Origin of the sequence: Methylobacterium sp. ARG-1 (genome assembly GCF_001262595.1) — a bacterium.
In the GTDB taxonomy this organism is placed as follows: Bacteria; Pseudomonadota; Alphaproteobacteria; order Rhizobiales; family Beijerinckiaceae; genus Methylobacterium; species Methylobacterium brachiatum.
Genome location: NZ_LHCD01000017.1, coordinates 1 through 55,607, shown reverse-complemented (window position 1 = coordinate 55,607; position 55,607 = coordinate 1). Strand labels below are relative to the sequence as shown.

The following is a 55,607-nucleotide window of genomic DNA, read 5'->3' as shown; positions in this document are numbered from 1 at the left end:
CGGCGACGTTCTGGAAGGCGGTGATCACCGTCGCCTTGTACTGCGCCTGCGCCTGGGTCAGCGTCTCCTCGGCCGCCCGCTGGCGCCGGAACAGAGTGCCGGCGTCGAAGATCGGCGCCGTCGCCTGGCCGATGATCGTGAAGAACGCCGCGCCGGGATTGGTCACCTGCGCGAGCCGCACGGCGCTGGAGCCGCCGGTGGCGGTCAGGCTGAATTGCGGCAGGCGGTTGGCCACGGCGACGCCGACGCTGGCGCTCGCCTGCTGCACCAAAGCCTCCGCGGCCTTCACATCGGGGCGCTGCTGCACGAGGCGCGAGGGCAGGCTCACCGGGAGCTTGGTCGGCAGGCGCAGAGCCGAGAGCTGGAAGGTCTCCGCGATCTCGTCGGAGGGGAGCCGCCCGGCCAGCGCGGTGAGGAGGTTGCGCTGCTGCGCCAGCTGCTTCTCCAGCGGCGGCAGCAATTGCTGCGACAGGGCCAAGGCCGCCTGCTGCTGGACCACATCGGCCCCGGCGATCTGGCCGAGCGAGAGCTGCTTGTTGAACAGCTGCAGCACCTCCGTCTGCGCCTGGATCACCTTGCGGGTGGCGTCGATCTGCGCCCGCAGGGCCGCCTCCTGGATCGCGGCCGCGACGACGTTGCCGGTGAGGCTGAGATAGGCGGCCTCGAGCTGGAAGCGCTGGTTCTCGGTGGTGGCCTCCAGCGACTCGATCTGGCGCCGGTTCCCGCCGAACACATCGGGATTGTACGCGACCACGGCCTGCGGCGTGGACAGGCTGTAGAGGAACCGGCTCTCGTTGTTGAGCGGCGATTGCAGGTCGAGACCGGGTGCCAGGATGCCCTGCACCTGCGGGGTCGCGGTCAGGCTCGGATAGAGCGTGCCCTTCTGGGCCAGCACGTTCTGCTGCGCGATCCGCAGCGAGGCCTGCGCCGCCTCCAGGGTCGGGTTGTTGGCGAGCGCCTGCTCGACGAGCTGGTTCAAAGCCTTGGAGTGGAACAGGGTCCACCACTGGCCGGGGATGTCGGCGCCGGAGACGAAGCTCTGATCCGCCGATCCGCCCTGACGGGTGCGGATATTGTCGGCGGCCGAGGGGTTCTTCAGCGGCTCCTTGGTGTAGCGGCTGACCGGCGGCGCCTCGGGCGGCACGTAGTTCGGGCCGACCGCGCAGGCCGACAGGGACAGGGCCGCCGCCAGCATGGCGGCCGCACGACCGCACCGGATCGGCACCAACTCCACCATCATGCCCCCGAAACCCCTCCCTCGGTAGAGCGTCCGAGCTGACGGCCAAGTCAATCCGACGGCGCTCCGATGCTGCGTGCCGGCGCCGCGCTGTGGCGCCCCGGCTACGTGACGATTCCCGGCCCGCACCGCTCTCATCCGGCTCATGCCGCGACCCGATGCTCGGTCCGGGCCCGGGCATTCGGGTTCGGGTGCCGCCGCGAGAACAGCGAGATCAGCACCGGCACGACCACCAGGATCAGGTTGGGCGCCAGGATGATGCCCCCGACCACCACCAGGGCCAGGGGCTTCTGCACCTGCGAGCCGATGCCCGTGGACACCGCCGCCGGCAGCAGGCCGACGCAAGCGGCCACGCAGGTCATCATCACCGGGCGCATGCGCACGACCGCGGCGTTCCACACCGCCTCCTTGCGCTGCCAGCCCTCGTCGAGGAGCTGGTTGTAGTAGGCGAGCAGGATCACGCCTTCCATGGTCGAGATGCCGAACAGCGCGATGAAGCCGATCGCCGCCGAGATCGAGAATGGCGTGCCGGTGAACGACAGCGCGAAGATGCCGCCGATCATCGCCATCGGGATCACCGACAGGGTAAGCAGCATGTCCGCCAGGGAGGAGAAGTTGATGAACAGCAGGAGCGCGATCAGCAGCAGGGTGACCGGCACGACCAGGCTGAGCCGGGTCGCGGCGTCCTTGAGGTTGGTGAACTGGCCGACCCACTCCATCCGGTAGCCCGGGGGCAGGTCCACCGCCTCGGCGACCTTGCGCTGGGCCTCGATCACGGCGCTGCCGAGGTCGCGCCCGCGCACCGAGAACTTCACCGGGATGTAGCGTTCCTGGTCCTCGCGGTAGATGAACGAGGCGCCCGAGACGAGATCCACGTCGGCGATCTCGGAGAGCGGCACCTGGATCACGCCGCCATTGGGATTCTGGGCACCCACCGCGATGTTGCGGATGCCGGCCAGCGACGAGCGGTACTCCTTGGCCAGCCGCACCCGCATGGAGAAGTGGCGGTCCGAGCCGTATTCGTAGAGGTCGCCGGCGGTCTGGCCGCCGATCGCCGCCTGGATCGTGGTGTTCACGTCGCCGATCGACAGGCCGTAGCGGGCCGCCTTGTGGCGGTCGACGTCGATCCGCACGGTCGGCTGACCCAGCGATTCGAACACCGCCAGGTCGGTGATGCCGGGCACCGTGGCCAGCGCCGCCTTGGCCGCGTTGGCGGTCTTGGTGAGCTGGGCGAGGTCGCTGCCGTAGATCTTGACCGAGTTCTCGCCCTTCACGCCCGAGGCCGCCTCCTGGACGTTGTCCTCGATATACTGCGAGAAGTTGAACTCGATCCCGGGAAACTCCACTTCCAGTTTCTTGCTCAGGTCGTGGATCAGCGTGTCCTTGTCGAGGCCCTTGCGCCACTCGTCGATCGGCTTGAGGGGGGCCAGGATCTCGACGTTGAAGAAGCCGGTGGCGTCGGTGCCGTCGTTGGGCCGGCCCTGGTGCGAGATCACCGTGACGACCTCCGGGACCTCTTGGAAGATCTTGCGCAGGCGCTGGACATAGGCGTTGCCCGCCTCCAGCGAGATCGAGGACGGCATGGTGCCGCGCACGTAGAGGTTGCCCTCTTCGAGGCGGGGCAGGAATTCGAGGCCGAGATTCCGGGCTGCCAGCCCCGAGGCCAGCAGCACCACCAGCATCACCGACAGCGCGAGCACCCGGTTCTTCAGGCCGAAGGCCAGGACGCGCTCGTGCCCGGCGCGCAGGACCCGCACGATCAGGGTGTCCCGCTCCTCGAGCTTCTTCGGCAGGATCAGCGCCGACAAAGCCGGCGAGACCGTGAAGGTCGCGAGCAGGCCGCCGACCAGCGCGTAGGCGTAGGTCTTGGCCATCGGCCCGAAGATGTGGCCCTCGACGCCGCTCATCGTGAACAGTGGCAGGAAGCCGACGATGATGATGATCGCCGAGAAGAAGATCGCCCGGTTCACCTCGACGCCCGCGATGGCGATGGTGCCGAGCCGGCCCTCGAGCCCCCCGGGGGCTTGCTGGCCCTCGGTATGCTCGGGCTCGGCGAGGTGGCGGAACACGTTCTCGACCATGATCACCGTGGCGTCGACGATCAGGCCGAAATCGATCGCGCCGAGCGACAGCAGGTTGGCCGAATCGCCCCGTACCACCAGGATCAGGATCGCGAAGCCGAGGGCGAACGGGATCGTGGCCGCCACGATGATCGCGCTGGTGAGCGAGCCGAGGAACAGCCACTGCACGATGAACACCAGCACCACCCCGAAGACGAGGTTGTGCATCACCGTGTGGGTCGTGGTGTGGATCAGGCCCGACCGGTCGTAGATCCGCTCGATCTTCACGTCCGGCGGCAGGATCGTCGAGTTGTTGATCTTGTCGATCTCGGCCTCGACGCGCTGCAGCGTCGGCAGGCTCTGGCCGCCGCGGCTCATCAGCACGATGCCCTCGACCACGTCCGACTGGTCGTCGTGCCCGACGATGCCGAGCCGCGGGGCGTTCGACACGCGCACCTCGGCCACGTCGCGCACCAGCACCGGGGTGCCGTTGACGAGGCTGATCATCGTGTCCTTGATGTCGTCCATGTCGCGGATCAGGCCGATGCCGCGCACCACCGCGGATTGCTGGCCGACATTCAGGGTCTGGCCGCCAACGTTGATCGAGGCGTTGTTCAGCGCCGTGGTCAGCTGGACCAGGGTCAGGCCCTGGGCCTGGAGGCGGTTCAGGTCGACCGCGACCTCGTATTCCTTCGCCTTGCCGCCGAAGGCGGTCACGTCGGTGACGCCCGGGATCGCCTTGAACCGGCGCTGCAGCACCCAGTCCTGCAGGGTCTTCATGTCCATGGGCGAGTAGCCCGCCGGGCCGACCAGCTTGTAGCGCATGATCTCGCCCACCGGGCTCGTCGGCGAGATCTGCGGGGTGGCGCCGTTGGGCAGGCTCGGCGCCTGCGACAGGCGGTTGAGCACCCGCTGCAGCGCCTGGTCGTACGTGTACTCGTAGTTGAACTGAACCTTCACGTCGGACAGGCCGAACAGCGAGATCGTGCGCACCACCTGGGCGTTGGGGATGCCGGCCAGCGCCACCTCCAGGGGGATGGTGATGTAGCGCTCGATCTCGTCGGCGGATTGCCCCGGGTTCTGGGTGATCACGTCGACCAGCGGGGGCACCGGGTCGGGATAGGCCTCAATGTTGAGCTGCGTGTAGGCGCCGTAGCCGATGCCGAGCATCACCACGAACAGCAGCACGACCAGCACGCGCTGGCGCAGCGAGAAGACGATCAGGCTGTTCATCGCCCGGGATCCCGCTCAGGACGCCTTGTCGCCGGTGGCGGCCCGGTCGATGAACAGGGCCCCCCGGGTCACGATCTGCTCACCCGCGTGCAGGCCGTCGACGACCTGCGCGTTGTCGCCGTTGATCACGCCGAGCTTGATGTCGCGCGCCTCCACGGCGCCGTCCTGGCGGGCCACCCAGACATGGGTGCGGTCGCCCTCGTACACGATCGCGGCCAGCGGCACGCTCGGGCTGGGCTCGCCCTTGCCGGTGATGATCGTGTAGGTGGCGAACATCTCCGGGCGCAGGACGCGGTCGGGATTGTCGACCTCGCTGCGCACGGCGAGGCGCCGCGTGGCGGGGTCGAGGCTCGCGGCCATGTAGTTCACCCGGGCCTTGAACACCCGCGCGCCGAAGCCCGCCACCTTCGCCTCGACCTCCTGGCCGATGCGGATCTTCGGGATCTCGCTCTCGCGCACGTTGGCCACGAGCCACACCGTGGACAGGTCGCCGATCACGAAGACCGGGTCGCTCGAGGCCGAGAGGAACTGCCCGGTGCCGACCTTGCGCTGGACGATCGTGCCGGCGATCGGCGCCCGGATCTGAGTCTCCGGGCTCAGCCGGCCGTTCTTCTCGTAGGCGGCGATCTCCGCATCGGTCTTGCCCAGGAGCCGCAGGCGGTTCCGCACGGCGTCGAGGGCGGCCTCGGCGGTCTTGAGATCGCTCTGGGCGGCGATGACGTCGTTCTGCGCCGATTGGTAATCCTTCAGCGCCACCGCGTGAGCCTGGAACAACTCCTGCTGGCGCGCCGCGATGGTCTGGTCGAGCTTCAGCAGCGCCTGCTGCTTCTGGAGGTTGTTCAGGGCGGCCTGGTAGTCGTTCTGCGCCTGGACCATGTCGGTGGCCTCGAGCGTCAGCAGCACGTCGCCCGCCTTCACGTCGTCGCCCGCCCGGGCCAGGACCTTGGTCACCCGGCCGGCATAGGGCGAGACCACCGGCACGTTGTCGTCGTCGTTGAGGGCGATGCGGCCTTCTGCGGAGCCCTCCGGGCGGAACACCTGCGTCGCCACCGGCAGGATCTCGAAGGCGGCGCGCTGCTCCTTGGTCGGGCGGAACACCCGCTCGACCGCGCCGGCCTTCTCGGCCTCGATCCCCGCGTCGGGCTTGCTCGATCCGAACAGCGCGGCGGCGATTCCCGAGGCGGACTCGCGGGCGCGGTCCGAGACCGCGAGCGCCAGGCCACCCGCAGCCACGAGCAGCACCAGGACGATCAGGAGCAGCGGCGGGCGGCGCCTGTGCGTGGACGCGGCGAACGCCTCGTCCTGTTCCAGCGGGTTGCGGGCGTCCATGTGGTCGGTCTTCTGGGTCCGGGCGAAGGACCGTGATGGCTGACGAGGGCATGCTTCGGCCCGGACCCCGGCCGTTTCACGGTGATCGGAGTCGCTTGTCGAGGCGTGCCGTCCGGGCGGAGGGCCCAGACTGCACCACGTGCCTAGAGCAAAGCTTGGCTGATCCGCAATCGATCGGGGGGCCAAGTCGCGAAACCGTGTGGCTCCATCTTCCTTCGCCGGGATTTGTTACAATATGACAACGCTCGCGGGCCGCTCGCCCGACCCATCCCGCAGATCCGATCGAAGAATCCGCTATGACCGACATGAGTTCAGCTTCCGCCCCATCGGGTTCGACCGCCGGCAAGATTCCGGTGACCGTGCTCACCGGCTATCTTGGTGCCGGCAAGACCACGCTGCTCAACCGGATCCTCACGGAAAATCATGGCAAGCGCTATGCCGTGATCGTCAATGAGTTCGGCGAAATCGGTATCGACAACGATCTCGTCGTCGGCGCGGACGAAGAAGTGTTCGAGATGAACAACGGTTGCGTCTGCTGCACCGTGCGCGGCGACCTGATCCGGATCATGGACGGGTTGGTGAAGCGCCGGGGCAAGTTCGACGCGATCATCGTCGAGACCACGGGCTTGGCCGACCCGGCTCCCGTCGCCCAGACCTTCTTCGTCGACCAGGATGTCGGCGACGCCGCCCGCCTCGACGCCGTGGTGACGGTCGCCGACGCCAAGTGGCTGTCCGACCGCCTGAAGGATGCCCCCGAGGCCAAGAACCAGATCGCCTTCGCGGACGTGATCCTGCTCAACAAGAGCGACCTTGTCTCGCCGGAGGACCTCGACCGGGTCGAGGCCGAGATCCGCGGCATCAACCCGCTGGCCAAGCTCCACCGCACCCAGAACTGCGCGGTGCCCCTGGAGGCCGTCCTCGAGCGCAACGCCTTCGACCTCGATCGCATCCTGGAGGTGGAGCCCGATTTCCTGGAGGAGGGCCACCATCACCATCACGATTCCGAGATTCAGTCGGTCTCGGCTCGGATCGACGGCGAGGTCGATCCGGAGAAGTTCATGCCCTGGATCTCGAACCTGACCCAGGTTCAGGGGCCCGACATCCTGCGCTGCAAGGGCATCGTCGCCTTCCCGAACGAGCCGAAGCGCTTCGTCTTCCAGGGCGTGCACATGATCCTCGACGGCGACGTCCAGGGGGATTGGCGCCCGGACGAGCCCCGGGTGTCCCGGGTGGTCTTCATCGGGCGCAACCTCGATCCGGTGGCGATCCGCGAGGGGTTCGAGAGCTGCCGCGTCTGACCCCCTGAGGACGGGGCGTCGCGAAGCCCATTCTCAACCATTGGATGTCATGGATAGCGGTCATGCGGGCCAGCGTAACCGGCCCGCGGAGTCCGCGTATCCATGGCTCACACCGCAGCGCCCGGAATCCCGATCCCGTCGGGATTCGCCGCCGGGATCCCGCTCATCGGCGTCGTCCGGGGGCTGGCCAAGGCGCTGTTTGCGGCCTTCATCTTCTTCGCCTGCTTCGCATTCTCGGAAACCTCGCCCTACGACGCGGTAGCGATCCCGACGATCCTGCTGTGGCTCTGTCTCGGCGTGCGCCTGCACCGGGGGGCGGTGCCGCTGCTGGCGCTCCTGCTGCTCTACCTGGTGGCGATCGTCACCGCCCTGTTCCCGTACATGAACGAGGAATTCCCGGTCACCTGGACGATCCAGCTGATCTACCTCGTGGTCACGTGCGTGTTCTTCGCGATGTTCTTTTCGGACGACACGCATGCCCGGATGGAGCTGGCGCTCAAGGCCTACACGGTGAGCTGCGTGTTCTCGGCCGCGCTCGGCATCGTCGGCTACCTGCAATGGCTCGGGATCGAGGACCTGTTCTACAAGTACGACCGGGCCTCGGGCACCTTTCAGGACCCGAACGTGTTCGGCTCGTTCCTGACGCTCGGCGCCCTCTACCTAATGCACGGGCTGCTCACCGGCAGCGCGCGGCGCCCGCTGGTGGCGCTGGCCGGCCTGTTGATCATCATGGCCGGGATCTTCCTGTCGTTCTCGCGCGGATCCTGGGGCGGCAGCGTCGTGGCCGTGCTGCTGATGGTCGGCTCCGTCTATGCCGGCACCGGCTCGATCCGCCTGCGCCGCCGGATCGTTCTCCTGACGCTGGCCACTCTGGTGCTCGGCGCGATCGCGGTGATCGGGCTCCTCTCCGTCGAGCACGTGCACAAGATGTTCGAGACCCGGGCTTCCCTGGCCCAGGATTACGACCAGGGCGAGACCGGCCGCTTCGGCAACCAGGTCCGCGGCCTGGCGATGCTGCTGGAGCGCCCGTTCGGCATGGGGCCGATGCATTGGCGGCTCGTCTTCGGGCTGGAGCCGCACAATTCCTATCTCGGCTCCTTCGCCAATGGCGGCTGGCTCGGCGGCGCGGTGTTCATCGGTCTCGTGCTGGCCACGAGCTTCGTCGGATTCCGCCTGCTGGTGCGGCCCTCGCCGTTCCGGGCGCATGCCCAGATCGTCTGGCCGGCGCTGCTGATGTTCTTCCTGCAGGCGTTCCAGATCGACATCGAGAAGTGGCGCCACGTCTACATGATGCTCGGCATGGTCTGGGCGCTGGAGGCCGCCCGGCTGCGCATGTTCGGATCGGCGCCTTCGGGGGGGCGCGTCAGGGCAACGTGATCGTGCGCGACCCAGGGCCCGCTTGAAACGTGGCCGCACTCGCGGCATCGCTCCTGCGAGGACGCTGGCGGACGGCGTATCCGTTCCCGGAGACGGCAGTGAGAGTACATCCGGACGATGAGGCGGCGCGGCTTGCGACCCTGGATGCCCTCGGCATCGTCGGCACGCCCCCCGAGCCGCATTTCGACGCCGTGTGCCGCACCGCCCGCCGCCTGTTCGGCGTGCGCAGCGCCTTCGTGGGCTTTATCGACGACACCCAGCTCTGGCTGAAGACTCCCTGCATCGACGTCCCGACGTCGAGCCCCCGGGAACTCGGCCTGTGCGACCACACGATCCGCAGCGATGCCATGCTGGTCGTGCCCGACACCCGGCTCGATGCCCGCTTCCGGGACCTGCCCGGGGTCGCCGCGCCCGATGGGTTCCGGTTCTACGCCGGCATTCCCCTGAGCCTGACGCCGGGGATCCGGATCGGCACCTTCTGCCTGATTGACCCGGAGCCCCGTGACGGGCTCTCGGAATCCGACGCGGACGCGTTCCGCGATCTCGCCGAGATCGTGATCGCCCATCTGCGGCTGACCGAGGCCAACGCGAAGCGCAGCCACGAGATCGCGCAGGCGGCAGTCCGCGAGGCCCTGATCCGGGAGCAGCATCGCGAGATCAACGCCCGGGCGGAGGCCCAGGCGGCGGCCAACCACCAGCTCACCATGGCCGAGCAACTCGCCAGCGTCGGCAACTGGCGCGTGGACTTCGCCGACGGGCAACCGGTCTGGTCCGAGAGCCTCTACGCGATCGCCGGCCGCGATCCCGGCGGACCGGCGCCCTCGCAGGCCGCCTTCACGGAGATCTATCACCCGGACGACCGGGAGCGGCTCGAGGGGATCGTCGCGGACGCGGTGGCCCGCGGCGCAAGCTTCGATTTCGAGACGCGGTTGCTGCGGCCCGACGGCGAGATTCGCGACGTGGTCGTGCGCGGCCTATGCCGCGGGGAGGGCTCGGTGACCGGCCTCATCGGCGTGCTCATCGACGTGACCGAGCAGCGCCGCGCCGAGGACGAGGTCCGCCGCAGCGAGCTGCGCTATCGCGGCCTCGCCGAGACCCTGCCGCTCCTGATCTGGACCATGCGGGTCGGCGACGGGCAGGCGACCTACGCCAACGCTCAGTTCTACGCCTATTACGGGCCGATCGGGCTGGACCGGGCCCAGCGCCTCGCCCGCAACCACCCGGAGGATGCCGCCGCCATGGAGGCGGCTTGGCAGGAGGCGATCGAGACCGGGATCGGCTATAGCGGCCAGTGGCGGATCCGGCGGCATGACGGTGCCTATCGGTGGCACAAGATCTCGCTGATCCCAATCTATCTCGATCCCGAAGACGGCGCCGTGGTGGAGTGGCTTGGCACCGCGCTCGACGTCGACGACATCGTCACAGCCCGGCTCGCCGTCGAGGAGGCGCGCGGGCTCCTGGGCATCGCCCTGGACGCGGCCGATGCCGGCACCTGGGACTGGGACATGCGCACGGGGTTCGCCACCCTGAGCCTCGAGAGCGCGCGGATGCACGGGCTGCCCGATACCGGCCGGTCGCACACCATGTCGGCGGCGGCCTGGACGGCGCTCCTGAATCCCGAGGATGCCGGCGACGTCTGGAACGAGATCCGGCGGGCGGTGGAAACCTCGTGCCCCTTCGTCGCCGAGTTCCGGGTGGGCGAGCGCTGGATCTACGCACGCGGGCGCACGCAGTTCGGCCCCGAGGGCCAGCCGCAGCGCATGGTCGGCCTCCATCTCGACATCACCGAGCGCAAGGCCGCGGAGGCCGCCCTGCGGGAGGCTACCCGCGACGCCGAAGCCGCACGGGCCGAGGCGGAGCGGGCGAGCGCGGCCAAGAGCGAGTTCCTGGCCGCGATGAGCCACGAGATCCGCACGCCGCTCAACGGCATTCTGGGCTACGCCGACCTGCTGCTGGACGAGAGCGCGATCCAGGACGAGGACCGGCGGCGCCTGGAGCTGATCCACAGCTCGGGGGCGGCGCTCCTCACCGTAGTCAACGACATCCTCGACTTCTCCAAGATCGAGGCCGGCGAGCTGACCCTCGACCCGGTCAGCTTCCCGCTGGTCCAGATCGTTGACGACACGGTGTCGATCGTGCGCGGCAGCGCGCTCCGGAGCGGGTTGCGGATCGAGGCACAGATCGACCCGGCGCTCCCGGGCGTCGTCGTCGGCGATCCGGGCCGCCTGCGGCAGGTCCTGCTCAACCTGCTCAACAACGCCGTGAAGTTCACCCCCGAAGGCTCGGTCACCCTCACGGTGCAGCGGGAGGGCGAGGGCCTCGCGCCCGATGGCGGCCCGGGCGACGTCGTCCGCTTCACCGTGACCGACACCGGCATCGGCATCGCCCCGGCCCAGCAGGAGCGCCTGTTCAAGCGCTTCAGCCAGGTCGACGGCTCGATCAGCCGGCGCTTCGGCGGCACCGGTCTCGGTCTCGCGATCTCCCGGCACCTCGTCACGCTCATGGGCGGCGAGATCGGCATGGAGAGCCGGGAAGGCGAGGGCTCGACCTTCTGGTTCCGCCTGGTCCTGCCGCGAAGCGCCGAGGCGGCGGTTACGCTCCGTCTTGCCGGGACGGCGGCCGCATCCGCGCCGCCGGCCAAGACGTCCCGGGTGCTTCCGGCCCGGGCACCGCTGCGTTTGCTCCTCGTCGAGGACGTACCGCTCAACCAGGAACTCGCCTGCGCCGTGCTCGAATCACAGGGCTACAGCGTGGAGGTGACCGGCGACGGCGGCGCGGCGATCACGGCCGTGGCCCTGTCGGTGGCCGAGGGGCGGCCCTACGACCTCGTGCTGATGGACGTGCAGATGCCCGGTGTCGACGGGCTCACCGCCACGCGCCGGATCCGCGCCCTGGCGCCGCCGGCCTGCGACGTCCCGATCGTGGCGATGACCGCCAACGTCCTGCCGGCTCAGGTCGCGGAGCTGCGCGAGGCCGGGATGGATGACCATGTCGGCAAGCCGTTCCGCCGGGCCGACCTGTTCGCCACGATCAGCCGCTGGACCGCTCCCGGGGCCCGCCGACCGGCACGGCAGGAGGCAACACGGCCCCGGGTGCCGGTCGATCCCGCGGTGCTCGACGCCGGTGTGCTCAGCGACATGGAGATGAGCTTCGGTACGGACCAGGTCGGCGCGCTGCTGGATCTTTTGGCCAACGAGCTGTCCGAGCGGTTCCGGCCGAGCGAGACCGACCGCCTTCAGATCGCCCACGATGCCCACGCCATGGTGGCGGCGGCCGGGCTGCTGGGCTTCGTCGGCCTGTCGAGCCTGTGCCGCGAGGTCGAGGCCGCCGCCCATGCGGGCGCCGACCTCATGCCGCTGATCCGGCGCCTGGAGGTGCAGCGGGCCACGGCCCTCCGGGCCATCCGCCAGCTGCGGGCCGCCTGAGCCGAGCCTACGGCTCCTCCGCCTCCGGCAGCGGATCACCGGTCCAGGTCGTCGCGAAGGCGGCGAGCTGGCGGGCATCCGCGAAGGCCGCGACGGTCACGTCCCGCTCGGCCGGCATCGCTCCCGGGTAAGGGGCGAGCAGGACCCGCACTCGGGCGAGGCGGCCGCCGGGGGCGTTCGCCTCGATCCAGGCCTGCGCGTCGGGGGTCAGGCGATCCGGACCGTCGAGGGCCCGGGCATCGGCGCGCAGCACGACCACGTAGGTGCCGAGGCTCGGATCGGCCTGCTGCACCGCCTTGACGATGTCGATCACGGGCTCTCCGCGAAGTCGTTGAGCTGCACCTGGGCCTGGGCCGTGGTGAAGTTCGGGATGTCGGCGAAGATCTCCTCGCCATGGGCGGCAACGGCCTTCTTGAACGCGTCGGCCGATTCGAAGGTCAGCAGCGCCATCACTTGGAACGGGGCTGCGCCGCCGTCCGGGGTTCCGGAACCCTTGACGACCTTCGCGTCGTGGAGACCCAGGGCCGACCAGCGCTCGCGCACCAGCGGCATGTGGTGGCCGAGATAGTAGCCCATGTCGAAATTCGGGCCGGCCGGATACATCACGCTGACCAGGATCATGCGGTCATCCTCCCTGTTGCGGCCCCCGTATCGCCGGGGCGCCGGTAAAACCATAGGGCACCATCCCGAAAGGCAATCGCTGATTCTCGGAAAGAGATGATGCCTGCTTCAACACTCAGACCATCGTCCCGGATATCGGATCCGGGACAGTGCTTCAGTGCAGCTTCACCCGCGATTCGGTGCGGCGGGTGAGCGCCCGGGCCATGGCGTCGAGCGCCGTCTTGACGGTGCCGTGGAGCGCCCGCTCGTGCATCTTGTAGAGCGAGCGGTACATCATCCGGGCGAACAACCCGGCGATGAGCATGTTCTTGCCCCGGACGAAGCCCATCAGGCTGCCCACCGTCGAGTACTCGCCGAGCGACACGAGCGACCCGAAATCCTTGTACTTGAACGGCTTCAAGGGCTTGCCGTCGATCTTGGCCTGGATCTGGCCGATCAGGTGGCTGGCCTGCTGGTGGGCGGCCTGGGCCCTGGGCGGCACGGGCCGGTCCGATCCGGCCTCGACCAGATAGGCGCAGTCGCCCATCGCGAAGATATCGGGATCGCGGGTGGTCTGCAGGGTCGGGGCGACCACCAGCTGGTTGGTCCGCGTCGTCTCCAGGCCGCCGATGCCCTGCAGGAAGGGCGGCGCCTTCACGCCGGCCGCCCAAACCACCAGCTCCGACGGGATGAAGGTGCCGTCGGCGAGCTGCACGCCGTCGGCGCGCACCTCGGTCACCCGCGCCTTCACGCGAACGTCGACCCCGATCTTGTTCAGGAGCTGCATCACCTCCACCGAGAGGCGCTGCGGCACCGCCGGTAGGATCCGGTCGGCCGCCTCGACGAGGGTGATGCGGATGTCCTTGCTCGGGTCGATCCGGTCCAGCCCGGTGGCGACCACGTGGCGGAAGGTCCGGTGCAACTCGGCGGCGAGTTCCGTGCCGGTAGCGCCGGCGCCGATCACCGTGACGTGGAGCTGGCCGGGACGGACCGGCCCATCCTGCGTGTGGGCCCGCAGGGACGCGTTGACCAGGCGCTGGTGGAACCGCACCGCCTGGTCCTGGGTGTCGAGCGCGATGGCATGCTCGGCGACGCCGGGCGTCCCGAAATCGTTGGTGGTCGAGCCCACCGCCATCACGAGGGTGTCGTAGGGGACCGAGCGCTCCGGCGTGACCTCGCGCCCCTCGGGGTCGTGACTCGCGGCGAGCCGGATCGTGCGGGCCTCGCGGTCGAGCCCGGTCATGCTGCCGATACGGTAGCGGAACCCGTGCATGTGGGCGTGGTGCAGGTAATCGACGGCGTGGTGGCCGATATCGAGGCTGCCCGCCGCCACCTCGTGCAGCAGCGGCTTCCAGATATGCGTGCGGGCGCGGTCGACCAGGGTGATATGCGCGCGCTTGCCGCGCCCGAGCTTGTCGCCGAGCTTCGTCACCAACTGAAGCCCCGCGGCACCGCCGCCGACCACGACGACGCGATGCAGGCCGGACTCGTTCTCGACGGGTACCATCGACACCCTTTCTCCCCCACGGGCCTGGATTGACGCCCCGGCCGGATTAAACGCCTCGGACGCCCGATTGCCATATCTGCCTGCCAAGAGCACGCCCGATCGAGCGGGCCGGATCCGTGCAGGTGTGGGATCCGGGCCCGCGCCTCAGACCCCGGGGGCGCCGGGCTGGCGCAGGGGATGCGCCTCGGCGACCTCCGGCAGGGCGAGGCAGGCCTCGGCGATCCGGGCGACCGTCGGGTAGGCCGCCGTTTCGACCCCGAAGATCCCGGTCCCGACCCAGAGGCTGACGAGGCAGAGGTCGGCGTGGCTCACCGCGTCGCCCTGGCAGAAGCGGCCGGTCCCCGGCTCGGTGGCGAGCCGGGTCTCAAGGGTCTTCAGGCCGGTCTCGAAGGCGTTGCGAAGGAAGGCCAGCATCCGGTCCCGGGGCAGCCCGTATTCCTCCATCAGGAAGGTGCGCACCCGTGGCACGTAAAGAGGATGCGTGTCGCAGGCGACGACCTGCGCGAGCGAGCGTGCCCGGGCGCGGGCTCGCGGCTCCTCGGGCAGCAGGCATACGCCGTCCTGCGTCTCCTCCAGATAGTCGAGGATCGCCAGGGATTGGGTCAGCGGCGGACCGTCGCCGTCGTACAGCGCCGGCACCGCGCCCTGCGGGTTGATCGTGCGGAATTCCGGCTTGTGCTGGTCGCCGGCATCGAGGTCGATGAAGGTCTCCTCGTAGGCGATGCCCTTCAGTTTCAGAGCGATCCGGACCCGGAAGGCCGCGGCCGAGCGCCAATTGCCGTACATGTGCATGGGAGGAGTTCCGGATTGCGGTGTCTTCGGCACCGATACGCACGAAGACACCGCAATCCGGCGCCGTCGGCAAGTCGAGGCGTCTGCAGATTTCCGCCTCGGTCCACGGGCCGGGAACCGCACGGGTGGACGTCATGTCCCGGGGGTCGTCACCCGGCGCTACGAGTTGCGCGTCTGCTGTCCGACGGAGACCAAGGCGGCCGCGGCTGACAATCGTCCGGCTTTGCGCTTGCGTTTCCGGGGAAGATCGCGGGGCTGGAGCGCTTCGAACGAAATCTTCGACGTGTCCTTGGAAGTCTCGTCGATGGATGCCACCGACGCGCGCCTGGCCTCATCGTGGGGCGACATATCGGGCTGCAGGATGTCGCGGCCGGCGACACACCATCGCGCGGCGGCCGCGGCATGGATTTCGGCCGTGTGCAGCACCGGCACCGGATCGGGCTTGTTGAAGGCCAGGGCGATTTCCGGCGAGGCCACGATGATCCCGTCAACGCCCTGCGCCTCGAACTGGGACATGATCTGGTGGTAGGTCTCGACTTCGAGCAATGTGCTCTCGCCGTTGTAGATGCGATTGCAGACCGAGTAGTCGATATTGACCCAGAGATTCTGGCTCGGAAGCACCACATCCAGATAGCAGGACCGCTGTCTGAGATCCTGGTAATACGGCCCGCTCATGGTCGCCGAGGTGCCGACCAAGCCGACTTTTCTCAGGGACAGGCGCCGGATCTCATCGGCCAGCGCGTCGTGAACCGGGATCACGGGCACGCCGAAATGGATCGGTTCCCCCGCAAGCGCGCAGTGAAGTGTGTCGCTGGCGATCATCAGGGCATCGACGCCTTCGAGGAGCAGGTTCGCGGCGGCCTCCTTGATCTGATCGACGATCAACGGCCAGCCGTCTTTCGAAAGCAGATGAATGATCGTGTCCGGGTCGAGGCTCCAGGTCACGAGGTCCGCAGCGACACGGTTGCCGGTTAGGCTCAAGACGTGACGGTTGATCATTTGATGGCGCTCGATCGTCGAACGCCGACTCAGGCCGCCGAGAACTCCCAGCCGTCTTGATGTCGTCGTCATCTCGCGCCCTCCTGCTTGGCGTCGTGGGTGTTCTTTCGGCCGAGATGAAACATTTGGGCCCGGGAACCTGTGCAAGCATCGGCCGATCCGTGTCGGGCCGGTGGCGAAACCTGCGAATTCCTGCGCGCGTATCAGGCGCGAATAGAGCAAAGACCCATGTCTGGAACGGCATCGTTCCAGGCTCGATATCGTCGAGTGGCGAGGCGAAGGTCAGAACACGATTCGCGCGCGAAACTCCATGAGGGGGTCGTTGGTTCGAGGCCGGAATACGGTCTCGATTCGTCGTCGGCACGCGGAAGACTGCTCTGTGCCAGTCTCCATCGAGCGGGGACTCGTCCCGACACCGTCGGCCAACCGAGAGTGGTCTGAGTCGCGGGAAAAATCAAAGATTTTGTGGCTGCCTGTTTCCAATATCATATTGTTGGGGCGATGATTTGACATAGCGGTGCGGCATGCCACTTGGATAGAGCGGGCCTGATGGATTCAGTCTTGTCTGCGGTTTTATGGGATAGGGTGCGCCGTATTGATGGAGAGATGTCTCATTTTTCCACAGGGAGCACGATTTCGTGATGGATCTCTCTGATTGCATCTGCTGAAAATAGTTTCATTCTAAAAACATCTGCGTGTGGCGCTTTCGCTTTGTTCCGGAGCGCTTACCGGCTGACCCGGGTTCATAGGTGCGATGCCGGCGCAGACGAAAGCGGGCGAACGGGCCGCAATGGTTCGGCGTATCGGACGGAGGCCTCAAGAAATCGGCCTCGGGAGTGGCGCCTACATCCCCATTGCTGATTCGGCGGCCCGTGGCCGAGGGGGCGACAAGCGCGGGGCGGCGGCCCATATCCCGGCTCGAGTTCGGAGAACCCACGATGGCCGATCAGCCCGATTCACGCCGCTTCATCCCGCTGGGAATCGCGGTGCTCACCGTCTCGGACACCCGCCGCATGGCGGATGACCGCTCAGGCGATACCCTGAGCCAGCGCCTCACCGACGCAGGCCATCGGCTCGCGGCCCGGGCCATCGTGCCGGACGAGATCCCGGCGATCCGAGAACAGGTCGAGGCATGGCTGCGCGATCCGGCGGTCGACGTGGTGATCACCACGGGCGGCACCGGATTCACCGGCCGCGACGTGACTCCCGAGGCGCTGGAGCCGCTGTTCGAGAAGCGGATGGACGGCTTCTCGGCGGTGTTCCACCGGATCTCGTACGACAAGATCGGCACCTCGACCCTGCAATCCCGGGCCACGGCCGGGGTCGCGCAGGCGACGTACGTGTTCGTGCTGCCGGGCTCGCCGGGGGCGTGCCGGGACGCCTGGGACGGCATCCTGGCGCAGCAACTCGATTACCGGCACCGCCCCTGCAACTTCGTCGAGATCATGCCGCGGCTCGACGAGCACCTGCGGCGCGGCGCCAGCATCACGGCGTGACGGCGTTGCCCTCCTTGCGGCGCAGCACCGAGTGCCTGCGTCCGTAGAAGAAGTAGATGACCAGCCCGATCGCCATCCAGATCACCAGGCGCAGCCAGGTGTCGAGGGGCAATCCGACCATCAGCAGCAGGCAGAACAGGATGCCGAGGATGGGCACCACCGGCACCGCCGGGGTCCGGAACGGCCGCTTCATGTGCCGGTCGGTCCGGCGCAGGTGGATCACCGAGCCGCAGACCAGGATGAAGGCGGCGAGCGTGCCGATGCTGACCATCTCGCCGAGGATGTGGATCGGCACCAGCGCCGCCACGAGGGCGACCGCAGCGCCGATCAGCGCCTGGCTGCGATAGGGCGTCTGGTAGGTCGGATGGACATGGGCGAACAGCTTCGGCAGCAGCCCGTCATTGGCCATGGTGAAGAAGATTCGGCTCTGGCCGTAGAGCAGGACCAGGATCACCGTGGTCAGGCCGGTGAGCGCCCCCAGCTTGATCAGCAACGCGAACCAGCCGATGCCGATGGCATCGACCCCCTTGGCGATCGGGTCGGGAACGTTCAGCTCCTTGTACGGCACCAGCCCGGTCAGGACGGCGGCCACGAGCACGTAGAGGATCGTGCAGACGGCGAGCGAGCCGAGGATGCCGATCGGCATGTCCTTCTGCGGCTTGCGCGCTTCCTGGGCGGCGGTGGAGACCGCGTCGAAGCCGATGAAGGCGAAGAAGACCACGCCGGCGCCGCGCAGGATGCCGCTATAGCCGTACTGCCCGAAGCTCCCCTCGTTCGGCGGGATCAGCGGGCTCCAATGCGCCGTGTCGACATGGCCCCAGCCCAGCGCGATGAACGCGACCACCACGGTGAGCTTGACCGCCACCATGATGTTGTTGAACCGCGCCGATTCCTTGGTGCCGCGCATCAGCAGGATCGTGATCAGCGCCACGATCACCACGGCCGGCAGGTTGAACAGGGCGGTGCCGCCGCCGTCGATCGCCGTCCCCGGCGCGTGCGCGAACCGGGCCGGGATCACGATGCCGACATCCTTCAGCAGGCTCGTGATGTAGCCCGACCAGCCCACCGCCACCGTCGCGGCGCCCATGGCGTATTCGAGGATCAGGTCCCAGCCGATCAGCCAGGCGAAGAACTCGCCCAGCGTCGCGTAGGTATAGGTGTAGCTCGACCCGGCCACCGGGATCAGCGCCGCCATCTCGGAATAGCAGAGGCCGACGAACGCGCAGGCGATGCCACCGAGCACGAAGGACAGCATGATGCCGGGCCCGGCATACTGTGCCGCCGCGGTGCCGGTGAGCACGAAGATGCCGGCGCCGATGATCGCCCCGATCCCCATCGCGGTGATCGAGAGCGCCCCGAGCGTCTTCGAGAGCTGCTGCTCGCCCTCGCCGCTCTCCAGGATGTCGTCGACGGACTTCCGCCCCATCAGGCCCGAGGAGTCCATCGGCGCATCCTTCCCTGCAGCGCAACGGGTGCAGCGCTCGCCTATAAGCTCCAGTTCAGCAAGTTTTCTGCCATCGCACCAGGGAATTTCACCGCGCGTGCGCGGATAACGGCAAGTCGAGCTGCGACATTCTGTCGATCAGGGCCGGTCGATCCGGGCGATCAGCGGCCTGACCTTGAGGCGTGGCGCGAACACCGCGCCGGCTTGCAGCGCGTCCCGCCGCACCACGTCGCCGGGCCGGGCCCGCCGGGCGCCAAGAACGGCTTCGATGCGGCCGACCAGACCGGCGATCCAGCCCGCGGCCGGGCGGTGCAGGCGGCCGAGCCCGGTCTCCGGCCGGGCCGTGCCGACGAAGCGGTCGAGGGTGCGAATCCAGCCCTCCGCCGGGACGTCGCCGGCCTCCAGGCACAGTACCCAGTCCCGCCGGGCCGCCGCGGCGCCGGCCGCATAGGGGCTCACGCCGCGATGCAGCACCAGGGTCGCCCCGGTGGCGTCCGCGATGGCGGCGGCCGCCTCGCTCTCCCGGCCGGTCACGATCACCGCGTCGCCGATCAAGCCGCCGGCGACGCCCGATACGAGCACGCTGAGCGTGTCGGCCAGGCGGTCGATCGCGTCCGGATCGGCCGGATCGGCCAGATAGGTCACGGCGGAGAGCATGAGCGCGCCCATAGACGATTTTGCGCGGCGGTAAACCGCTGCGCCGCATCTCGGCAGTGATGCCGGGCATCGAAGCTGGCGCGCGGGCGCGTTTGCCTGAAATTAAGGCGTTGGCCACGTCTATGTTCGCGCTATGTTCCGTTCAGGGCACAAGGCGGCGCGACATGGCAGAGAGTCCGAGCGGATCCACCCCCGAGGCGTCCCTGCGGCTCGGCCCGAGCGCGCGGCCTCTGGAGGCTCGGCGCGGGCGCGGCGCTACGGCCAATCCCACGAGCCGCTACGACGCCGCCGCGCGCGAGGACATCCAGGACGGCGATTGGGAGGCGGATGCCCCCGCCGCCCTGCGCACCCAGGTCACCCTTGAGCGCACGGCGCGGATCATCGCCCGCAATACCTCGCCGGACATCCCGTTCGACCGGTCGGTCAACCCGTATCGCGGCTGCGAGCACGGCTGCATCTACTGCTACGCGCGGCCGACCCATGCCTGGCTCGGTCTGTCGCCGGGGCTCGACTTCGAATCGCGAATCGTCGCCAAGCCCGACGCCGCCCGGGTCCTGGCACGCGAGATCGCTGCGCCGGGCTACCGGCCGGCGACGATCGCGCTCGGTACCGCCACCGATCCCTACCAGCCGGTGGAGCGGGAGCACCGCATCACCCGCGCCGTGCTGGAAGTGCTGAGGGAGGCCCGCCATCCTGTCGGCATCACCACCAAGTCCGACCTCGTGCTGCGCGACCTCGACATCCTGGCCGAGATGGCGGCCGAGAACCTCGTGCTGGTGGCCGTCTCGCTGCCGACGCTGGATCCGCACCTCGCCCGACGGCTCGACCCGCGGGCGCCCCGGCCGGAGAAGCGGCTCTCCGCGATGCGGCGCCTGAGCGAGGCCGGCGTGCCCGTGATGGTCAACGTCTCGCCGATCATCCCAGGGCTGACCGACCACGAAATCGAGGCGATCCTGGCCCGCGCCCGGGAGAACGGCGCGAGCCGCATCGGCCATGCTTTGCTGCGCCTGCCGGGCGAGGTCGCCGACCTCGTGGCCGACTGGTTCGCCGAGCACTATCCCGAGCGTCGGGCCCGGGCCTTCGCGCTGCTGAGCCAGGCCCGGGGCGGCCGCGAGAACGATCCCCGCTTCGGCCACCGCTTCCGCGGGGAGGGGGCCTATGCCGAGATGATCGGCCAGCGGGTTCGTCTCGCCGGCGGCCGGCTCGGCTTCGCCTTCGGGCGGATGGCCCTGAACGAGGCGGCGTTCCGCAAGCCGGGGGCGCAACTCGCGCTGTTCTGACGGGACGCTCCTCCGGGTTCCGCGGGAGCGATTGCCGTTGCGGTACCGGCCGCACGAAAGTCGGCCTCCGCTCCCGAAACCGATTCCGCTGGGAGAATCAGATCTCAGCCGATGGGCTACTCAATGATGGCCGTGCCTGCATCCGTTTCAAGGGAGATGGCGGGCGCATTTCGAGGGCAAAGCAATTCCTGCGGTGCAGTATTTACCAATGGAAAGTGTCACACATTCGTGTTGCAAACGTCATGGTTCGGATCCAGAGAGATTATGCCGCTGATAGATCTTTAGAGGTTTTCTAAAACAGGATCGAAAATCATCCGGCAACGTTTTTTCATCTTGATGGAACCGCTTCCGATGTCTCGTGGGCAACCCTTAACGTTCGCCGGCTTCGAGCTCACGACCCTGACGATCGGCAAGATCCTGTGCGCGACCCTGTTCTCGATGAGCGTCATGCTGATCGCCTCGGGGGTTTCGACCCTGCGTGACGCCCAGGTTCGGGCGGACCAGAGCCATCGCGTGGTGGCGTTGACCGAGGCGAGCCGGACGCTTCTCAAGGATCTCCTGGCCATCCGCATGGAGCGGGGCCGCACGCTCCAGGCCCTGAAGGCCGCCGAGCCGATTCCCGGTAAGGACGCGGCGCTGATCGCCGCCCAGCGCGCCACCATCGCGACCGGTCTCGCCCAGCTCGCGACGCTCGCCCGCGAGGTGGATGCGCCCACGGTGCTGGCGAAGGTCGAGCCGCTGCAGCGGGCCTACGAGGCCACGCTCAAGCTGCGCCCGCAGGTCGATGCCGCCCTCGCGGTTCCGGCGGCGCAGCGACCCGCTGGCACGCTGCCGGCCACCGCCGAGGCGTCGCAAGCGTTGCTCGACGCCTTCCTGGCCGCGAACGACGCGGTCGACGCCGTCATCCCGCGCGGCGACCCGAGCCTGGCGCATTACCTCGACCTGAAGCGCGCGGCCTGGGCCTCCCGGGCGCTGATCGGCGGCGTGGTCGTGCGGATCGAATCCGCCGTCGCCGCCGGCACATCGTGGTCGCAGGCCGATCTCGTCGTCGCCGCCGAGGAGCGCGGGCGGCTGGCCGCCGCCTGGTCCAGCGTCGTCGCGGCGGCCGCCGACGAGGCATCGGACACGGTTCGGGCCGCCGTCCGCAAGGCGAAGGCCGACAATTTCGAGGGCGAGGCCGAGGCGCGCCGCAGGGCCGCCACGGAGGCGCTCTCGCAGGGCCGGCCGACCGGCCTGTCCATCGACGACCTGCGCATCCGGCACACCGCCGAGGTGAACACGATCGCCGACCTGGCCACAGCCGCGCTCGACGCGCTGGTCGACCGGGCCCGGGCGCTGACCGACGAGGCGCGTGCCGCCCTGTTGCGGACGGCCCTGTTCCTGATCGCCGCTCTGCTGCTGACCGGGGTTGGTACGCTGGTCGTGGTCCGGCGGGTGCTGCGGCCGATCCGCAGCATGACCGGAGCGATGCGCGCCCTGGCCGACGGGGACGCCTCCGTCGTGGTTCCGGCCCGGGAGCGCCGGGACGAGATCGGCGCCATGGCCGAAGCCGTCCAGGTGTTCAAGGACAACCTGCTCCGGACCCGGCAGCTCGAAGCCGAGGCGGAGGAGGCGCGCCGCAGTGCCGAGGGGCAGCGCCGGGCCGTCATGCGCCAGATGGCCGAGACCTTCGAGGCCGCGATCGCCGGCATCGTCACCCAGGTCTCGTCGGCGGCAGCCGAGTTGCAGGCCACGGCCTGGCAGATGACCGCGAGCGCCCAGCAGACCGCGAGCCAGTCCGGCACGGTCGCGGCGGCGGCCGAGCAATCCGCCTCCAACGTCAACACCGTGGCGAGCGCCGCCGAGCAGCTCGGCAGCACCGTCGAGGAGATCGGTCGCCAGGTGCAGGACTCGACGGCCCTGGCCCAACGGGCGGTCGGCGAGTCCGACCAGACCGCCGTCCTCGTGTCCGAGCTGAGCGCCGCCGCCGCCCGGGTCGGCGACGTGGTGCAGCTGATCGCCTCGATCGCCGCGCAGACCAACCTGCTGGCGCTCAACGCCACGATCGAGGCCGCGCGGGCTGGCGCGACCGGACGGGGTTTCGCCGTGGTGGCGGCGGAGGTCAAGGAACTCGCCGGCCAGACCGCCAAGGCGACCGAGGAGATCGCCAGCCAGATCGGCCGGATCCAGGGCGTCACCGGCGAGGCCGTGGGAGCGATCGGCGCGATCACCGGCCGGATCCGGGAGATCAACGCCGTCGCGACGACGATCGCGGCCGCGGTGGAGCAACAGGGCGCGGCGACGCGGGAGATCGTCCGCAACGTCACCCAGGCGACAGCAGGCACGCAGGAGGTCACCGGCAACATCGCCGGCGTGGCGCAGGCGGCCGGGCAGACCGGTGCGGCGGCCGAGCAGGTCCTCGCCTCGGCCACCGGGCTGTCGCGCCAGTCCGAGCAGCTCGCGGCCGAAGTGGAACGCTTCCTCGCCAATGTCCGGGCCGCCTGAATCCGGGCGGGCGTCGCGCGCGCTGCGTCGAGGTCGCCCTTCCCAGACTACGCACAGGTTACGAGACCAGATTCGGCCGGCCTGTTCGCCGCGCCGAAGCGAACCGGTCCTTGTTTCGCGGTCCGTGATGCAATGGCGGGCGGATAAAAAACAGATTTGTTCGCGTTCAGAAATAAATATTCGTCGACATGCAAAATGATGCATGGAAAAAACAGAGAACAACATCGTTGACCGGCGCAAAGTCCGAGATAAACAGACACTCATCTCGCACAGTTGAGGTTGTTCGATGAGCCTATTCAGGACATTGGCCGATTTGGCGTCGATCCTGCTCGGATCAGTCGTAGCTTTGATGGGTTTGGCTCTGGTTGCCGGCGGGGCATACTTGGTGTGGCTCGGCGGCAGCTGGTATTTCGTGGTCATGGGCGCCGCGATGTTCGTGTCCGGCATCCTGGTCGCCCAGCGCCGGCGCGAAGGCGCGCTGCTCTACGGGGCGGCGTTCGTCCTCACCGGGGCCTGGGCGGTCTGGGAGGTTGGGTTCGCGTTCTGGCCGCTGGTCTCGCGGCTGTTCGCCCTGGCGGTGCTCGCCTGCGTGGTCGCCCTGTTCGCACCGCTGCTTGATCGATCCGGCGGCGGTGCGTGGCGCCGGGCCTCCCTGGGCCTCTCCGCCGCCCTGGCGCTCGTCCTGGTGGCGACCACCCTGCGGGCGTTCCAGGCGGTGCCGATCATCGCCGCGACCGAGGTTGCGCCGGTGCATCCGGCGACCCAGGCGGGGCAGCAGGTCGATTGGGCGGCCTGGGGCAACACCAATGCCGGCACACGCTTCGCCGGGCTGACCCAGATCGACGCCGCCAACGTCGCCCAACTCCAGCCGGCCTGGACCTTCCGCACCGGGGACATCGCCGTGAGCAACGGCTTCGGCGCCGAGGACCAGACCACGCCGCTCCAGATCGGCGACACCGTCTATGTCTGCACGCCCAACGACATCGTCATCGCGCTCGACGCCGATACCGGCGCGCAGCGCTGGCGCCACGATCCGAAGGCGAGCGCCCCGCAATGGCAGCGGTGCCGCGGGCTCGGCTATCACGACGCGGGCGCCGCGGAGGGTGGAAAGGTCTGTCCCCGCCGCCTGCTGCTCGCCACGATCGACGCGCGCCTGATCGCCCTCGACGCCGCCACCGGCCAGCCCTGCACCGATTTCGGCACGGGCGGCACGGTCGATCTCAAGACCGACATGGGTGAGGTCAAATCCGGCTACTACACGCAGACCGCGGCGCCGCTGATCGCCGGCGATCTCGTGGTGGTGGGCGGCCGGGTCGCCGACAATATCGAGACCGGGGAGCCCGGCGGCGTGGTCCGGGCCTACGACGTCGCCAGCGGCGAACTGCGCTGGGCCTGGGACCCGGGCAACCCGGCAACCAGCCGCCTGCCGCCGCCGGGCGAGACCTATACGCGCGGCACGCCCAACGTCTGGACCAGCATGGCGTATGATTCGGCCCTCGGCCTGATCTACGCGCCCACTGGCAACGCGACGCCCGACTTCTTCGGCGGCCACCGCACCGCGCAGGACGACGCCACCAACTCGTCGATCTTCGCGCTGGACGCGGCGACCGGGCGGCCGCGCTGGCATGTCCAGCTCGTGCACAAGGACCTGTGGGACTTCGACGTGCCGGCCCAGCCGGCGCTCTACGACCTGCCCGACGGCAACGGCGGCACCGTGCCGGGGCTGATCGCCGCCACCAAGCATGGCCAGATCTTCCTGCTGAACCGCGCGACGGGGGCGCCGATCGCGCCGATTACCGAGCGGCCGGTGCCGCAGGGCAACGTGCCGGGCGAGCATTACGCGCCGACGCAGCCCTATTCGGACATGCCGTCGATCGGCACAGAGACCCTGACGGAAGCCGACATGTGGGGGGCGACGCCGTTCGACCAGCTCCTGTGCCGGATCCAGTTCAAGACCATGCGCCACGAGGGGACCTTCACCCCGCCGGGCTTCGACACCGCGCTCCAGATGCCGGGCTCGCTCGGGGGCATGAACTGGGGCAGCACCGCGATCGACATGACCCGGGACTACCTGATCGTGAACGACATGCGGCTCGGCCTGTGGAACCGGCTGATCCCGCGGGAACAGGTCGAGACCGGCAAGGCTGCCGGCACCGAGATGGGCCTGTCGTCGATGCGCGGCACGCCCTACGTCTCCCTGCGCAACCGCTTCGTGTCGGCGCTGAATGTGCCGTGCCAGAAGCCGCCCTTCGGCACGCTGACCGCTATCGACCTGAAGGCGCGCCGCATCGCCTGGCAGGTCCCGCTCGGCACGGTCGAGGATACCGGGCCGCTGGGGATCAAGATGCACCTGCCGATCCCGATCGGCATGCCCTCGCTCGGCGGGTCGCTGGTGACCGGCTCGGGCCTGATCTTCTTCGCCGGCACCCAGGATTACTACCTGCGGGCGTTCGATGCCGCGACCGGTCGCGAGGTCTGGAAGGGCCGCCTGCCGGTGGGCAGCCAAGGGGCGCCGATGACCTACCGGTCCCCAAAAACCGGCCGCCAATACGTCGTGATCACGGCCGGCGGCGCCCGCCAATCCCCCGACCGCGGCGACTACGTGGTCGCCTACGCGCTGCCGCCCGATTCCGGATCGAAGTGATCCGATCCGCGTACGGGAAATTCCGGGTCTCCAAAGGGCTCAGCCCTTTGGCGGGGTTCGGGGGCAGAGCCCCGGAAAGTTGCGGGGCTCTGCCCTGCACCTGCAAAAGGTCCCGATCCTTTGAAACCTAGCCGAACCCGCGGGTGAAGCTGAGGCGGTGGTGCGGGCTCCGGCCCAGGGCCATCAGGCCGGCCCGGTGCAGGGCCGTGCCGTAGCCGACATTGCGCTCCCAGCCGTAGCCCGGATGGCGCTCGGCCAGCCGGCGCATGAGGTTGTCGCGAAAGACCTTGGCGACGATCGAGGCGGCGGCGATCTGCGGCACCAGGGCATCGCCGCCGACCACCGCGCGACCCTGCAGGCCGGGCAGGGCGTCCCGTCCGTCGACCAGGACCGGCGCCGCAATGCCGAGGCGTGCCACCGCCCGCGCCATGGCATCGAGGGTCGCGGCGCGGATGTTGATCCGGTCGATCAGCGCCCGGGAGCCCGCCGCCACGGCGACCCGGGCATGGGCGCGGATCAGCGGCGCCAGCTGAACGCGGACCGGCTCGGGCACGCGCTTGCTGTCGTCCAGGGCGCCCAGCAGGGCCGGGGGGATCGCATTCGGGTCGAACCAGACCGCGGCCACGACCACCGGTCCGCACAGGGCGCCGCGCCCGACCTCATCGCAGCCGATCACCACCGGGTAATCCTTGGCGCGGGCCGGGTCGAAGGACGGGGTGAGGGTGGATCTGGTTCGCTTCACGGACGGCATGCGGCCGTCCTGCCATCCCGCGCGGCCGTCGTCACGGTTCAGGCGGCGTTCCGGGTGCCCCGCTCGCCGCCATGCGCCTCGATGATGTTGCCGAAGAACTGATCGGCGCTGACGTCCCAGCCGCGGCGCAGGGCTTCCTGTCGGCACTCGGCCCGGGACAGGCGAAGCGCTGCGAGCGCGGCCGCGCGCAGGTCGTGGTCGAGGATGCCGACCCGGGTCCCGCTCAGAACGTCGTTGGGTCCCGGCACCGGGAAGGCGGCGATCGGCAGGCCGCAGGCCATGGCTTCCAGAAGCACGATGCCGAACGTGTCGGTCAGGCTCGGGAACACGAAGGCGTCGCAGGCGGCGTAGACCGATGCCAACGCCGCGCCGGTCCGCGTGCCGAGGAAACGCGCTTCCGGAGCCAGGGCCTGCAGCCGCGCCCGGTCCGGCCCGTCGCCGACCACGACCTTGGTGCCGGGCAGGTCGAGGCTGAGGAAGGCCGCCAGGTTCTTCTCGACGGCGAGGCGGCCGACATAGAGGAACAGCGGCCGTGGCAGCTGGGCCAGTTCCGCGGGCGGCGGCTCGCCGGGGGCGGCCGGGCGGAATCGCTCGGTGTCGACCCCGCGGGTCCAGCGCATCAGGCGGGTGAAACCCCTGGCCTCCAGCTCCGCCTGGAGGGTCGGGGTGCTGACCATCGTGCCCCGGGCCGCGCCGTGGAAGCGGCGCAGATAGGCGTAGGACCACGCCTCCGGCACCGGCAGCCGGGCGGCGAGGTATTCCGGAAACCGCGTGTGATAGCTCGTGGTGAAGGGCAGACCGTGGGCCAGGCAGTGGCGCCGGGCCGCGAAGCCGATCGGACCCTCGGTGGCGATATGGACATGGCTCGGCCGCTCCTTGGCCCAGCGCGCCGCCACCCGGTCCCGTCCGGCCAGGGCCAGGCGGATCTCCGGGTAGCCCGGCAGGGGCAGCGAGCGGAAATCGGCCACCGAGAGCAGGGCCGTCTCGAAGCCGTGCTCGGGCGCCCGGCGGACCATCTGCTCCAGGGAGCGCACCACGCCGTTGACCTGCGGATGCCAGGCATCGCTGGCGATGAGGAGCTTCACCGAGCGATCCCTCACGCCACCGCGCGCCGGCCCGTCACCGCCCGCGGCGCGGCCTCGGCCTCGCGCGCGCGCAGGATGCTCGGATAGTGCAGCACCTCGATGCGGCCGTCGTAATGCTCGATCAGCCCGGTGCAGGATTCCACCCAGTCGCCGGTATTGAGGTAGCGCAAATCGCCGATCGCCCGGTCGGCGGCGTGGTGGATATGCCCGCAGATCACGCCGTTCGCGCCCTGGCGGCGCGCCTCCTCGGCCAGGATCGTCTCGAACCGGCCGATGAAGCTGACGGCGTTCTTCACCCGCAGCTTCGCCCAGGCCGAGAGCGACCAGTAGGACAGGCCGACCCGCCGCCGGATCCGGTTGATCACGGTGTTAAGCGTCAGGGCCAGCGTGTAGGCGCCGTCGCCGAGATGGGCGAGCCAGGGCGAGTGCCGCACCACCATGTCGAACTGGTCGCCGTGGATCACCAGGTAGCGCTGCCCGTCGGCCGCCTCGTGGATCGCGGTCTCGGCGATCTCGATGCCGCCGAAATTCGTGCCGACGTAATCGCGCAGGAATTCGTCGTGGTTGCCCGGCAGGTAGACGATCCGGGCGCCCTTGCGCACCTTTCGCAGGAGCTTCTGGACGACGTCGTTGTGTTCCTGCGGCCAGTACCAACCGGAGCGCAGCTGCCAGCCGTCCACGATGTCGCCGACCAGGTAGACCGTGTCGGCGTCGTAATCGCGCAGGAACGACAGGAGCAGCCCGGCCTGGCAGCCGCGCGTTCCGAGATGCAGGTCCGACAGGAACAGCGTGCGAACCCGGACCGGCATCTCCTCATCCTCGGCCACGTCACCCTCCCGGCGGTCGAACGGTGCCGGGATCCAGAGCGCGATCTCGTCTCAGTTTGATGACGCGGGGGTGGATCGCTGTGGGTGTTGTGGTGCGCTGCAGCGGAAGTTCTCAAGCCCGAATAGCTGGCGTTGCGGCGCACAAAAAATTTTTTTACCGCGATCCCGAAGTTTTTCCGGTTTTGCTTCCGAGCTTCGCCGCCTCATAATACCAGATAACCGGTGGCTCGGCGTGAGCCGGGCCGGACGCGTACTGGAAGGCGGCCAGGGTGCCTTGAGACGAGGCGCCGTAGAACGGGACGGCATTTCGGAGGCGACCGGCGCGCGGGGGCGCGCCGCGACGCGAGCGGCACGAGGCCGCCTGCCGCTCCGCTGAGCCCCCCGATCCACGGATGACGCGGATGACGTTCGGGACGCTGCGGCCTGCCGCGGCTACCGGCGCCGCTCGCAGGATGCCCGACACGGCCTTCGAGGACGTTCGAACGAACCGGCGCGGGTCCGCCCGCGCACAACAGAGTTTTTGGAGGAAACACCATGGCCGCAACCCGGCGCCCCGGTCGCAACCATCTCTTCATCCCCGGCCCCACGAATATCCCGGATCGCGTCCTGCGCGCGATGCACGTGCCGTCCGAGGATCACCGCTCGCCGGGCTTCCCCGAGCTGGTGAAGCCGCTGCTGCAGGATGCCAAGATCGTGTTCGGCTCGACCGCCGGGACCGTCATCCTGTTCCCGTCCTCGGGCACCGGCATCTGGGAATCGGCCCTGTCCAACACCCTGTGCCGCGGCGACAAGGTGCTGACGTCCCGCTACGGCCAGTTCAGCCACCTGTGGGTCGATATGGCCCAGCGCCTCGGCCTCGACGTGATCGTCCAGGAGGAGGAATGGGGCGCCGGCGCCGATCCGCAGAAGATCGAGGAGGCGCTCCGGGCCGACAAGGACCACGCCATCAAGGCCGTGATGGTCGTCCATAACGAGACCGCCACCGGCGTCACCAGCGACATCGCCGCTGTGCGCAAGGCGCTCGACGCCGCCGGTCACCCGGCGCTGCTGTTCGTGGACGGCATCTCGTCGATCGGCTCGCTGCCGTTCTACATGGACGAGTGGAAGGTCGATTGCGCCATCGCGGGCTCGCAGAAGGGCTTCATGCTGCCGGCCGGCCTCGGCCTGATCTGCATCAGCCCCAAGGCGCTGAAGATCGCCGAGGGCGGCACCGGCCGCAACGACCGGCTCGGCCACGCCTACTTCGCCTGGAAGGACCAGCTCGCGGCCAACGCCACCGGCTACTTCCCCTACACCCCGGTCCTGCCGCTGCTCTACGGCCTGCGCGAGGCCCTGGCGATCGTGAAGGAAGAAGGGCTGGAAAACATCTACCACCGCCATCACGTCCTCGCAGAGGCAACCCGTCAGGCGGTGGCGGCCTGGGGCCTCAAGCCCTGCGCCAAGGAGCCGAAGTGGAACTCCGACACGGTCACGGCGATCGTGGTGCCGGAGGGTGCCGACGCCGCCAAGGTGATCACCCACGCCTACGAGCGCTACAACCTGTCGCTGGGTGCCGGCCTGTCGAAAGTCGCCGGCAAGGTGTTCCGCATCGGCCATCTCGGCGACCTGAACGAGCTGTCGCTGCTGGGCGCCATCGCGGGCGCCGAGATGGCCATGCTCGATTGCGGCATCAAGGTCACGCCGGGCTCGGGCGTCGCCGCCGCCTCCAGCTACCTGCGCGAGAATCCGCTGCATAAGGCGTAATTGACGCCCATCGTCGAAGCGGGGTCGGCTTGCCGGCTCCGCTTCGACGCGCAAGTAAGAATAAGAATCCCGAGGAAACCGCCCGTCGCCCGAGAGGGGATCCATGACGAAGAAAATCGTGTTCCTGGACCGCGAGTCCCTCGACGCGACGGTCCGGCCGTTCAGCTTCCCGCACGACTATGTCGAGCACGACTCGACCTGGACGCCGGAGGACACGGTGGCTCGGCTCCAGGGAGCTGAGATCGCGCTGATCAACAAGGTCCCGATGCGGGCCGAGACCCTGAAGCAGCTCCCCGACCTGAAGCTGATCGCGGTGGCCGCCACCGGCACCGACGTGGTCGACAAGGCCCAGGCCAAGGCCCAGGGCATCACCGTCGTCAACATCCGCAACTACGCGTTCAATACCGTGCCCGAGCACGTGGTCGGGCTGATGTTCGCCCTGCGCCGGGCGATCGTGCCCTACGCCAATTCGGTGAAGCGGGGCGACTGGGCGAAGTCCAAGCAGTTCTGCTACTTCGACTACCCGATCTACGACATCGCCGGCTCGACGCTCGGCATCGTCGGCTACGGGGCGCTCGGCAAGTCGATTGGCAAGCGTGCCGAGGCGCTGGGCATGAAGGTCCTGGCCTACGACGTGTTCCCGCAGGACGGGCTGGTCGATTTCGAGACGATCCTGACGCAGTCCGACGTGATCACGCTGCACGTGCCGCTCACCCCCGACACCAAGGGGATGATCGGCGCCGCCGAGCTCAAGCGGATGAAGAAGAACGCCATCCTGATCAACACCGCGCGGGGCGGGCTGGTGGACGAGGCCGCGCTGCTGGCCGCGCTCAAGGACGGCACCATCGCGGGCGCGGGCTTCGACGTGGTCGCGCAGGAGCCGCCGAAAGACGGCAACATCCTGTGCGAGGCCGACCTGCCGAATCTGATCGTGACCCCGCACGTCGCCTGGGCCAGCAAGGAGGCGATGCAGATCCTCGCCGACCAGCTCGTCGACAACGTCGAGGCGTTCGTCGCCGGCAAGCCGCAGAACGTGGTCGAGAGCTGAGGCGACGCGTCTCGCGCCGTCATACCGGGGCGCCGCGGGCGGGCCCGGAACCCAGTGCCGCCGACGGTGTCGGCCGAGAACCACCTGAGCGTCTGGATTCCGGGCTCCGCTTCGCGGACTCGGAATGACGGGGTGGAGTGTTCACGACGATCATGCCCATCCTGGGCCGAGGTTAAGACATGACGAAGAAGCTGCTGTTCCTGTTCGACACCGATGCCGTGCCGAACGTGTTCGACACGGTCGTCGGCTACGACGGCGGTGCCGATCACATCACCGGCTACGGCGGCGTGACGCCCGACAATGTGGGCGCGCTCGTGGACGGCACGATCTACACCCGCGGCGGTTCCGAGAAGAAGTCGACGGCGATCTTCGTCGGCGGCGGCAGCATGGCGGCCGGCGAGGAGCTGTTCACCGCCGTCAAGAAGCGCTTCTTCGGCCCGTTCCGGGTCTCGGTCATGCTCGATTCCAACGGCTCCAACACCACGGCTGCCGCAGGCGTCGCGCTGGTGGCCAAGGCCGCCGGCTCGCTCCAGGGCAAGAAGGCCGTCGTGCTGGCGGGCACCGGCCCGGTCGGCATGCGCTCGGCCGCGCTGCTCGCCGGCGAGGGCGCCGAGGTCACCATCGCGGGCCGCGCCCTCGACAAGACCCAGGCCGCCGCCGAGCAGATCAACACGCGCTTCAAGGTCAACGTGAAGGCCGCCGCGACCCCCGACGAGGCCTCCCGCGTCGCCCTGGTGAAGGGCACCAACCTCGTGTTCACGGCCGGCGCCATCGGTGTCGAACTGCTGCCCGAATCCGCCTGGGCGCAGGAATCGTCCATCGAGTTCGTGGCCGACTACAACGCCCAGCCCCCGACGGGCATCGGCGGCATTGAGGTGATGGACAAGGGCAAGGACCGCAACGGCAAGCAGGCGTTCGGCGCGCTGGGCATCGGCGGCCTGAAGCTCAAGCTGCACCGCGCCTGTGTCGGCCAGCTCTTCGAGAGCACTGACAAGGTTCTCGACGCCGAGGAGATCTACGCTCTCGCCAAGACGATGGCCTGAGGAGGCGCCGGTGACCGACACGCATCGCCCCGAGACCGACAGCATCGATAAGTTCCTGACGGAGCTGGCGAGCGCCGCCCCGACCCCCGGCGGCGGCGGCGCGGCGGCGATCTCCGGCGCCATGGGCGCGGCCCTGGTGTCGATGGTCTGCAATTTGACCATCGGCAAGAAGAAGTACGTCGAGGTCGAGGCCGAGCTGAAGGACGTGCTCGCCCGGTCCGAGGGCCTGCGGGTGGTGCTCACCGGCATGATCGGCGAGGACGTCCAAGCCTTCGACGCCGTGATGGGCGCCTACGGCCTGCCCAAGGGAACGGACGACGAGAAGGCGGCCCGCGCTACGGCGATTCAGGCGGCGCTGAAGACGGCCACCGACGTGCCGCTCTCCTGCTGCCGCGCCTGCCGGACGGTGATCGACCTCGCGGCGATCACGGCCGACAAGGGCAATCTGAACGTCGTCTCCGATGCCGGCGTTGCGGTGCTCTCGGCCTATGCCGGCCTGCGCAGCGCGGCGCTGAACGTCTACGTCAACGCCAAGGGGATCGAGGACCGAGACTTCGCCGAAGAGCGGCTGCAGGAACTCGAAGGCCTGCTGGCCGAGGCCGGCGCGCTGACCGAGAAGGTCTATGGGGTGGTCAAGGCCAAGGTGAACTGAACCGAGCCGCACCCGCTACGAGTGCCGCAAATGGATCGACAGTGAAGGCCGGGTGCATCAGGCGCCCGGCCTTTCTTTTTGACGGAATGCTGCGGTGCAATAGTAGGTCCGACTTGTTTTGCATCCGCGAAAAAGCCGGCCTGAACCGGCGGATCAAAAAATTTGACGGGCGTAATCTTCCCGCTCAACTAATGTGGACGGCGACAAACGGCGGCAACGACCGCGGAGGAGGCGCCGAATGGACGTCCACGAGTACCAAGCCAAGGAGCTGCTCGCGAGCTTCGGTGTGGCGGTCCCGAAGGGCGCCATCGCGTTCAGCCCGGACCAGGCGGTCTACGCCGCCACCGAGCTCGGCGGCTCGTTCTGGGCCGTGAAGGCGCAGATCCATGCGGGCGCCCGCGGCAAGGCCGGCGGGATTAAGCTGTGCCGGACCTACAACGAGGTCCGCGACGCCGCCAAGGAGTTGCTTGGCAAGCGCCTCGTCACCCTGCAGACGGGCCCCGAAGGCAAGCCGGTCCAACGGGTCTATGTCGAGACCGCCGACCCGTTCGAGCGCGAACTCTATCTCGGCTACGTGCTCGACCGGAAGGCCGAGCGCGTGCGCGTCATCGCGAGCCAGCGCGGCGGCATGGATATCGAGGAGATCGCCGCCAACGAGCCGGAGGCGCTGATCCAGGTCGTCGTCGAGCCGGCGGTGGGCCTGCAGCAATTCCAGGCCCGGGAGATCGCCTTCCAGCTCGGCCTGAACATCAAGCAGGTCTCGGCCGCGGTGAAGACGATCATGAACGCCTACCGGGCGTTCCGCGACTGCGACGGCACGATGCTCGAGATCAACCCGCTGGTCGTCACCAAGGACGACCGGGTTCTGGCCCTCGATGCCAAGATGAGCTTCGACGACAACGCGATGTTCCGCCGGCCGGGCATCGCCGACATGCACGACCCGTCGCAGGGCGATCCCCGCGAGGCCCAGGCCGCCGAGCACAACCTCAGCTATATTGGGCTCGAGGGCGAGATCGGCTGCATCGTCAACGGCGCCGGGCTCGCCATGGCGACCATGGACATGATCAAGCACGCGGGCGGTGAGCCGGCGAACTTTCTGGACGTGGGCGGCGGGGCGTCCCCCGAGCGGGTGGCGACGGCGTTCCGGCTGGTGCTCTCGGACCGCAACGTGAAGGCGATCCTGGTCAACATCTTCGCCGGCATCAACCGTTGCGACTGGGTTGCTGAGGGCGTCATCCAGGCCGCCCGCGAGGTGAAGATCGACGTGCCCCTGGTGGTGCGCTTGGCCGGCACGAATGTCGAGGCCGGCCAGAAGATCCTGGCCGAGAGCGGCCTCGACCTGATCACGGCCGACACCCTGTCGGATGCGGCTCGCAAGGCGGTGGACGCCTGCGACGCCGCCAAGAAGAACCGCTGAGGGGAGACCACGCCATGAGCATCCTCATCGACGAGACCACCCCGATCATCGTCCAGGGCATCACGGGCGACAAGGGCACCTTCCACGCCAAGGAGATGCTGGACTACGGCACGAACGTCGTGGGCGGCGTCACCCCCGGCAAGGGCGGGCGCACCCATCTGGGCCTGCCGGTGTTCAACACCGTCAAGGAGGCCGTGGCGGCGACCGGTGCCACGACCTCGATCACCTTCGTGGCGCCGCCCTTCGCGGCGGATGCGATCATGGAGGCGGCCGATGCCGGCCTGCGGCTGGTCTGCTCGATCACCGACGGCATCCCGGCCCAGGACATGATGCGGGTGAAGCGCTACCTGATGCGCTATCCGCGGGATCGCCGCACCATGGTGGTCGGCCCGAACTGCGCCGGCATCATCTCGCCCGGCAAGGCAATGCTGGGGATCATGCCCGGCCACATCTACCTCAAGGGCAATGTCGGGGTGATCTCGCGCTCGGGGACCCTGGGCTACGAGGCCGCCTCGCAGCTCAAGGAACTCGGCCTTGGAATCTCCACCTCGGTCGGCATCGGCGGCGACCCGATCAACGGCTCGTCGTTCCTCGACCACCTCGCCCTGTTCGAGACCGATCCGGACACCGATGCGGTGCTGATGATCGGCGAGATCGGCGGCCCGCAGGAGGCCGAGGCCTCGGCCTGGATCCGTGACAACATGTCGAAGCCGGTGATCGGCTTCGTGGCCGGGCTCACGGCCCCGAAGGGCCGCCGCATGGGCCATGCCGGGGCGATCATCTCGGCCGCCGGCGACAGCGCCGCCGAGAAGGCCGAGATCATGCGTTCCTACGGCCTGACCGTGGCGCCGGATCCGGGCTCGTTCGGTCAGACGGTGGCCGACGTGCTCGCCCGGGCGGCGTAGGTTTCTAACCCTCCCCTCCGCGGGGGAGGGTGCCCCGCGGATGTGGGGCGGGAGAGGGGCAGCGCGACGTTTCAGGGATCGCTCGCCCATCGCGACCTCTCCAGCACCGTCGCTCCCCTCTCCCGACCCCTGCTGACGCAGGGGCCACCCTCCCCGCGGAGGGGGAGGGGACATCGCGGCGGCTTCTCAAAAACGTGTGCCACGAGGTGGCTCCATGACCCGTACCCTTCACGCATCGCCCGGCCTCGCCGAGGCCAGCGCCTTCGCGCCGCCGGTGATCACCGGCACCTCGGCCGAGCAGGCCCTCGACATCCTGTTTCAGGCCCTGCTCGACGTCGCACGCCGGCACGACCCCGATCTCGAGGCAGTGCTGCACGGCACGGCCGACATCTCGCGCTTCTCGCCTGAGATGCTGGCGCGCGCCCTCCAGGTGCAGGGGATCTGGTTCCACCTGATCTCGATCGCCGAGCAGAACGCCGCGATGCGCCGGCGCCGTCACGTCGAGCGCACGGAGGGGCGGGCCGCGCTGAGCGGGTCGTTCGCGAAGGTGTTCGCCGAGGCCCGCGCAAAGGGGATCCAGCCGGCGCAGATCCAGGCGCTGCTCTCCGACCTGCGCATCCGGCCGACGCTCACCGCGCACCCGACCGAGGGCAAGCGGGTGACGGTGCTGGAGAAGTTCCGGCGGATCTACCTCGTGCTGCGCGAGCTGGAGATGCCGCGCTGGACTGACCGCGAGCGCAACGGGCTCATGAACGAGCTGCGCGACCAGATCGAGCTGGTCTGGATGACCGGCGAGTTGCACCTGGAGAAGGCGACCGTCGAGCGGGAGGTCGCCTGGGGCTTGCACTTCTTCGACGAGACCCTGTTCGAGATGCTGCCCGAGACCATGGACACCTTGGAGGAGTCCCTGGCTGAGGCCTATCCGGGCACGTCGTTCCAGGTGCCGCCGTTCTTTCAGTTCGGTTCGTGGATCGGCGGCGACCGGGACGGCAATCCCTACGTCACGGCGGCGGTTACCCGGCAGGCCCTGCACCGCAACGCGCTGGCCTCGCTCAACCGCTACCGCGACGGCGTGCACGAGCTCGGCCGGACGCTCTCGCTCACGGAGCGTGCGCTGCCGCTGCCGGAAACGTTCCGCCAGGAGCTCGACCGGCAACTCGCCGAGAGCGGCCAGGCCCGGGCCATCGCCCGGCGCAATCCCGGCGAGCCGTATCGCCAATATCTCACCTGCGTCCTGCGCAAGCTCGACGCGACCATCGCCCGCAACGAGGGCCAACATCCGTCCGGGCCGGACTATGCCAGCGCCGATGGCCTGATCGAGGACCTGCGCACCCTGGAGCGGGGCCTGGAGGACGCCAAATGCGGGGCGCTCGGCCGCGACCTGGTCCGGCCGGTCCGCCGCATGGTCGAGATCTTCCGCTTCTCCACGGTCCGGCTCGACCTGCGCGAGAACACCACCCGGACCACCGAGACGCTCCAGGCGCTCTGGCGCCAGCGCAACGGCGAGGGCGAGCCCCCGGCGCTCGGCTCGGCGGCCTGGCGGCAATGGCTCGACGCCGAGCTGGTCCGGCCCCGGGATCCGGAGCGCTCCTTCGAGAGCCTGCCCGACGCCGCCCGCGAGACGCTGGCGACCTTCGCGCTGGTGGCCGAGATGCGCGAATGCCTCGACCGGGAGGCGTTCGGCGCCTTCGTCCTGTCGATGACCCGGTCGGTGGAGGATATCCTCGGAGCCTACCTGCTCGCCAAGGAGGCCGGCGTGTTCCTCGACGCCGCGGGCCCCGAAATCCGTCCGGAAATCTGCCCGCTCGCGATCGTGCCCCTGTTCGAGACAATCGACGATCTGCGCGCCGCCCCGGCGATCATGCGCGAACTCCTGGGCGTGCCGGTGGTGCGCCGCTCGACCCGCTGGCAGGGCGGGGTGCAAGAGGTGATGATCGGCTATTCCGACTCCAACAAGGATGGCGGCTTCGTCGCTGCCAACTGGGAGCTGTACAAGGCGCAGAGCAAACTGACCCGGCTCGGCCAGGACCTCGGCGTCGGCATCGCGTTCTTCCACGGCCGCGGCGGCTCGGTGAGCCGGGGCGGCGTGCCGACCCATCGGGGCATCATGGCCCAGCCGCCGGGCTCGATCCGCGGCCGGTTCCGCACCACCGAGCAGGGCGAGGTCGTGTCGTTCAAATACGCCAACCGCGGCACCGCCGCCTATCAGATGGAGCTGCTCGCCGCCTCGGTGTTCGAGCACGCCCTGGCGGGCGACGGCGAGCGGGCGGGCGTCGGCCACGACGACGCCCTGGAGGCGCTCGCCGGCGCCTCACGGGCCGCCTATGTCCGGCTGCTCCAGACCGATGGCTTGGTCGACTATTTCCAGTCGGCGAGCCCGCTGGACGAGATCGCGCTCCTCAACATCGGCTCGCGCCCGGCGCGTCGGTTCGGCGCCCGCTCGCTGTCGGATCTGCGGGCGATCCCCTGGGTGTTCGCCTGGTCGCAGAACCGGCACGTGATCACCGGCTGGTACGGCGTCGGCTCGGGGCTCGCGAGCTTCATCGAGGTGCGCGGCCGGGACGGCGAGGCGACCCTCAAGCGCCTGTTCCAGGAGTCGCGGGTGTTCCGCCTGGTCCTCGACGAGGTCGAGAAGACCCTGATGATGGTCGATCTCGACATCGCCCGCGCCTATGCCGGCCTCGTCCCCGACGCGGGCGTCCGGGACCGGATCTTCGCGATGATCGAAGCCGAGTACGCGCTGACCCGCGAGATGGTGCTGCGGGTGAGCGGCGGCACCGAGCTGGCCGAGCGCTTCCCGCTGTTCCGCGATCGGCTGAAGGGGCGGTTGCCGACGATCAACCAGGTCGGGCGCGAGCAGGTCGAGCTGCTGGCCCGCTACCGGGCCGAGACCGATGAGGACCGGCGCGAGGCGGTGAAATCCGCCCTGCTCTTGTCGATCAACTGCATCGCGGTCGCCTTCGGCTCGACCGGGTAAGGCGCGCCGCTCTGTCGCCCGCCGACCCGTGACCCATCTTGTTCCCGGAGGGCGATCGACACGCACCCCGGCGGCACCAGAACCGTAACCAGGAGAGAAACACCCATGAGCTTCACCCTGATCCAGCAGGCCAAGCCGCGCCTGCACCGCTCCGAACTCGCCGTCCCGGGCTCCAACCCGACCTTCATGGAGAAGTCGGCCCAGTCGGCGGCCGACGTGATCTTCCTCGACCTCGAGGACGCGGTCGCTCCCGACGACAAGGAGAAGGCCCGCACCAGCATCATCCAGGCGCTCAACGACCTGGATTGGGGCAACAAGACCATGATGATCCGCATCAACGGTCTCGACACCCACTACATGTACCGCGACGTGGTCGACATCGTCGAAGCCTGCCCGCGGCTCGACATGGTGCTGATCCCCAAGGTCGGCGTGCCGGCCGACGTCTACGCCATCGACGTGCTGGTCACCCAGATCGAGCAGGCCAAGAAGCGCGAGAAGCAGATCGGCTTCGAGGTGCTGATCGAGACCGCGCTCGGCATGGCCAATGTCGAGGCGATCGCCCAGTCGTCGAAGCGCCTGGAGGCGATGTCCTTCGGCGTGGCCGACTACGCCGCCTCGACCCGCGCCCGCTCCACGGTGATCGGCGGCGTGAATCCCGACTTCTCGGTGCTCACCGACAAGGACGAGGCCGGCAACCGTCAGACCCATTGGCAGGACCCGTGGCTGTTCGCCCAGAACCGCATGCTGGTCGCCTGCCGCGCCTACGGCCTGCGCCCGATCGACGGCCCGTTCGGCGACTTCTCGGATCCGGACGGCTACCGCTCGGCGGCCAAGCGCTGCGCGGCGCTCGGCTTCGAGGGCAAGTGGGCGATCCACCCCTCGCAGATCGACCTCGCCAACGAGGTGTTCACCCCGTCCGAGGCCGAGGTCACCAAGGCCCGGCGCATCCTTGAAGCCATGCAGGAGGCCGCCAAGGCCGGCCGCGGCGCCGTCTCCCTCGACGGCCGCCTGATCGACATCGCGTCGATCCGCATGGCCGAGGCGCTGATCGAGAAGGCGGACGCCATGAAGGCGTAAGGGTTTTCGCCCTTCCCGGCGCGCTGGCGGGTTCCAGCAGCGCCGGATTGTGATGCTGGTTCCCACTCCCGTACGGGGGAGGGCGCCCGTCGCGGCCGGGATCACCGGCCGCGACGCCACTTCTTTAGAACGGCCGCGTGTTCGGCAGGCGCGCCGCCGCCATCTCGGACGGCGTCGGGTCGCGGTAAACCTGGATCCCGTTCGACCGGTCCGGTGCGATCAGGCCGAGGCGACTGAACCCGTCGAGCCAGCCGTCCATCGGCCAGAAGCCGTGGCGGGCGTGGAAGCGGGCGGCGTTGGCGACGATGTCGCGAAAATGCTGGAGCGGCGGGTCGTAGCTCGCATGGTGCTGGTGGTAGGCCCGCGGACCGCCGAGGAACAGGATCGGCACGCCGGCCCTGTCTGCCCGGAACGCCAGGTCGGTGTCCTCCGCCCCGTAGCCGGAAAAGGACTCGTCGAATCCGCCGATCCGGTCGTAGGTCGCGGTCCGCACCGCGAAGGCCAGGGACCAGAACAGGCCGGGCTGCGATGCCGGCGCGACCCGGCCCGGGGCCGGGAAGGTGCGCACCGGGTGCGGATGGCCGAGCCGGTCGAGCTCGGCCTCGTCCCAGCCATCCGTGACCGCGCCGGCCGGCAGGTAGCCGATCTCGCAGCAGATCAGAGCGTCGTGCTCGGCGACCGCCCGCGACAGGTCCGCGACCAGGCCGCGGGACGGGATGCAATCGACATCGAGGAAGACCAGCGTGTCGGTCCGGGCCGCCCGGCGTCCGGCATTGCGCGCGGCGGCAAGCGGCAGGCCGTCCCGCGGGAACGGGACGCGCTCGACCGGGAACGGCAGATCCGGCAGGGGTGCGTCGTCGCCGCCGATCTCGACGACGATGCAGGTTTCAGGCGGCGTGCCGCGCCCCAGGCCTTCGAGCAGCCGGGCGAGATGCGCGCCCCGGCCCTTGTTGAGGGTGATGACCGTGGTGCTCACGCGGCACCTCCCGCACGCAGCACGTCGAGCCGGTATCTGTCTGTCCGGTCCTGATGCAGCAGGGTAGCGAACGGCGCGGCCTGCGTGATGAAGCTCTCGACCGCCTCGTCGCCCGATTGTGGATAGTCGGTCTCCCCGATCCAGTGGACCAGCACGAGGTCGCCGCCGGGCTCGATCGCCCCGCCGACACGCCGAACCAGCTCGGTGAGGTCGGGCGGTGCGAAGAAATACAGGAATTCGGACAACACGATCAGGTCGAACCGCCCCTCCGGCCAGTCCGCCGGCACGGCGCCCTGGCGGATTTCGACCGTCGGCCGGTCGGCGCAGCGGGCCCGGGCGGCCTCGACGGCGGCCGGGATCAGGTCGCTCGCCAGGAGGCGGTCGCAGCGCTCGGACAGGGCCCGGGTGAACACCCCGATTGCGCAGGCCGGCTCGAAGGCAGCGCGGTAACGCGGCCGCGGCAGGCAGGCCAAAGTCGCCGCGTATTTGTCGCGCTCGTAGGCCGAACTCGTGAACCTCCAGGGATCCGGATCGCTGGCGTAGATGCCGGCGAAGTAATCCGCCGGCATGGTCTCCGTGGCCCGGCTCATGCCGGGATCCTGACGAAGCGCTCGTAGGGGCCGCAGAGCCGGTCGATCATCGCGGGCTCCAGGCGAAAGCCCGTGGGATCGTCTGCGATCAGATCGGTCGTCTGGGATTCGTGTGCCGCGACTGCGCGGGCCTTGGCCGCGCGATAGGCCGACACTTCGAGGCGCAGGCCGTCCGGCGCGGGCCCGACCTCGGTCCCCGGCGGCAGTGTCCAGCCCCAGACCGGGTATTCGTAGACCGCAACTTTGGGCATGAGCGGCCGGGCGAGGCCGACGATGGCGGCGGACGCCCTGTGGTCGCAATGGGGATCGTGCCGCCAGGTCACGAACACCGCGCCGGCCTCGCAGGCGGTGGCGGCCTGCACGACCGCATGGGCGGCGGCCTCGGCCTCGGGGCCTGCACTCGGCACATGCGCGTCGGGCAGGCGCAGGAAGGTGACGGAATCCGCGGCGAGGCCGAGAATCGCCACGGCCCGGAGCGTCTCCGCCTCGCGCAAGGTCCGCAGCTTGTCCGGCGGGTAGAGCCGGGAATGGGTGTGCGAGCCGCAGCCGTCGCTGACCACCACGAGGCGCACGTCGCGGCCGGCGGCGCGTGCCGCGGCGATCAGGCCCCCACATCCCAGGCTCTCGTCGTCGGGATGGGGCGCGACCACGACGAGACCACCGGGCGCCACCAGGCTGTCGAGATCCGCCACCGGAAGCGCGTCGGCGGCCGCCAGGAAAGCGTCGGCTCGCATCAGTGTGCCCCCGCCATGACGTGCGCCTCAATTCGGATGGGGCGGTCGAGAAGAACGGTCACGGATCCCTCCTGGGACGACGTGCGGATCGAGCCCCCCGGCTATCGGCCCCGGCGGCTGAACGCGTCATGACTGGGACCGCCCTAGGCAGGCCCTACCGATCGTTCTCGGTGGTCAGGGCGCCGGGCCGGACGCCCTCGTCGGCCGTGGCCTGGGCGGCCAGGTGGACGCCGGGATTGGGCGCGTCGTCGAACACCGCGCCGGCGGCGCACAGGGTGCTGCGCAGGGCCTCGATCTGCCCGCTCGGCGGGTCGCCGTAGCCGCTCTCGAAGTCGCGCACGAATTGCTCATCCAGGCCGACCTTGGCGGCGAGGTCTGCCTCGGACCATCCGAGCAGCCCGCGGGCCGCCCGCGACTGCGCCGGTCTCATCGCGAGCGCGCTCGCCCCGGCCTGGCCGCTCTCGTCCGATCCCGCCACGTCGTCCTCCATCCCGTCGCTCGTCATTGTACGATGATCGACAACGATAACGGCCGCCGATCGGTTCAGGGCGCCGCCCGATGCGCCGTGACCATAATTGTGCTGAAATTCAGTCGCATCCGTGGGTGTGTATGGATTCGGGGCGGCCTCGACGCGCGAATCGTGGGCGTCGGGGGCACGATGCGCCGCCGAATGAACGACGAGCTGAGCGCCGTGCGCGCGAGAGTAGGGGCAGAACGATGAGAGCGGTGCTGATCGCCACCTTGGCCTGTGCCGTGATGGCCGTGGACCTGACCGCAGCGACGCAGGCCCAGGCCCAGATGGGCGGTGGTGCGCCCACGGGCTTCGGCCGCGGCAACCGCCGCCCGGGCGGCGAGGAAGAGAAGAAGCCGCAATACGTGCCGGGCACCAAGGCGAGCGAGAAGATCTTCCCGCTCGACTCGACCTGGACGGCGGTGAGCCTCAACGGCAAGCCGTTCACCGGCGGCGACCGGCCGAGCTTCATCATCGACAAGCAGTACCGCGCCCGCGGCTACGGCGGCTGCAACACCTTCGCGGCCACCGCCTTTCCGCTGAAGGATCAGCACCTCGCAGTCGGTCCGCTCGCGCTCACCAAGAAGAGCTGCGACAAGAGCCTCGCAGCCTCCGAGCAGGCGTTCTTCGTTGCCCTGCGGACCGCGGCGGTTTGGGATCTGGTCGGCTCGCAGCTGGTGCTGAAGAGCCCGAATGGCGAGCTGAAGTTCGACCGGGCACTCTGAGGCGAGAGATACCCGGACGGAAGCTGCTTTAAGGGCGGATTCACCACGCCGCACGAACCCGGCCGTCGATTCAGGCGGCCTTGAGGGCCGCCGCGATTTCCTCCTCGTACATCGAGGAGGCGTCGGATGGCCATCGGGATCGGTTTCGGGCGCGAGCAACCCCTGCGCCGCGGCGTGGTGCGGCCCCTGCGGTTCAGCGCACCCCCCGCCGTGCATGCCGGTGCGCTCTGGCTCGCGGCCGCGGCGCCGGTGCTGGCGACCCTGCTGCTGATCGCGCGGCTGGCCCTCTGACGCTACCCCGTCCGGCGCGACCCTCAACGTCGGGCTCCGATCACTCCGCGTCTTGCGTCTCCGCGTCCTTGTCGTCTTCGGAAGACGCGCTCGGCCGCGCCGCATTCTGGGCATGCGCCATGACCGGCGGGAACAGGACCGCCAGGCCGGCGGCGACACCGTAGAGAACAGGATCAGCATTCAGGCCCGATTTGGGCGGCATAAGATCATCGTTGATCATGATATGACTTCCGGTCTCGCGCCTTTGCGAGCAACGGTCCATGTCGACCTGTTCGCTTTAGAGCCGTTCGAGCACAGTCAATGCTGCGCCCCGCGTTTCGTTGCCGCAGGGCGATGATTTTTTTCTCGGCCGGACCTGGCGATCTACCAGCGATGACGCGGTGGATCTTGCTGGGCGCTCAGCCGCGTCGCCGAAGGATGGGACCGAGCGGCGCTTCCGGGATGCGGCAGGCGGCCGGCACCACGCTGAGGATCACGGCGCTGGGGCAGCGCGCCTGACAGCTCTGGGCCGCCGTGATCTGATCGCGCCCGCAGGCCTCGGCGAAGCAGAAGGTGGCGAGGTCCTCGCAGGTGGCCCGAAAGCCGCCGGCCGGCGCGCCGGCGTGCCAATCCGCCGCCGTGGCGGCTTGCGCCAGCAACAGGGCCACAACGCCGATCGATGCCGTGATCCGCTTCACGCCGGGCCTCGCTCACGATTCGCCGGTGGCCCTACATTGGCAGGCGGGCCGGACCTGTGCCATTCCGGCGACAGGCGATGTGCCTCGTCGGCCTTGGCGCCGACCGATCAGCCCCGGGACGGAAAGCCAGCCATGCCGCTCTACGCGCTCGACGACCACGCGCCGGACCTGGCCGATCCCGACCGCGTCTGGATCGCCCCGGACGCCCAGGTGATCGGCCGCGTCCATCTCGGCGTCGATGTCGGCATCTGGTTCGGCGCGGCCCTGCGCGGCGACAACGAGCCGATTCGCGTCGGCGACCGGACCAATGTGCAGGAGGGCGTGATCATGCATGTCGATCCCGGCTTCCCGCTGGTGATCGGCGCGGATGTCACCGTGGGCCACGGTGCGATCGTCCATGGCTGCACGATTGGCGACGGCAGCCTGGTCGGCATGGGCGCGACGGTGCTGAACGGCGCCAGGATCGGCCGCGGCTGCCTGATCGGGGCCAACGCGCTGGTCACCGAGGGCAAGGAATTCCCGGATCACAGCCTGATCGTCGGCGCCCCGGCCAAGGCCGTGCGCACCCTCGATGCTGCGGCCGTGGAGGGCCTGCGCCAGGCTGCCCTGCGCTACGTCGAGAACGCCCGGCGCTACAAGGCCGGATTGCGCCGCATCGACGGGTGAACGAAACAGGCCGCCCCGAACGGGAGCGGCCTGCTGGTCGATCTTACTTCTTGGCCTTCGCCCGCTCGATCGCTTCCTCGATCAGCCGGTGGGCCTCTTCCTTGTCGCCCCAGCGGACGAACTTGACCCACTTGCCGGGCTCCAGATCCTTGTAGTGCTCGAAAAAGTGCTGGATCTGCTGGATCGTGATGTCGGGCAGGTCGGTGTAGTTCTCGACCCGGTCGTAGCGCTTGGTGAGGTGGCGGGAGGGCACCGCGATGACCTTCTCGTCCTCGCCGCCCTCGTCCTGCATCACCATCACGCCCACCGGGCGGGCGCTGATGATCGCGCCGGGCAGCACCGCCCGGGTATTGGCGACCAGCACGTCGCAGGGATCGCCGTCGCCCGACAGGGTGTGCGGGATGAAGCCGTAGTTCCCGGGGTAGAACATCGGCGTATAGAGGAACCGGTCGACGACCAGCGCGCCGGATTCTTTGTCCATCTCGTACTTGATCGGCTCGCCGCCCAGCGGCACCTCGATGATGACGTTGACGTCGTGCGGGGGCTTCTTGCCGAGCGGGATGGCGTCGATGTTCATGGCGTATCGCTTCCGGGATGCGGCTTGCACCGCTTCCCCGACCTCTTAGATGCCTGGCCGTGCGATGCAAATCAGTATCGGCGCGGGGCTGGCGACGAGTCCCAGGAAACGTTAGCTGAACAGGTATCCGACCTTGGGCAGCGCGACGCCGGCGACCCGGTCCAGCACCCGCGGCCCGGCTTGGCCGCCCAGGCCCTCGTAGAAGGCGCCGGCCCGGGCGTTGTCCTCCAGGCTCCAGACGCCGAGCTGGGTCAGGCCATGATCGGCGAGGTCGTTGCGGACCGCCTTGAAGAGGCGGCGTCCAAGGCCGACGCCCTGGTATTCCGGCAGCAGGTAGAGCTCGTCGATCTCCGCCTCGGTGCCGAGCGCCCGGCTGCGGGTGCGCCCGTAGGCGGCGTAACCGACCACACGCTCCCCGGTCTCGACCAGGGCGATCGGGCGGCCCCGGCGCAGGGCGCTGCGCCACCAGGCCCGGTCGCGCCCGGCGATCAGCCGCTCGAGGGCCACCCCGGGGATGATGCCGCGATAGGCCTCGCGCCAGGAGGCATCGAACACCGTCGACAAGCTGCCGAGATCGGCCTCGCGAGCCCGGCGGATGCTCGTGGTGCGCGTGCTCATGGGCTTCCGGCCTTCCCCCGTCGACCGTCGGATAACCCGCGCGGCCCGCCCAGGTTCGCCCCCGATCCGGGCAGAGTAAAGGCAAGATCGGCGCCGGTTTTCCGCAACATTCCGTCGGTGGGCGGCAACGCGGCGTGGATGCCGGCCCGACAGGCGAATTGCCGGGCTTCCGGGCGGCTGTTAGAGCCGGCTCCCGATTCCGCGGCAGTCCTGAACGTGTTCAACCGCTTCCTCAAGCCCGAGACGCGCTACGCCCGCCGCATGGCCCGGATCGCCCGGTTCGAGCGGCCGATCGCCGGCCCCGGCGACCGGCTGAAGGCCTGGGCGAACATGCTGCTGATCGATCACGGCGTGTTCCGGCTGGCCTATCTCAACCGCCATCGGGTCGGATCGGGCCGACTCTGGCGCTCGGCCCAGCCTGGGCCGCACCAGCTCGCGCGCTTCCGGGCCGAGGGGGTGCGCACGATCATCTCCCTGCGCGGCGGCCGCGAGCACGGATCCTGGCCGCTGCAGCGGGAGGCGTGCGAGCGCCACGGGCTCACCCTGGTCGAGTTCGTCCTGCGCTCCCGCGAGGCTCCGGACCGCGCCACCCTGCTGGCGGCCAAGGACTTCTTCGCCAGCATCCAGTACCCGGCGGTGATGCACTGCAAGTCGGGCGCCGACCGGGCCGGGCTCGCCTCGGCGCTTTACCTGATCCTGCACGAGAACCGCCCGGTGGCCGAGGCCGCCCGGCAACTCTCGGCCCGCTACGGCCATCTCCGCTTCGCCAAGACCGGCATCCTCGACGCGTTCTTCGCCCGCTACCTGGTCGAGGGCGAGGCCAAGGGCATCGATTTCCTGACCTGGGTCGAGACGATCTACGACCCGGAGGCGCTCAAGCGTGACTTCCGGCCGGGATTCTGGTCGGACCTGGCCGCCGACAAGGTGTTGCGACGGGAGTGATTTTTGCTACCGCCGCTTCTCCTGCGCTGCCACGTAGCTCTTGAGCACCGCGTTGATCCGCGACTGATAACCCTTTCCCGCGCTCCGGAAATGCCGCAGCACGTCCGCGTCGAGGCGAAGCGTGATCTGTTCCTTCGTCTCTACGGACGCCGGCGATGCTTCGTCCCAGAAACCCAGCGGTATCAGTCCGGCATCGGGATCTGCGGCGGCGCGTCGCTCGATCTCTGCATCGTCCAGGGCCTTGAATGCCGGGCTTAACGGTTCCGCCGCGGGCATGTCGGCAAAGCCTTCATACCGGACGGTCGCTGCCCGATCTGGTACGCGCTTCGGCGTAGACTTTCCTGTCATGGCGGCTCGCCTTCCATGCCGAGATGATGCGGATGTCGCCGTCACGTTGAACGTAGACCACCCGCAACACCACTCCGTCGTACAGGCCCAGGCAGATGAACCGGCGTTCGCCGTAGTCGCGGCGCGTATCTTCGCGTGTCAGCCGGAAGCCGCGGAAAATCTCGGCCGCCTGTCGGAATCCGATGAGATGCTGGCCTGATTGGCTGCATCCTTATCGGGATCCCATTGAAAGCCCATGGCGAAGCGTAGTTACGGATTGTCGATACCGCAAAGTGCGATAACGGGCTTGAACGGCGAAGCCTGCTACTCCGCCGGCGGCCGCGCCGCTTCGCGGAACGGGTGCGCCCGGTAGGTGCCGACCACCCGCAGCTCGCGCGAGAAATAGCCGAGCTCGTCCAGCGCCCGGGCGAGGCCCGGATCCTCGGGGTGGCCGTCCACCTCGGCGTAGAACTGGGTGGCGGTGAATTCGCCGTCCATCATGTAGCTCTCGAGCTTCGACATGTTGACGCCGTTGGTCGCGAAGCCGCCGAGCGCCTTGTAGAGGGCGGCCGGGATGTTGCGCACGCGGAACACGAAGCTGGTCACGCACGGGCCGGTCCCGGCTTCCACCGGCTCCGGCTCGGGGGAAAACACCACGAAGCGGGTGGTGTTGTGCGCCTCGTCCTCGACGTCGCGTTCCAGGATCTTGAGGCCGTAGACTTCGGCGGCCAGCGCCGGCGCCAGGGCGGCCCGGCTCGGGTCGCCGATCTCGGCGATCTCGCGCGCCGCGCCCGCAGTGTCGCCGGCGACCACGGCCTTCAGGCCCAGTCGGCGGACGATCCGCCGGCACTGGCCGAGCGCGTGGACGTGGCTGTGGACGGTCCGCACGGTCTCCAGCGCCGTGCCCGGCAGGACCATCAGCTGGAAATGGATCGGCAGGAAATGCTCGGCCACGATGTGCAGCGGCGAGGTCGGGATCAGGTGGTGGATGTCGGCGACCCGGCCCGCGATCGAGTTCTCGATCGGGATCATCGCCCGCTGCGCCCGGCCCTCCGTGACCGCCGCGAAGGCGTCCTCGAAGGTGGCGCAGGGGAGCGGCGTCCAATCGGGAAACGCCGCGGCGCAGATGATGTGCGAGTTGGCCCCGGGCTCGCCCTGGTACGAGATGGTGCGGTCGGTCATCGGGAATGCGGTTCAGTTCAGGCGGCGGGCCTGGAGGAGGGCGCGGGCGCGCTCCAGGTCGGCGGGGGTGTCGACGCCCAGCGGCAGGTCGTCGACGATGACGGCATCGATGCGCATGCCGGCCTCCAGCGCGCGCAGCTGCTCGAGCTTTTCCCGGGTCTCCAGCTCCCCGGGGGGCAGGGCGACGAAGCGGGTCAGCGCGGTGCGGCGATAGGCGTAGAGGCCGATATGGTGCCAGAGCGGACCCTCGCCCCAGGGGGCGCGGGCGCGGGTGAAGTAGAGCGCGCGCAGGCGGCCCGGGCCGACGCTGTGGCCCACGAGCTTGACCACGTTGGGGTTGTCGGCCTCGTGCGCGTCGGTGATCGGCGCGCAGAGCGTGACGATGTCCACGGTCCGGTCCGAGAGCGGTCCGATCGAGGCGCCGATAATCGCCGGGTCGATGGTCGGCAGGTCGCCCTGGACGTTGACCACCACGTCGTGGCGTCCCTCGGGATCGACGGTCTCCAGCGCCTCGGCGAGCCGGTCCGAGCCGGACGGGTGGTCGGCCCGGGTCATCACCGCGACGCCGCCGGCCGCCTCGACGGCCTCGGCGATCTCGGCCGTGTCGGTCGCCACCACCACGGGGCCGATCCCGGCCTCCATGGCCCGGCGCCAGACATGGACGATCATCGCTTCGCCGGCGATCTCGGCCAGCGGCTTGTTCGGCAGGCGCGTCGCGGCCAGACGGGCCGGAATCAGGACGAGGGGATCGGACATCGGGGATCGGCGATCGGGCGGGGGCTCGCGGCGGAGCGCGGCTGCTTAACAGGCCTGTCGGCGGTTGTCGTCCCTGGCGCGGGCGGGGCTCCGCGTCTCGCGATCCGGCAAAATGATGCCGCTGGGTGACAAGCTGGGCGATTTGGCACGGGGGTTTTGCCCCGCGACGGTACGGATCCCCCGACCACCATTGTCAAGATCGTGCCGGAACGGCTAAGCACCCTTGAAATCTTCCAAGGTCCTGTGTCCCGGCGTGCCTGCCTGTGACGGCACGGGCAGATCGAGAGAAGAGCATGAACTCGTTCGAAGTGAACAAAGTGCTTGGTGCCGTGCTCGGTGCCCTGTTGTTCGCGGCTGGATCGGGTTTCGTCGCCGAGCTGATCTACCATCCGAGACCTGCGGGCAAAGCCGGCTACGACCTGCCCGAGCCGGAGCCGCAGACCGCCGCGGCGACCCCGGAGGCCAAGGTCGAGCCGATCGCTGTCCGGCTCGCCAGCGCCAACGTCGAGAAGGGCGAGGCCGGCACCAAGGCCTGCCGGGCCTGCCATAATTTCGAGAAGGGCGGCCCGAACAAGGTCGGCCCGGACCTCTACGGCGTGGTCGAGCGACCGAAGGGCGGCCATGCCGGTTTCGAGTACTCGGCAGCCCTGAAGGGCAAGGGCGGCACCTGGACCTACGACGACCTGGACGCCTTCCTGGCCAGCCCGAAGGGCTACGCCCCGGGCACCAAGATGGCGTTCGCCGGCATCGCCTCGCCGCAGGAGCGCGCCAACGTCATCGCCTACCTGAACAAGAACGCCGACAGCCCCAAGCCGCTGCCTGCCGTGGAGAAGACCGAGGCGAAGCCCGAGGCCGCCCCGGCGGCCGCCAAGCCCGAGGACAAGCCTGCGCCCGCGCCCGCCGCCGAGGACAAACCCACCGCCGCCAAGCCGGCCGCCGGCAAGGGCTCCGAGGGCAAGGACAGCCCGGCCAAGCCCGCCGACGTCAACACGGCCAAGCCGGTCGAGGAGAAGTCCGCCGGCAGCCCACGCGCGCCGAGCGAATCGAGCGATCGCAACGCCCCGGCTCCGCCGGCGGGCGCCCATGATGGCGACCAGCAGGGCGCGCCCTCGAGCGCGATCCCGGCCGAGCCGACAGCCCCTGCCGCTCCGGCCGCCAAGGAGCCGCCGGCCCAGGCTAATCCCGAGGCGGTGGACCGGGCCAAGAACCTCGAGGTCGATGGCCCGACCAAGGACCTGAACGCGCCGCTGCCGACGCCGAAGGAGTAGCGGCGGCGCACCGGCCGGGCCTCAGGCCCGGCCTTTGCCTTTAGGCGTCCGCGACCCGATGTCCGTCCGGGTCAGACACCGCGAAGGAATCCGCTTGCCCGATCGACGTCTGGATCCGGAGGGGCGCCGTGCGCCCCTGCCGCTGCTCGTTGCCGTGACCATGACCGGCACAGTGGCGCTGCACATCTTCGTGCCCGCGCTCGCCACGGCCGCCGCCGACCTCGGCACCACGACGGCCGCGGCCCAGCTCACCATCACGGTCTACCTGATCGGGCTCGCGGGCGGCCAGCTCCTGTACGGCCCGCTCTCCGACCGGTTCGGGCGGCGTCCGATCCTGATCGGCGGGCTCGGCCTCTACCTGGCCGGGCTGCTCCTCGCGATCCCGGCCCAGAGCATCGGCGTGCTGCTGGTGGCCCGGGTGCTGCAATCGCTCGGGGCCTGCGGCTCCCTGGTGATCGGCCGGGCGATGGTGCGGGACGTCTCCACCCGGGAGGACGCGGCCAAGAAGCTCGCGATCCTCACCACCGCCATGACCCTCACACCCGCCCTGGCCCCCGCGATCGGCGGGGTGGTGAACGAGGTGTTCGGCTGGCGCGCGGTCTTCGTGGTGCTCGCCGGGATCGTCGCCCTGCTGGGCGCCCTGGTGGTGTTCACCCTGCCCGAGACCAACCGGCACAAGGTGGCGCTGCCCGGCTTCGTCGCGATCCTGGCGGGCTATCTCCGGCTGGTGAAGGTGCCGGCCTTCCGCGCCTACTTGGTGGCCGGGTCCTGCGGCGGCACCAGCCTCTACGCCTTCCTGGCGGTGGCGCCGTTCCTGCTGGTCGACCGGCTCGGGCGTTCCTCGCAGGAGGTGGGGTTCGATTGCCTGATCGTGGTGTTCGGCATGGTCGGGGGCGCCGTGCTGGCGAGCCGGCTCGCGAGCCGCGTGCCGATCCGCAAGGCGGCGCGCAGCGGCAACCTGCTCTGCATCGCGTCCGCCTTGGCGCTGCTGCTGGTCGACCGGACCGGGATGCTCGGCGTCGTCAGCCTGATCGTGCCGCTCTTCGCCTACGCGGTCGGGGTCGGCCTGCTGAGCCCCAACGCGGTGGCCGGGTTGATGAACGTCGATCCGCACGCGGCGGGCTCGGCCTCCAGCCTCTACGGCTTCACCCAGATGACCTTCGGGGCCCTGTTCACGGCCGCGGCCTCGGCCTGGCCCGCGACCTCGGCGACCCCCGTGGCCCTGGCGCTGCTCACCGCCGGGCTCATCGCCGCCCTGGCGCTGCGGCGGGCGTGACTGTCTGGGGTGGCGACCGATCGCGGGTCCGAGCCCTGCGCGGTCGCGTCACGTAAGCTGGCCTTCGCAGGCCGGGCCTCGAAACGATCAGGGCCCCGTGTCGCGTTCCGGGGATCCCTCGGACGTCCCGTCGTCCGCGCGCTCCCTCCGCTCCAAATCCTGCACGATCTCCCGGCCGACGATGTGCAGCAGCACCCGGATCAGCATCTTCATCTGCGGCGTGCCGTGATCGGCGATGACGGCGTAGGCGGCGATACACGTATCCGCCACGGCATCCAGATCGGTGGCCCGACTCATTGCATATCCAACGTCTAACATGTCGAAGACGGGTTGCGGAGTGTAAAACTTTTACATTACAGTCGCCTTCATTCGAATAATTGTCTTTTTTTATTACCGTATTGCAACCGATGTTGGGGTGATAAGAGCTGTTCATCGTTGATGTGGGGGCGAATTATTGATGGAGCCGCTGCGATGGACATGAGGACCCCCACAATCCGGGGTTCGGCCGCAAGCCCCCGGGCCCTGGGGAAGCTCGAAGACCTCGCCGAGGTGCTCGGCTGTTCGACGGATCTGTTCTTCGCGGCTTCTGACGGGCCTTCGACCGGCCAAACGGCTCAGCTTCTCCAGATGTGGCTCGCGATCCGGAATCCCGAGGATCGCCAGACGGTGTTCGCCTGCATCCGCGATGTCCTGAAGGCGCAGTCCGACGGTCATCGCGAACGATAGGCGGCGGACTGTTTAACGGGCGTCACCGGTACACGTATTATCGATCGAAATCAGTTTTCAGTCGGCGGTAATCTTCTTGCGTTTTTTAAGCAACACTTTCGGTTTTCGTGGCAAATACCATTTTCTCTTCATCGCCGACCATGGTTCGGGCGCTGGTGATTGAGGGACGCCGTGTGCTCTTGCCCCACAGGCGATCCTCATGGCCCCCCTCCAGCAAGCCGATATACGCAACCGCCTCCTCCGGGCTCTCCCGCCGGAGGATTTCGCGGTCCTGCAGCCGGCTTTGCGGGCCCAGGCGATGCGCCTGCGGCATGTCCTGATCGCGTCCCACACGACGATCGAGGCGGTCTATTTCCCGGAAGACGGGTTCGTCTCGATCACCGGCGATGCGCCCAGCGGCCGGGTCGAGGTCGGGCTGATCGGCCGGGAAGGTCTGGTCGGTGCCGCCCCGATCCTGCTCGATGACGACCGCAGCCCGCACACCCACTTCGTGCAGATGGCCGGGCACATGCTGAGCATCGACGTGCCGCGGCTGCGGGCCGAGGTGGAGCGACGCCCGGCGCTGCGGCGGCTCCTGCAGCGCTTCATCCAGGCGCAATTCGTCCAGACCGCCCAGACGGCCTTCGTCAACACCCCGGGGCAACACCGCGACCCGCCTCGCCCGGTGGTTGCTGATGTGCCACGACCGCGTCGATGGCGACCAGATCACGGTCACGCAGGATTTCATGTCGTTCATGCTGGGCGTCGAGCGGCCGGGAGTGACGGCGGCGTTGCGAAGCCTGGAGATGGCCGGCTCGGTGCGCAAGCGCCGCGGCAGCGTCGAGATCACCGATCGCGATGGGCTGCTCGACTATGCCGGGGACGGCTACGGCGTGGCGGAGGCTGAATATGCGCGCCTGATCGAGGGACGCGCCGAGCCGCAGGCCTAGCACGCGGCGCGGACGTTCAGGCGCGCACCGCCTCGACCAGGCCCGACACGCCCGCGCAGAACCCGGCCTGCAGCTCCAGCCACAGCAGCCGGGCGGGATCCACCGGTCCGGGCAGGGTCAGGCGGCCGGGCGGGACCGGCGCGAATCTGAACCGGGTATAATAGGGCGCGTCACCGACCAGGATCACCAAGCCCTCGCCCGCCTGCCGGGCGGCCTCGAGCGCCGCGCGGGTCAGGGTGCCGCCGATGCCGCGTCCGGCGAAGCTCGGATCCACCGCCAGCGGTCCGAGCATGACGAAGGCCGACGGTCCGGTCCTCACCGGCCCCATCCGCACCGAGCCCACCAGAAAGCTGCCGACCGAGGCGGTGACCCCGAGATCCATCCGCTCGGCCGCGCCCTCGCGCAAGCGGTAGGCGGTGCGGGCGAAGCGTCCGGGGCCGAAGGCGCGGGCCTGGAGCCGGTCGATCGCGGGGGCGTCCTCCGGCCGCTCGGGCCGGATGACGAGGGAGAGTGTGGTCACGGCGGGCTCACGGCTCGGAACCGTGGCCGCGTAGCAGCGGAGGCCCGGGGCGGCAAACCGCCGGCCTATTCCGCCGCCGCCAGCTCGGCCCTGGGGCCGCCCTGCGTTACCTTCAAGAAGCCGAGCGCCGAGAGCCAGATCACCGCGCCGCAGGCGGCCGCGATGCCGAGCACCAGCGCGAAGCCACCGCGGTCATGCAGCACCGCGATCGCCGGGACCACGAAGCCGCTGGCGGTGAAGCCGACGAAGTAGCGCACGCTGTAGGCCCGGGCCCGGTAGGCCGGTGGCACGTAGCGGGCGATCATCGCGTCGTTGATCACCACCTGTCCGTAGATCGCCGTCATGGCCAGCATCAGCCCGACGAGCAGGGGCAGACCGGTGGTCAGCGCCGCGATCCCGAGGCCCAGCGGCTGCAGCACCGACAGGGTCACGAACAGGAACGGCAGGCTGAACCGGTCGATCAGCCGGCCCATGGCGAGCTGCATCAGCGCGCCGAACAGGAAGACCACGGTGGCGAGCGAGCCGATCAGCGTCAGCGGCAGCGCCTGGCCGACGCCCTCGTCGATCACCTTGGGCAGGCTGATCGTCGTGAGGTTGAAGGTGACGCCGCCAGCGAAGATCGCCAGCGCGTAGAGACCCATCAGTGCCCAGGGTCGGCTCACCGCGATCGCGGCCGCGCCGCCGGCCTTCTTGCCGCCGGCCTCGCCGTCGCCCGGGACCAGCCCCAGGAAGGCGGCGCCGCAGGCGAGGCAGACGAGGCCCGGGACCACGAAGGCGGCGCGCCAGCCGACATTGGCGGCCAGCAGCGCGGTCACCCCCGAGGCGGAGGCGGCGCCGAGATTGCCCCAGACACCGTTGACCCCGAGGTCGCGGCCGAGCCGGCGCGCGTGGGTCACCAGCATGGTCGAGCCGACCGGGTGGTAGATCGCCGAGGCGAGGCCGAGCACGCACAGCCAGAGCGCGAAGCTCAGCGGCGTCGTGGCGCTCGCCACCCCCAGGCAGGAGAGGCCGTAGCCGAGGAAGAACACCGCCAGCATGTTGCGCCGGCCGAACCGGTCCGCCAGCCAGCCCATCGGCAGCGAGCACAGGCCGAAGGCCACGAAGGCGCCGGTGGCCAGTCCGATCATCTCGCCGTAGCCGAGCCCGGTCTGGGCCGCGATGGCGATGACCGCGGTCGGGTAGATCAGCAGCACGAAATGGTCGAGGGCATGCGCGACGTTGACGAAGCGCAGCGTGCGTCGGGAGAGGGTTTCGGAATCCATCGCGGCCTATCCTCCGGGATCGCCCCCCTGATACCCTGGCCCGATGGAGGCGTCGGGCCGGATATGTATGGGAACGGGCCAAAATCGGCGGCGACGCCGCGGTCGACCGCCGCGGCCGATTATCAGCATGTGCCGCGGCCGGTTGCAGTCGTGCGCAAGCCGCTGCCGGCCGGGAGCGGCACCGGCCTGCATTTTCATGTCCGGGCGCAGCTCCTCTACGCGACGGCGGGGCTGATGAGCGCCTCGGCTGAGGACGGCACCTGGGTCGTGCCGGAAGGGCACGCCCTCTGGATCCCGCCGCGCCTGCCGCATGCCACGGTCACCCACGGGCCGGTGGCCCTGTGCACGGCCTATCTCGACCCCGCCGCGGTGGCGGCGTTTCCGGCGTCCTGCCGGGTGATCGCGGTCTCGGCGCTCCTGTCCTCGGCGCTGACCGCCCTCGCGGAGGAGCCGGTTCTGTACGACGAGGCCGACCGCGGCGGCCACCTCGCTGCCCTGGTGCTCGACGAGATCGGCCGCGCGCCCGAGACGCCGCTCACCCTGCCGCTGCCGCGGGATGCTCGGCTGCGCCGGGTCTGCCTCGGCCTGATCGCGGATCCCGCCGCCGCGGAGGATCTCGACGCCTGGGCCGACCGCGCCGGGGCGAGCCGGCGCACCCTGACCCGCC

General features: G+C 69.3%; 53 protein-coding genes (1 of these 53 running past the window's edge). 24 read left to right on the top strand and 29 right to left on the bottom strand.

What is annotated here, in order from left to right; genetic code table 11:
* The 3 genes from AKJ13_RS17070 to AKJ13_RS17060 all read right to left on the bottom strand — a co-directional run.
* A protein-coding gene (locus AKJ13_RS17070) for an efflux transporter outer membrane subunit (RefSeq protein WP_200905652.1) crosses the window boundary here: on the bottom strand, window positions 1-1,240 show its 5' portion. The gene continues 299 nt to the left of window position 1, outside the view; the window shows 1,240 of its 1,539 coding nt (coding positions 1-1,240); its start codon is at window positions 1,238-1,240; its stop codon lies beyond the left edge, outside the window.
* Between the two features lie 140 nt (window positions 1,241-1,380).
* Window positions 1,381-4,530: a CusA/CzcA family heavy metal efflux RND transporter gene (locus tag AKJ13_RS17065; RefSeq protein WP_050734425.1), complete on the bottom strand. Its 3,150-nt coding sequence runs from the start codon at window positions 4,528-4,530 to the stop codon at window positions 1,381-1,383.
* Between the two features lie 15 nt (window positions 4,531-4,545).
* Window positions 4,546-5,859 (bottom strand): efflux RND transporter periplasmic adaptor subunit, encoded by a 1,314-nt coding sequence (locus tag AKJ13_RS17060; protein ID WP_050734424.1) that lies wholly within the window; start codon window positions 5,857-5,859, stop codon window positions 4,546-4,548.
* Window positions 5,860-6,155: 296 nt separating this feature from the next.
* On the opposite strand from AKJ13_RS17060, the gene AKJ13_RS17055 reads away from it, so the two are divergent.
* The 3 genes from AKJ13_RS17055 (at window position 6,156) to AKJ13_RS17045 (ending at window position 11,959) form a co-directional block, all read left to right on the top strand.
* On the top strand, window positions 6,156-7,157 hold the full coding sequence (locus AKJ13_RS17055) for a GTP-binding protein (protein WP_007559616.1): 1,002 nt from the start codon (window positions 6,156-6,158) through the stop codon (window positions 7,155-7,157).
* Between the two features lie 102 nt (window positions 7,158-7,259).
* Entirely contained in the window at window positions 7,260-8,534 is a 1,275-nt protein-coding gene (locus tag AKJ13_RS17050; RefSeq protein ID WP_050734423.1) for an O-antigen ligase family protein, read from the top strand.
* A gap of 98 nt (window positions 8,535-8,632) precedes the next feature.
* Complete coding sequence (locus tag AKJ13_RS17045; protein WP_050734422.1) at window positions 8,633-11,959, top strand: GAF domain-containing hybrid sensor histidine kinase/response regulator; 3,327 nt, start codon at window positions 8,633-8,635, stop codon at window positions 11,957-11,959.
* 7 nt (window positions 11,960-11,966) lie between these two features.
* Here AKJ13_RS17045 and AKJ13_RS17040 read toward each other — a convergent pair whose 3' ends face one another.
* The 5 genes from AKJ13_RS17040 to AKJ13_RS17020 all read right to left on the bottom strand — a co-directional run bounded on the left by AKJ13_RS17040 (window position 11,967) and on the right by AKJ13_RS17020 (window position 15,929).
* Entirely contained in the window at window positions 11,967-12,272 is a 306-nt protein-coding gene (locus AKJ13_RS17040) for a hypothetical protein (protein ID WP_050734421.1), read from the bottom strand.
* Window positions 12,269-12,580 carry an EthD family reductase gene (locus AKJ13_RS17035; RefSeq protein ID WP_050734420.1) on the bottom strand — a complete coding sequence of 104 codons (312 nt, stop codon included), beginning with the start codon at window positions 12,578-12,580 and terminating at the stop codon, window positions 12,269-12,271. The genes AKJ13_RS17040 and AKJ13_RS17035 overlap by 4 nt, the downstream gene beginning before the upstream one ends.
* A 154-nt stretch (window positions 12,581-12,734) precedes the next feature.
* Window positions 12,735-14,066 (bottom strand): NAD(P)/FAD-dependent oxidoreductase, encoded by a 1,332-nt coding sequence (locus AKJ13_RS17030; protein ID WP_050734419.1) that lies wholly within the window; start codon window positions 14,064-14,066, stop codon window positions 12,735-12,737.
* 144 nt (window positions 14,067-14,210) lie between these two features.
* Entirely contained in the window at window positions 14,211-14,858 is a 648-nt protein-coding gene (gene maiA / locus AKJ13_RS17025; protein WP_050734418.1) for a maleylacetoacetate isomerase, read from the bottom strand.
* Between the two features lie 159 nt (window positions 14,859-15,017).
* Complete coding sequence (locus tag AKJ13_RS17020) at window positions 15,018-15,929, bottom strand: aspartate/glutamate racemase family protein (protein WP_082316996.1); 912 nt, start codon at window positions 15,927-15,929, stop codon at window positions 15,018-15,020.
* 866 nt (window positions 15,930-16,795) lie between these two features.
* On the opposite strand from AKJ13_RS17020, the gene moaB reads away from it, so the two are divergent.
* Window positions 16,796-17,353, top strand: a complete 558-nt coding sequence (gene moaB, locus AKJ13_RS17015; RefSeq protein WP_050734416.1) for a molybdenum cofactor biosynthesis protein B — start codon at window positions 16,796-16,798, stop codon at window positions 17,351-17,353.
* On the opposite strand, the gene AKJ13_RS17010 is transcribed toward moaB, so the two are convergent.
* Entirely contained in the window at window positions 17,343-18,797 is a 1,455-nt protein-coding gene (locus AKJ13_RS17010) for an amino acid permease (protein WP_050734415.1), read from the bottom strand. The two genes, moaB and AKJ13_RS17010, sit on opposite strands and share 11 nt — an antisense overlap.
* A 138-nt stretch (window positions 18,798-18,935) precedes the next feature.
* On the bottom strand, window positions 18,936-19,466 hold the full coding sequence (locus AKJ13_RS17005; protein ID WP_082316995.1) for a hypothetical protein: 531 nt from the start codon (window positions 19,464-19,466) through the stop codon (window positions 18,936-18,938).
* A gap of 152 nt (window positions 19,467-19,618) precedes the next feature.
* Between AKJ13_RS17005 and AKJ13_RS17000 the strand changes: the two genes are divergently transcribed.
* The 3 genes from AKJ13_RS17000 to AKJ13_RS16990 all read left to right on the top strand — a co-directional run bounded on the left by AKJ13_RS17000 (window position 19,619) and on the right by AKJ13_RS16990 (window position 25,862).
* A complete protein-coding gene (locus tag AKJ13_RS17000) occupies window positions 19,619-20,734 on the top strand; it encodes a PA0069 family radical SAM protein (RefSeq protein WP_050734414.1) in 1,116 nt (371 codons plus the stop codon).
* A 351-nt stretch (window positions 20,735-21,085) separates the two neighbouring features.
* Window positions 21,086-23,218: a methyl-accepting chemotaxis protein gene (locus AKJ13_RS16995; protein WP_082316999.1), complete on the top strand. Its 2,133-nt coding sequence runs from the start codon at window positions 21,086-21,088 to the stop codon at window positions 23,216-23,218.
* A 286-nt stretch (window positions 23,219-23,504) separates the two neighbouring features.
* The gene (locus AKJ13_RS16990) at window positions 23,505-25,862 is read left to right on the top strand and encodes a membrane-bound PQQ-dependent dehydrogenase, glucose/quinate/shikimate family (protein WP_050734413.1); all 2,358 of its coding nucleotides are present in this window, start codon (window positions 23,505-23,507) and stop codon (window positions 25,860-25,862) included.
* A gap of 127 nt (window positions 25,863-25,989) precedes the next feature.
* Here the strand turns inward: AKJ13_RS16990 and AKJ13_RS16985 are convergent, their stop codons facing one another.
* Genes AKJ13_RS16985 through AKJ13_RS16975 form a run of 3 tightly spaced genes read right to left on the bottom strand, consistent with a single transcriptional unit; the run spans window position 25,990 to window position 28,525 of the window.
* A complete protein-coding gene (locus AKJ13_RS16985) occupies window positions 25,990-26,613 on the bottom strand; it encodes a ribonuclease HII (protein WP_050734412.1) in 624 nt (207 codons plus the stop codon).
* A gap of 38 nt (window positions 26,614-26,651) precedes the next feature.
* Window positions 26,652-27,698 (bottom strand): glycosyltransferase family 1 protein, encoded by a 1,047-nt coding sequence (locus AKJ13_RS16980; RefSeq protein ID WP_050734411.1) that lies wholly within the window; start codon window positions 27,696-27,698, stop codon window positions 26,652-26,654.
* Window positions 27,699-27,709: 11 nt separating this feature from the next.
* Window positions 27,710-28,525, bottom strand: a complete 816-nt coding sequence (locus AKJ13_RS16975) for a UDP-2,3-diacylglucosamine diphosphatase (RefSeq protein WP_007559582.1) — start codon at window positions 28,523-28,525, stop codon at window positions 27,710-27,712.
* 534 nt (window positions 28,526-29,059) lie between these two features.
* Here AKJ13_RS16975 and AKJ13_RS16970 point away from each other — a divergent pair.
* The 8 genes from AKJ13_RS16970 (at window position 29,060) to AKJ13_RS16935 (ending at window position 39,387) form a co-directional block, all read left to right on the top strand.
* Window positions 29,060-30,268 carry an aminotransferase class V-fold PLP-dependent enzyme gene (locus AKJ13_RS16970; protein ID WP_050734410.1) on the top strand — a complete coding sequence of 403 codons (1,209 nt, stop codon included), beginning with the start codon at window positions 29,060-29,062 and terminating at the stop codon, window positions 30,266-30,268.
* A gap of 103 nt (window positions 30,269-30,371) precedes the next feature.
* On the top strand, window positions 30,372-31,316 hold the full coding sequence (locus AKJ13_RS16965) for a D-2-hydroxyacid dehydrogenase (protein WP_050734409.1): 945 nt from the start codon (window positions 30,372-30,374) through the stop codon (window positions 31,314-31,316).
* A 179-nt stretch (window positions 31,317-31,495) separates the two neighbouring features.
* A complete protein-coding gene (locus tag AKJ13_RS16960) occupies window positions 31,496-32,359 on the top strand; it encodes an NADP-dependent methylenetetrahydromethanopterin/methylenetetrahydrofolate dehydrogenase (RefSeq protein WP_050734408.1) in 864 nt (287 codons plus the stop codon).
* Between the two features lie 10 nt (window positions 32,360-32,369).
* On the top strand, window positions 32,370-33,011 hold the full coding sequence (gene fchA / locus AKJ13_RS16955; RefSeq protein ID WP_050734407.1) for a methenyltetrahydrofolate cyclohydrolase: 642 nt from the start codon (window positions 32,370-32,372) through the stop codon (window positions 33,009-33,011).
* Window positions 33,012-33,249: 238 nt separating this feature from the next.
* Window positions 33,250-34,428, top strand: coding sequence for a malate--CoA ligase subunit beta (locus AKJ13_RS16950; RefSeq protein ID WP_007559571.1), 1,179 nt, complete (start codon window positions 33,250-33,252; stop codon window positions 34,426-34,428).
* A gap of 14 nt (window positions 34,429-34,442) precedes the next feature.
* Window positions 34,443-35,333 carry a succinate--CoA ligase subunit alpha gene (sucD, locus tag AKJ13_RS16945; protein ID WP_007559569.1) on the top strand — a complete coding sequence of 297 codons (891 nt, stop codon included), beginning with the start codon at window positions 34,443-34,445 and terminating at the stop codon, window positions 35,331-35,333.
* 214 nt (window positions 35,334-35,547) lie between these two features.
* Complete coding sequence (locus tag AKJ13_RS16940; protein WP_050734406.1) at window positions 35,548-38,310, top strand: phosphoenolpyruvate carboxylase; 2,763 nt, start codon at window positions 35,548-35,550, stop codon at window positions 38,308-38,310.
* A gap of 105 nt (window positions 38,311-38,415) precedes the next feature.
* Window positions 38,416-39,387 carry a CoA ester lyase gene (locus AKJ13_RS16935; RefSeq protein ID WP_050734405.1) on the top strand — a complete coding sequence of 324 codons (972 nt, stop codon included), beginning with the start codon at window positions 38,416-38,418 and terminating at the stop codon, window positions 39,385-39,387.
* A 124-nt stretch (window positions 39,388-39,511) separates the two neighbouring features.
* On the opposite strand, the gene AKJ13_RS16930 is transcribed toward AKJ13_RS16935, so the two are convergent.
* From AKJ13_RS16930 to AKJ13_RS16915, 4 genes are all read right to left on the bottom strand, one after another.
* Window positions 39,512-40,363, bottom strand: a complete 852-nt coding sequence (locus AKJ13_RS16930) for a galactosyltransferase-related protein (protein ID WP_050734404.1) — start codon at window positions 40,361-40,363, stop codon at window positions 39,512-39,514.
* Complete coding sequence (locus tag AKJ13_RS16925; protein WP_050734403.1) at window positions 40,360-40,953, bottom strand: SAM-dependent methyltransferase; 594 nt, start codon at window positions 40,951-40,953, stop codon at window positions 40,360-40,362. The genes AKJ13_RS16930 and AKJ13_RS16925 overlap by 4 nt, the downstream gene beginning before the upstream one ends.
* On the bottom strand, window positions 40,950-41,687 hold the full coding sequence (locus tag AKJ13_RS16920) for a PIG-L family deacetylase (RefSeq protein WP_050734402.1): 738 nt from the start codon (window positions 41,685-41,687) through the stop codon (window positions 40,950-40,952). Before AKJ13_RS16920 ends, AKJ13_RS16925 begins: the two co-directional genes overlap by 4 nt.
* 154 nt (window positions 41,688-41,841) lie before the next feature.
* Complete coding sequence (locus tag AKJ13_RS16915) at window positions 41,842-42,117, bottom strand: helix-turn-helix domain-containing protein (protein ID WP_050734463.1); 276 nt, start codon at window positions 42,115-42,117, stop codon at window positions 41,842-41,844.
* A gap of 287 nt (window positions 42,118-42,404) precedes the next feature.
* On the opposite strand from AKJ13_RS16915, the gene AKJ13_RS16910 reads away from it, so the two are divergent.
* Together AKJ13_RS16910 and AKJ13_RS32295 are read left to right on the top strand one after the other, a co-directional pair.
* Entirely contained in the window at window positions 42,405-42,923 is a 519-nt protein-coding gene (locus AKJ13_RS16910) for an META domain-containing protein (protein WP_007559556.1), read from the top strand.
* Between the two features lie 126 nt (window positions 42,924-43,049).
* Window positions 43,050-43,214: a hypothetical protein gene (locus tag AKJ13_RS32295; protein ID WP_200905651.1), complete on the top strand. Its 165-nt coding sequence runs from the start codon at window positions 43,050-43,052 to the stop codon at window positions 43,212-43,214.
* A gap of 40 nt (window positions 43,215-43,254) precedes the next feature.
* On the opposite strand, the gene AKJ13_RS16905 is transcribed toward AKJ13_RS32295, so the two are convergent.
* Window positions 43,255-43,434: a hypothetical protein gene (locus tag AKJ13_RS16905; protein WP_082316994.1), complete on the bottom strand. Its 180-nt coding sequence runs from the start codon at window positions 43,432-43,434 to the stop codon at window positions 43,255-43,257.
* A 178-nt stretch (window positions 43,435-43,612) separates the two neighbouring features.
* Window positions 43,613-43,891: a hypothetical protein gene (locus AKJ13_RS16900; protein WP_050734400.1), complete on the bottom strand. Its 279-nt coding sequence runs from the start codon at window positions 43,889-43,891 to the stop codon at window positions 43,613-43,615.
* 132 nt (window positions 43,892-44,023) lie between these two features.
* On the opposite strand from AKJ13_RS16900, the gene AKJ13_RS16895 reads away from it, so the two are divergent.
* Window positions 44,024-44,557 (top strand): gamma carbonic anhydrase family protein, encoded by a 534-nt coding sequence (locus tag AKJ13_RS16895; protein WP_050734399.1) that lies wholly within the window; start codon window positions 44,024-44,026, stop codon window positions 44,555-44,557.
* A 43-nt stretch (window positions 44,558-44,600) separates the two neighbouring features.
* Here the strand turns inward: AKJ13_RS16895 and ppa are convergent, their stop codons facing one another.
* Window positions 44,601-45,134: an inorganic diphosphatase gene (gene ppa / locus AKJ13_RS16890; RefSeq protein WP_007559546.1), complete on the bottom strand. Its 534-nt coding sequence runs from the start codon at window positions 45,132-45,134 to the stop codon at window positions 44,601-44,603.
* Between the two features lie 111 nt (window positions 45,135-45,245).
* Window positions 45,246-45,752 carry a GNAT family N-acetyltransferase gene (locus AKJ13_RS16885; protein ID WP_050734398.1) on the bottom strand — a complete coding sequence of 169 codons (507 nt, stop codon included), beginning with the start codon at window positions 45,750-45,752 and terminating at the stop codon, window positions 45,246-45,248.
* 216 nt (window positions 45,753-45,968) lie between these two features.
* Here AKJ13_RS16885 and AKJ13_RS16880 point away from each other — a divergent pair, with 216 nt between their 5' ends.
* Window positions 45,969-46,694: a tyrosine-protein phosphatase gene (locus tag AKJ13_RS16880; protein ID WP_050734397.1), complete on the top strand. Its 726-nt coding sequence runs from the start codon at window positions 45,969-45,971 to the stop codon at window positions 46,692-46,694.
* A gap of 6 nt (window positions 46,695-46,700) precedes the next feature.
* Here AKJ13_RS16880 and AKJ13_RS16875 read toward each other — a convergent pair whose 3' ends face one another.
* The 4 genes from AKJ13_RS16875 to AKJ13_RS16865 all read right to left on the bottom strand — a co-directional run bounded on the left by AKJ13_RS16875 (window position 46,701) and on the right by AKJ13_RS16865 (window position 48,959).
* Entirely contained in the window at window positions 46,701-47,042 is a 342-nt protein-coding gene (locus tag AKJ13_RS16875) for a BrnA antitoxin family protein (protein ID WP_244471633.1), read from the bottom strand.
* The gene (locus AKJ13_RS30525; protein WP_244471640.1) at window positions 46,984-47,184 is read right to left on the bottom strand and encodes a BrnT family toxin; all 201 of its coding nucleotides are present in this window, start codon (window positions 47,182-47,184) and stop codon (window positions 46,984-46,986) included. Before AKJ13_RS30525 ends, AKJ13_RS16875 begins: the two co-directional genes overlap by 59 nt.
* Window positions 47,185-47,345: 161 nt before the next feature.
* Window positions 47,346-48,203 (bottom strand): prephenate dehydratase, encoded by an 858-nt coding sequence (locus tag AKJ13_RS16870; RefSeq protein ID WP_050734395.1) that lies wholly within the window; start codon window positions 48,201-48,203, stop codon window positions 47,346-47,348.
* Between the two features lie 12 nt (window positions 48,204-48,215).
* Window positions 48,216-48,959: a 3-deoxy-manno-octulosonate cytidylyltransferase gene (locus AKJ13_RS16865; RefSeq protein WP_050734394.1), complete on the bottom strand. Its 744-nt coding sequence runs from the start codon at window positions 48,957-48,959 to the stop codon at window positions 48,216-48,218.
* Window positions 48,960-49,252: 293 nt separating this feature from the next.
* Here AKJ13_RS16865 and AKJ13_RS30520 point away from each other — a divergent pair, with 293 nt between their 5' ends.
* Complete coding sequence (locus AKJ13_RS30520; protein WP_082316993.1) at window positions 49,253-50,227, top strand: cytochrome c family protein; 975 nt, start codon at window positions 49,253-49,255, stop codon at window positions 50,225-50,227.
* A 58-nt stretch (window positions 50,228-50,285) separates the two neighbouring features.
* On the top strand, window positions 50,286-51,503 hold the full coding sequence (locus tag AKJ13_RS16855) for a multidrug effflux MFS transporter (RefSeq protein ID WP_082316992.1): 1,218 nt from the start codon (window positions 50,286-50,288) through the stop codon (window positions 51,501-51,503).
* A gap of 87 nt (window positions 51,504-51,590) precedes the next feature.
* On the opposite strand, the gene AKJ13_RS16850 is transcribed toward AKJ13_RS16855, so the two are convergent.
* Window positions 51,591-51,800: a hypothetical protein gene (locus AKJ13_RS16850; RefSeq protein ID WP_050734393.1), complete on the bottom strand. Its 210-nt coding sequence runs from the start codon at window positions 51,798-51,800 to the stop codon at window positions 51,591-51,593.
* Window positions 51,801-51,974: 174 nt separating this feature from the next.
* On the opposite strand from AKJ13_RS16850, the gene AKJ13_RS16845 reads away from it, so the two are divergent.
* Window positions 51,975-52,229, top strand: coding sequence for a hypothetical protein (locus tag AKJ13_RS16845; protein WP_050734392.1), 255 nt, complete (start codon window positions 51,975-51,977; stop codon window positions 52,227-52,229).
* A gap of 85 nt (window positions 52,230-52,314) precedes the next feature.
* On the opposite strand, the gene AKJ13_RS33265 is transcribed toward AKJ13_RS16845, so the two are convergent.
* A complete protein-coding gene (locus tag AKJ13_RS33265; RefSeq protein ID WP_348270948.1) occupies window positions 52,315-52,965 on the bottom strand; it encodes a hypothetical protein in 651 nt (216 codons plus the stop codon).
* Here AKJ13_RS33265 and AKJ13_RS33260 point away from each other — a divergent pair.
* A complete protein-coding gene (locus AKJ13_RS33260) occupies window positions 52,904-53,158 on the top strand; it encodes a helix-turn-helix domain-containing protein (RefSeq protein WP_348270945.1) in 255 nt (84 codons plus the stop codon). The two genes, AKJ13_RS33265 and AKJ13_RS33260, sit on opposite strands and share 62 nt — an antisense overlap.
* A gap of 16 nt (window positions 53,159-53,174) precedes the next feature.
* Here the strand turns inward: AKJ13_RS33260 and AKJ13_RS16835 are convergent, their stop codons facing one another.
* Both AKJ13_RS16835 and AKJ13_RS16830 read right to left on the bottom strand, forming a co-directional pair.
* The gene (locus tag AKJ13_RS16835; protein ID WP_050734391.1) at window positions 53,175-53,678 is read right to left on the bottom strand and encodes an N-acetyltransferase; all 504 of its coding nucleotides are present in this window, start codon (window positions 53,676-53,678) and stop codon (window positions 53,175-53,177) included.
* Window positions 53,679-53,743: 65 nt separating this feature from the next.
* On the bottom strand, window positions 53,744-54,940 hold the full coding sequence (locus AKJ13_RS16830; protein WP_050734390.1) for an MFS transporter: 1,197 nt from the start codon (window positions 54,938-54,940) through the stop codon (window positions 53,744-53,746).
* A gap of 63 nt (window positions 54,941-55,003) precedes the next feature.
* Here AKJ13_RS16830 and AKJ13_RS16825 point away from each other — a divergent pair.
* Window positions 55,004-55,607: AraC family ligand binding domain-containing protein (locus tag AKJ13_RS16825; protein ID WP_050734389.1), on the top strand; the 604-nt coding region annotated here is incomplete at its 3' end.

Coding starts and splice junctions, on each gene's coding strand:
- AKJ13_RS16970 (WP_050734410.1), top strand. CDS start 29,060: ATGGCCGCAACCCGGCGCCCCGGTCGCAACCATCTCTTCATCCCCGGC.
- AKJ13_RS17055 (WP_007559616.1), top strand. CDS start 6,156: ATGACCGACATGAGTTCAGCTTCCGCCCCATCGGGTTCGACCGCCGGC.
- AKJ13_RS16950 (WP_007559571.1), top strand. CDS start 33,250: ATGGACGTCCACGAGTACCAAGCCAAGGAGCTGCTCGCGAGCTTCGGT.
- AKJ13_RS16920 (WP_050734402.1), bottom strand. CDS start 41,687: ATGCGAGCCGACGCTTTCCTGGCGGCCGCCGACGCGCTTCCGGTGGCG.
- AKJ13_RS16850 (WP_050734393.1), bottom strand. CDS start 51,800: ATGAGTCGGGCCACCGATCTGGATGCCGTGGCGGATACGTGTATCGCC.
- AKJ13_RS16940 (WP_050734406.1), top strand. CDS start 35,548: ATGACCCGTACCCTTCACGCATCGCCCGGCCTCGCCGAGGCCAGCGCC.
- AKJ13_RS17005 (WP_082316995.1), bottom strand. CDS start 19,466: ATGGGCGCGCTCATGCTCTCCGCCGTGACCTATCTGGCCGATCCGGCC.
- AKJ13_RS16960 (WP_050734408.1), top strand. CDS start 31,496: ATGACGAAGAAGCTGCTGTTCCTGTTCGACACCGATGCCGTGCCGAAC.
- AKJ13_RS32295 (WP_200905651.1), top strand. CDS start 43,050: ATGGCCATCGGGATCGGTTTCGGGCGCGAGCAACCCCTGCGCCGCGGC.
- AKJ13_RS16870 (WP_050734395.1), bottom strand. CDS start 48,203: ATGACCGACCGCACCATCTCGTACCAGGGCGAGCCCGGGGCCAACTCG.
- AKJ13_RS30520 (WP_082316993.1), top strand. CDS start 49,253: ATGAACTCGTTCGAAGTGAACAAAGTGCTTGGTGCCGTGCTCGGTGCC.
- AKJ13_RS16910 (WP_007559556.1), top strand. CDS start 42,405: ATGAGAGCGGTGCTGATCGCCACCTTGGCCTGTGCCGTGATGGCCGTG.
- AKJ13_RS16935 (WP_050734405.1), top strand. CDS start 38,416: ATGAGCTTCACCCTGATCCAGCAGGCCAAGCCGCGCCTGCACCGCTCC.
- AKJ13_RS16875 (WP_244471633.1), bottom strand. CDS start 47,042: ATGACAGGAAAGTCTACGCCGAAGCGCGTACCAGATCGGGCAGCGACC.
- AKJ13_RS16925 (WP_050734403.1), bottom strand. CDS start 40,953: ATGAGCCGGGCCACGGAGACCATGCCGGCGGATTACTTCGCCGGCATC.
- AKJ13_RS16855 (WP_082316992.1), top strand. CDS start 50,286: ATGTCCGTCCGGGTCAGACACCGCGAAGGAATCCGCTTGCCCGATCGA.
- AKJ13_RS17035 (WP_050734420.1), bottom strand. CDS start 12,580: ATGATCCTGGTCAGCGTGATGTATCCGGCCGGCCCGAATTTCGACATG.
- AKJ13_RS17020 (WP_082316996.1), bottom strand. CDS start 15,929: ATGACGACGACATCAAGACGGCTGGGAGTTCTCGGCGGCCTGAGTCGG.
- AKJ13_RS16985 (WP_050734412.1), bottom strand. CDS start 26,613: ATGCCGTCCGTGAAGCGAACCAGATCCACCCTCACCCCGTCCTTCGAC.
- AKJ13_RS16895 (WP_050734399.1), top strand. CDS start 44,024: ATGCCGCTCTACGCGCTCGACGACCACGCGCCGGACCTGGCCGATCCC.
- AKJ13_RS16885 (WP_050734398.1), bottom strand. CDS start 45,752: ATGAGCACGCGCACCACGAGCATCCGCCGGGCTCGCGAGGCCGATCTC.
- AKJ13_RS17030 (WP_050734419.1), bottom strand. CDS start 14,066: ATGGTACCCGTCGAGAACGAGTCCGGCCTGCATCGCGTCGTCGTGGTC.
- AKJ13_RS16965 (WP_050734409.1), top strand. CDS start 30,372: ATGACGAAGAAAATCGTGTTCCTGGACCGCGAGTCCCTCGACGCGACG.
- AKJ13_RS16905 (WP_082316994.1), bottom strand. CDS start 43,434: ATGATCAACGATGATCTTATGCCGCCCAAATCGGGCCTGAATGCTGAT.
- AKJ13_RS16915 (WP_050734463.1), bottom strand. CDS start 42,117: ATGAGACCGGCGCAGTCGCGGGCGGCCCGCGGGCTGCTCGGATGGTCC.
- AKJ13_RS33265 (WP_348270948.1), bottom strand. CDS start 52,965: ATGAACGACATGAAATCCTGCGTGACCGTGATCTGGTCGCCATCGACG.
- ppa (WP_007559546.1), bottom strand. CDS start 45,134: ATGAACATCGACGCCATCCCGCTCGGCAAGAAGCCCCCGCACGACGTC.
- AKJ13_RS17050 (WP_050734423.1), top strand. CDS start 7,260: ATGGCTCACACCGCAGCGCCCGGAATCCCGATCCCGTCGGGATTCGCC.
- AKJ13_RS16995 (WP_082316999.1), top strand. CDS start 21,086: ATGTCTCGTGGGCAACCCTTAACGTTCGCCGGCTTCGAGCTCACGACC.
- AKJ13_RS17010 (WP_050734415.1), bottom strand. CDS start 18,797: ATGGACTCCTCGGGCCTGATGGGGCGGAAGTCCGTCGACGACATCCTG.
- AKJ13_RS17065 (WP_050734425.1), bottom strand. CDS start 4,530: ATGAACAGCCTGATCGTCTTCTCGCTGCGCCAGCGCGTGCTGGTCGTG.
- maiA (WP_050734418.1), bottom strand. CDS start 14,858: ATGCACATGTACGGCAATTGGCGCTCGGCCGCGGCCTTCCGGGTCCGG.
- AKJ13_RS16830 (WP_050734390.1), bottom strand. CDS start 54,940: ATGGATTCCGAAACCCTCTCCCGACGCACGCTGCGCTTCGTCAACGTC.
- AKJ13_RS17060 (WP_050734424.1), bottom strand. CDS start 5,859: ATGGACGCCCGCAACCCGCTGGAACAGGACGAGGCGTTCGCCGCGTCC.
- AKJ13_RS33260 (WP_348270945.1), top strand. CDS start 52,904: ATGTGCCACGACCGCGTCGATGGCGACCAGATCACGGTCACGCAGGAT.
- AKJ13_RS16990 (WP_050734413.1), top strand. CDS start 23,505: ATGAGCCTATTCAGGACATTGGCCGATTTGGCGTCGATCCTGCTCGGA.
- AKJ13_RS16865 (WP_050734394.1), bottom strand. CDS start 48,959: ATGTCCGATCCCCTCGTCCTGATTCCGGCCCGTCTGGCCGCGACGCGC.
- AKJ13_RS16845 (WP_050734392.1), top strand. CDS start 51,975: ATGGACATGAGGACCCCCACAATCCGGGGTTCGGCCGCAAGCCCCCGG.
- AKJ13_RS17000 (WP_050734414.1), top strand. CDS start 19,619: ATGGCAGAGAGTCCGAGCGGATCCACCCCCGAGGCGTCCCTGCGGCTC.
- moaB (WP_050734416.1), top strand. CDS start 16,796: ATGGCCGATCAGCCCGATTCACGCCGCTTCATCCCGCTGGGAATCGCG.
- sucD (WP_007559569.1), top strand. CDS start 34,443: ATGAGCATCCTCATCGACGAGACCACCCCGATCATCGTCCAGGGCATC.